Here is a 57,671-nt window from a genome sequence, read left to right on the forward strand (position 1 = left end):
TTTCCTCATCCTCGGAGTAGCCCGCTTTTACCCAGCGCGAAAAATCCTCCTGGGCGTAACCCCGAAAGCGCATGTCCCCCTCAAACAACCGGAAGTTGACCAACAGATCGGGGCGGCGGCGGGCGGTGCGGTAGCCCTGAATCTTGAGCCGGTTCCGAATGGCGTCGCGCACGGTGGAGCCCAAGCGGCTGGTATCCGAGTTGATGCCGTCGCCGCTGATGAACTCGTAAGTGCGGTAGCGCCGGAACTGTCCGGCGTAGCTGTAGTCGGACTCGACGCGAGCTTCCCGCGCCATCATGCAGCTGGAGAGGGCCAGGCTACCGCCGGCTAACAGAGTAACATACCATTTCATAGGCGCTGGGGAATTAAGAGGGTCGTACTGACTAAAATACGAAACTCACAGCGCTAATCGATTGGCTTCCAGCGTAAATATTTGTGCAGGATATATCCGGCTCAGCTTTCGGTACGCTACGACAGCCCACAATATGGGCGCCAGGGCGAAGGGGAAAGGTTTTGGCAGCCTACACGCCAACCGTCAATTCTTTTTCCAATACTATGTTAAGGCCGCGGGAGCTTTGCACGGTACCAATAATATCAAATCCATGCCGCAGGTTCAGCAGCAGCATGGCCCGCCAGCGGTTGTAGGTTTGCGTGCGGACACGGCGGTACCCTTGAGCAGCGCACCAGGCGTGTTGTTGCCCCATTAGCTCGGCGGCAATGCCACGCCCCCGAAAATCAGGATGCACGCCGCCCAGCCAGCTGTAGTAGTGCCCCGGCTTCCGCTCATAGCCCAGCTTGCAACCCACCAGCTGATTGTTTTCGTACGCCAGCCATGCCTGCACCGGCTGGCACTGCTGCTGGTAATGCAAGTCGGCCTCCAACTCGGCAGCGGTGGTTTCCAAGGCAGCAGACAGCAGCTCGATAAGCAGCCCAAACGGGGCAGAATACGGCGCTACCGCAGGCAGTAAGTGGAACGTGCGATTCATACGTTTATCAGAGCAATAAAAGAATCTACCTTTTGTTTACTGCGTGAGTGTTAGCGAGGAGGTTTGGGCAGTGTAGATTTCGCCGTTGCTGAGCTGATACACTACAGTAAACTGCTGCGGGCCGGTGCTGGCAACAGCTGGGTTAGCCAGCCGCAGCTCCAGCATCAAAGCCGGTTGTTGTGCCCGCCGCTGCACATAGTCGCTGAGTAGCCCGTCGGCTAGTGGGTTGCCCATCACGTCATACACGCTCAGCAGATAATTGAGTGAGCTACCAGCCGGGTGCTGGGCATCCAGCGCGCTGTTGCTGGTGACGGTAATGGCCGTAACCAGCTCCGTAAACTTTGGCTCGGCTGGTGAGCAGGCGTAGGCTGCGCCCCAACCAGCTTGGTGTTCCTGTACCGCCACCAGCCTGGTAGTGAGGCTGAAGCGCAAGGCAAACTGGCTGCGGGAAACCGACTCCGCCGCCCCCAGCACCAGGGCCGAACTACCGGCATTGGAAATAGCCGAGACGGTAGTACCCGTAATATCATAGTTGCCCACTTTGGGCGCGGGGATGCAGCCGCAGGAATCGGCGCAAAACATGCCCCCGCAGGCGGGCAGGCCCAGTACCAGCGAAGTAAAAAGCAGAAGTCGTTTCATAGCCTTGGGTATTGCGTAGGATTTCACTTTTCAGAGAAGCCCCAACGGCCGCAGGTTGCACACCGGCTATGTTATCTTTTTACTGGTACCCGGCGGCCTGCAAACGGAACAGCTCGGCGTAGCGGCCGTTGCGGGTCAGCAGTTGCTCGTGGCTCCCGATTTCCTGAAACTGCCCGTTTTCGATAACCAGAATTCGGTCGGCCATGCGCACGGTGCTGAAGCGGTGGCTGATGAGCACGGCGGTTTTGCCCTGAGTCAGTTCCTTGAACCGCTGGAACACCTCGTACTCAGCGCGGGCATCGAGGGCGGCGGTGGGCTCGTCGAGGATGAGCAGCTGGGCGTCGCGCATGTAGGCCCGGCCCAGGGCAATTTTCTGCCACTCCCCCCCGCTTAGGTCTACGCCCCCGTTAAAGCGGCGGCCAATCATCTGCTCATAGCCCTGGGGCAGTTTGGCAATAACGGAGTCGGCCAGGCTTTGCTGGGCGGCCTGCTCAATGCGGGGCTGGTTGCCTTTTTCTTCGATGCGGCCCACGGCCAGGTTTTGGCCGGCCGGCAACTGGAAGCGCACAAAATCCTGGAAAATCACCCCAATCTCCTGGCGCAGTTCCTGGGGGTCGTACTCGCGCAGGTCGTGGCCATCGAGCAGGATGCGGCCCTCGGTGGGGTCGTAGAGACGGGCCAAGAGCTTCACGAGCGTGGTTTTACCGGCCCCGTTCTCGCCCACCAGCGCCAACTTCTCGCCGGCCTGCAGCTCGAAGCTGAGGTTACGCAGGGCCCACTTCTCGGCGGTGCGGTATTTGAAGCCTACATTCTCAAAAGTGAAGCCCTGCCGGATGGGCCGCGGAAACGGCCGCACCGCTCTGGACTCGTCGCGGCGGATGCGGGGCTGCAGCTGGAAGAACTCGAAGAAATCCTGCAGGTACAGGGCACCCTCGGCGACCGAGCTAAAGCGGCTCAGAATACCTTCCAGCAAGCCCCGCATGCGGGCAAAGGAGCCGGCCAGAAACGTGAGCTGCCCGATGCTGACGCGCCCGTACACCGCCTGGCTGATGATGTACACGTAGGCCGCGTAGTAGCCCGCCGCGCCCACCGCCGCAAAAAAAGTCCCCCAGCCGGCCCGCTTGATTACCAGGGACTTGTTCTGCCGGTAAAACTCATCGGAAAGCTGCCGGAATCGGTCAATTAAAAACCCGGAAAGGCCGAAAATCTTCACTTCCTTGGCCGTTTCGTCGGAGGCGCCGGTCTGGCGCAGGTAGTCCAGCTCCCGGCGCTCGGGCGTCCAGCCATGCACCAGCGAATAGCTCCGCTCGTTGAAGTGACTTTCGCCCAGAAACGCCGGCACCACCGCCACCAGCAACAGCAGCAGCAGCCAGGGGTTGAAGGCCACCAGCCCCACGGCCAGAAACCCCATGGTAATGGCATCCTGGGCCTGGCTGAGCACCTGGGCCATGAGCACGGTGCGCGAGAGGGTCTGGCGGCGGGCCCGCTCCAGCTTGTCGTAGAAGTTGCTGTCCTCGAACTGGTCCAGGTCCAGCTCGGCGGCGTGCTGCATGAGCCGCACCGAGCTTTGGTTGGCAAACAGGTCGCCGAGCAGGGAATCCAGCAACGCCACGCCCCGGCCCAGCGCATCCGACAAAATAGCCAGCCCAAACTCCAACGCCACCAGGCTGAGCACCGGCGTGAGGGCGCGCTCCGGGGCGGGCAGCCGGCTGAGCTGCACCACCGCATCCAGAATCAGCTGGCCCACATAGAGCATGGCCACCGGCAGCGCCGCCCGCAGCAGGCGCAGGGCCACGTTGCCCAGCGTGAGGCCGGGGCTGGTTTGCCAGATCAGGCGCAAAAACGCCGGTAGGTTGCGCAGGGCCGAAAACCGCTCCCGCACCGTAAGGGCGGGCTTGCCGTCGGGGCGGGGCTTTTTGGCGGATATGGTAGAGAAAAACGAGTCAGTACGAGGCATAGAACGGGCTATACGGCATACTTCGGGCCGGAATGCGGCGGCAGCCGTTTTGGCAGTTCTCCGCTTTCCGTACCTTTCACTTACTTACCTTGTAGCTAGCTGAATACCATTTCTATACTTATCTGGATGAAGACGATACTTGCGCTGCTGTGCCTACTCCTGTTATCTGGCCCAGGCCGGGCCCAGCAGGCAGCTCTAGCTTTTGAACCTAGTACTTGGACGATGGCAATGCAGAAAGCACAGCAGTTGCAGCAGCCCGTTTTTGTGTACGCGTACAGCCCTGGTTGCCATTTCTGCCAGCAAATGGAAAAAACCACGCTGCACGACGCGGCCGTAGCCACCTATTACGCTGCCACATTTGTATCGTTGAAGGTGGATATAACGGTGGATACTGCCTTTGCCCGCCGCTACGATATCAACGGATTTCCCACCTACCTCTACTTCGACAGCGCGGGTCAGCCCCTGCACCGCAGCTCCGGCGAAAAGCCCGCCGCCGCGTTTATTGCCGACGCCCAAGCTGCATTTCAGCCACAAACAGCGTTTTACGCCCTGCAGCGCCAATACCAGGCCGGTAGCCGCAGCCCCGATTTGCTTTACCGGTACAGCCAGGCCCTGAACTCATCCAACCAGCGCCACAACCCTCAGGCCCAGGTACTCACCGAATATCTGGCTACCCAATCGGCGCTACAGTTGAAGTCCGAGAACAACATACGCTACCTGTTCGAGCAGTATAGCGCCCCAACCGACGAGTACATCATCCGGCACCAATCTGATTTTGCTCCCTACTACCCAGCTGCCGTTGTGCAGAAGCGCGCTTACAGAATTTTAGCAGCGCGTGCCTTCGATGCCGGAAAACAAGCTTCAGGCGAGGCTTTCCGAACAGTACAGAAACTAGCCCACACCCAATTCGCCGACACGGCCCAAGCTGGGCATACTGCTCGCATCAATTTCTGGGAAGGTCGGCGCGACTGGCTGCGGTACGCGCAGGCTACGCGCCGCTACAGCCTCCTTGCTTCCCCTGACCTATACACCCTGCGAAAATCGGCCACCTACCTCTACCACTTTGGGGAGGAGCAGGGCCCAGAGCGGCAGCAGCAGGCCCTACAGGAAATTCTGGCGGTGTTACCGGTGCTGCTAAAAGCGGAGCGCAGCTACGAGAGCTTACTGCTCTGTGCCCGGCTGGAACATTAGGCGCACCGTTTGGCCCCGGCGCGGCAGTTGGCCGAGGAAGCATTGGCCACTGCCCAACAGCACCACGAAACCGGCGAAGAAGCCCAGACCCTGCTGGCTATCCTACCGGCCCGGTAGCGGAGCGCCAACACCGAAGCGCCGGCGGGACCGTACTTTTACGCACTTCCCGTCGTTTCTTGCTGCCATGCTGCATAGTATTCTATTCGCCCCTTTTCCGGATGCCGCCGCTGAGGCCCATGCTGAGGCTCTGCAAGCCACCCTGGCCGGGGCGGCTACGGAGGGCGTATTGCTGGTAAACCTGTCGTTGCCAAAGGCTGCGCCGATACTAGCCCTGGTGCAGCCGGGGGGCGTTACGGTGTTGCAGCTACTGGCAGCGGGCGGCACTCTTTCCACCCCGGCTCTCACGGCAGCACCCTGGCAGCTTGACGGGCAGGCTTTGGCGGGGTTTGAGTCTAGCATCTCGCCCTGGCAGCAGTTTCAGCAGCAGCGGGCGGCTTTGGCCGAGTGGCTCAGCCAGCAGCCGGAGTTTCCGGCCGTGGCCTCCACCGACGTGGCGGGGCTGGTGGTGTGCTTGCAGCCGATGCAGTTTGCCGGTGATGTAGAAGCCGGCTTACAGCAGCTGCCCGCTACGGAGCAGTTTCAGCTGGTACCCGCCCTGGGGCAACTCCCCCGGCGCCTGCAGCAGCTAGAACCCCAGGTAGTGCTGCCACCTGCTTTCCTGCACCAATGGGCCGAGTTACTGCGCCAGCGGGGCCAGCAGCCAACTACCCCTGAAGCAGCAACAGAGGAACCGTACGAAACCCAACCCGGCGGCTTTGTAGCGGGCAAGCTCCGGCAGCTCTGGGGCTGGCTGGGAGCTGAGGATGTCCCCGCCGACCCGCCCTACGGAGGGGGGCTGGCTACTGAAACTTCAGCAGCCAATGAGCAGGAGAAGCAACGGCTGGAACAGCTGCGGCAACAGGTAACGCAGGAGTTGCAGCAGCAGCGCCAGGCTATGGAAGCCCGGGAGGCCCAGCAGGCGGCCAGCATTGCCCAACTCCGCCAGCAGCTCACTCAGGCACCCTCAGCCACAGCCGAAGTAGCCGACCTGCAAGCCCGCCTCAACACCGAAATGCAGGAAAAACAGCAGCTGCAGCAGGCTATTCAGGCTTCCCGCACCGAAGCCGAAGCCCGCAACCAAGCGCTTGATGCCCGCATTCAACAGTTAGGCAACCAACTGGAGCAACTCCAACGACACCCAGCTGCGGCTGCTCCAACCCCAGCAACGGTGCCCGTTTCCGCGCAGCCGGCTGCCCGCCCCCAAGCAACGGCTGCGGCCCCGGGCCCAGCCTGGCGACTACAGTGGGCCCGGGCGGCGCTGGTGATACTTTCGATAGGGGCGCTGGGGGCCGGCCTGTGGGGCGTAACCAAGCTGCCAAACTTGCTACGCCCGGTGTTGCCCGCTGCCACTCGGTCCACCCCGGCATCCGACGATACCTTCAATGATAACGCCGAAGCCGCCGCGCCTACCCTGTTCGATATTCAGCCCGATACCGTGGCCGTAGACTCGGCGGATACCTCCGCTGAGGAAAATGAGGAAAATATTGTTCCGGCCGACTCCCTGGAAACTCCGGCCCGCGCCGGCGAACTGCTGGATTCAGTTGCCGCCGACGAACCCTCCGGCGACATATAGCCCTATTCAACTACCTTATACTAACAGGCTTCCGCATGGCGCGGAAGCCTTTTTTGTTGCCCGGCGCCCCGCTACCATCCACAGGTATTCCTACGCCATTGGTTTTATCCCTTCATACCGACTTCATGTAAGGCCCGGTGCTTTGTATCACGCAAGCCTGGTACACCGGCCGCTTGCCGCTGCTAACAGCTCTCCAACACCCCCGTTTTTAGGCGTCGCACAACGCTGGTTAATGCTCGTTTAAGGTTATGAAAACAAGGTTTCTGCTAACGCTACTGGGCGTGGGCGTACTGTACGGCGGCACCAGCTGCTCAAAGGAACACAAGGAGAAAGAGGAAAAGGTAAAATTCCTCGTCACCAGCCCGCTCCAGAAAGACACGACCATCACCAAGGAATACGTGTCGCAGATTCACGCCTACCAGCACATTGAGGTGCGGGCGCTGGAAAAAGGCTACCTCCAGAAGATTTACGTGGATGAGGGCCAGGCCGTGCGGGAAGGGCAGCTCATGTTCCAGATCATGCCGATGGTGTACAAGGCCGAGCTGCAGAAGTCGAAGGCCGAGGCCAACTACGTGGGCATCGAGTACCAGAACACCAAGCAGCTGGCCGACAAAAACGTGGTTTCCAAGAACGAGCTGGCCCTGGCCCAGGCCAAGCTGGACAAGGCCAACGCCGAAGTCGGGCTGGCCAAAACTCACCTCGATTTTACCACCATCCGGGCCCCGTTCAGCGGTATGATGGACCACTTTCAGGCCCGGCTGGGTAGCCTAGTGGATGAGGGCGACTTGCTGACCACGCTTTCCGACAACAGCAAAATGTGGGTGTACTTCAACGTGCCCGAGGCCGAGTACCTGGCCTACAAGGCCCACGCCCGCACCGAAGCCGAGACGAAGGTGAAGCTGCGCATGGCCGACAACGAGGAGTTTAAGTACCCCGGCGTGGTGCAGACCATCGAGGCCGACTTCAACAACGAAACCGGCAACATTGCCTTCCGCGCCACCTTCCCCAACCCCGAGGGCCTGCTGCGCAACGGCGAAACCGGCTCGGTGCTGATGACGGTGCCGCTCAAAAACGCCGTGATTATTCCGCAGAAAGCCACCTTCGAGGTGCTGGAAAAGAAGTTCGTGTACGTGGTGGACGACAAGCGCCGGGTGCACCAGACGGAGGTAACCGTGGCCTCGGAGATGCCCGACCTCTACATCATCTCCGCGGGCCTGAAAGCCACCGACAAAATCATGCTTGAAGGCATCCGCAAGGTGAAGGATGGCGACAAAATCCGCTACTCCTACCAGGAACCCAAGTCGGTGATTTCGCACCTGAAGACCTATTCTGAATAGGTACAGCAGCCTTAAAAAGGCCGCTGTAGAGACGCGTATTCGCGTCTCACGTCAGCACGAGCGGTACCCAACCTCAGCACGCAGCAGACGCGAATACGCGTCTCTACAGCCATACAATTATGTTCAGTAGATTCCTTCGCCGACCCGTGTTTGCCATCGTCATTTCGGTGGTTATTCTGTTCCTGGGTGTTCTGGCTATCAAAACGCTGCCTACCTCGCAGTTTCCCGAAATTTCGCCGCCGATGGTGATGGTGAGCACGGCCTACCCGGGCGCCAGCGCCAAGGTGCTCACCGAGTCGGTACTCATTCCGCTGGAGCAGGCCATTAACGGCGTGCCCGGCATGAAGTATATGACCTCCGACGCCGTATCGGCCGGGGAGGCCAATATCCAGATTGTGTTCAACCTGGGCACCGACCCCGAGCAGGCCGTGGTGAACGTGAATACCCGTATTGCGCAGGTGCTCAACCGTTTGCCTACGCTGGTGCAGCGCGAGGGCGTGGTGGTGAACCGCGTGGTGCCCAACATGCTCATGTACGTCAACCTCTACAGCAAAGACAAGAATACCGACATGCGGTACCTCTTCAACTTTGCCGGGGTGAACATGCTGCCCGAAATCCAGCGCATTGATGGCGTGGGCCGGGCCAGCATTCTGGGCAGCCGCCAGTACGCCATGCGCGTGTGGCTGAAGCCGGACCGGATGCGCGCCTACAACCTGTCGGTGGATGATGTGATGGAAGCCCTCAACGACCAGAGCGTGATTGGTTCGCCGGGCCGCATCGGCCGCTCGGATGGCAAGGAGGCTTCGGCGCTGGAGTACGTGCTGACCTACAAGGGCCGCTTCAACGACGTGGAGGAGTACAAGAACGTGATTATCAAGGCCAATGCCAACGGCGAAACGCTGCGCCTCAAGGACGTGGCCAACGTGGAGCTGGGCTCGGAGTTCTACGACATCTACTCCAACCTCGACGGCTACCCTTCGGCGGCTATCATGCTCAAGCAAACCTACGGCTCCAACGCCCTCGACGTCATCAAGAGCGTGAAAACCAAGCTGGAGGAGCTGAAGAAAACCATGCCCCCCGGTATGGACTACAAGATCAGCTACGACGTGTCGAACTTCCTCGACGCCTCTACCGAAAACGTGATTCACACCCTGCGCGACGCCTTTATCCTGGTGGCCCTGGTGGTGTTCCTGTTCCTGGGCGACTGGCGCTCCACGCTGATTCCCATCATTGCCGTGCCGGTGTCGTTGGTGGGCGCGTTCATGGCCATGCAGGCCTTCGGCATGACCATCAACATGATAACGCTGTTTGCGCTGGTGCTGGCCATCGGGATTGTGGTCGATGATGCCATTGTCGTCGTCGAGGCCGTGCACGCCAAGATGGAGGAAAAACACCTGTCGCCCTACGGGGCGGTGCGTGAGGTGGTGGGCGAAATCAGTGGCGCCATTGTGGCCATTACCATTCTGATGACGGCGGTATTTGTGCCGGTAGCCTTCATGAGCGGCCCGGTGGGCATTTTCTACCGCCAGTTCTCGATTACTATGGCTTCCAGCATCGTCATTTCGGGCATCGTGGCTCTGACGTTGACGCCCGTGCTCTGCGCCATGATTCTGAAGAATACCCACGGCCAGCCCCGCAAGAAAACGCCCATCAACCGCTTCATCGACTGGTTTAACCGCGGCTTTGAGCGCCTGACCGGCCGCTACACCAACCTGCTGGAAAAGGTGGTGGACCGTCGCGTGGTGACGTTTGCCATTCTGATTGCCTTCGGGTTCGGTATTTTCGGCATCTCCTCCACCCTGCCGTCGGGCTTCATTCCGGCCGAGGACCAGGGCATGCTCTACGCCATCATTCAGACGCCGCCCGGCTCCACCCTGGAGCGCACCAACGCCCTGTCGCAGCAGCTTTCCAGGCTGGCCGAGAAGGTGCCCGGTATCGAAAGCGTGTCGTCATTGGCCGGGTACGAAGTGCTGACGGAAGGGCGCGGCTCCAACGCCGGCACCCTGCTCATCAGCCTCAAGCCCTGGGCCAAGCGCAAGCAGTCGGTGCACGATATTGTAATGAGCCTGGAAGAGAAGGCCAAGGAAATTCCCGGCGCGACCATCGAATTCTTCGAGCCGCCGGCAGTACCGGGCTACGGCGCGGCGGGTGGCTTCCAGCTCCAGCTGCTCGACAAAACCTCCACCGGCGACTACAAAGCCCTGGAAAAAGTGAACGACGAGTTTATGGCCGAGCTGAAGAAGCGCAAGGAGCTGGCCGGCCTGTTCACCTTCTTCTCGGCCAACTACCCCCAGTACGAGCTGCAGATTGACAACCAGCTGGCCATGCAGAAGGGCGTGAGCATCGGCAACGCCATGAATACGCTGAGCATCATGGTGGGCTCCACCTACGAGCTGGGCTTCATCAAGTACCAGCGCTTCTTTAAGGTGTTCGTGCAGGCTTCGCCCGAGTACCGCCGCCTGCCCAAGGACATTCTGGACCTCTGGGTGAAGAACGACAAGGGCGAAATGGTGCCGATGTCGGCCTTTATGAAGATTGTGAAAGGCCAGGGCGCCAACGAAATCAACCGCTACAACATGTACCCCACGGCCTCCATCCGCGGCGACGCGGCCCCCGGCTACAGCTCGGGCGAGGCCATCAAGGCGGTGCAGGAAGTGGCGGCCAAAACCCTGCCCCGTGGCTACGACATCGACTGGGGCGGCTTGTCCAAGGACGAAGTATCGCGCGGCAACGAGGCCATCTACATCTTCCTCGTAGTGATTGTGTTCGTGTATCTGGTGCTGGCCGCGCAGTACGAGAGTTTCCTCTTGCCGCTGGCCGTTATTCTGAGCTTGCCGGCCGGTATTTTCGGCTCATTTTTGCTCATCAAGGGCTTCGGTTTGGCCAACAATATCTACGCCCAGGTGGGCCTCGTGATGCTGGTGGGTTTGCTGGGCAAAAACGCCGTGCTGATTGTGGAATTCGCGGTGCAGAAGCACGAGGAAGGCATGACGGTGCGCGAGGCGGCCATTGAAGGTGCCAAAGTGCGCTTCCGCCCCATTCTGATGACTTCCTTCGCCTTCATTGCCGGCCTGATTCCGCTGGTGCTGGCTACCGGCGCGGGCGCCATCGGCAACCGCACCATCGGCACCTCGGCCCTGGGCGGCATGCTGTTCGGCACCGTGTTCGGCGTCATCATCGTGCCGGGGCTGTATTACATTTTTGGCACGCTGGCCTCCGGCCGCAAGCTCATCGGGGACGAAAACGAGCACCCGCTCACCGAGTTCGAGCCCCACGTTTTAGTTGATGAAATTCCGAGCCACAGTCATGCTTAAGAAACGCCTCTATCAGGGCCTGAGCGCAGCGCTGCTGACGCTGGCGGTGGGCGCGTGCAAAACGCCCGAGTTGGCCACCAAGGCCGCCGGCCGGCCGGTGCCCACCACCTACGCCACTGCCACCCAGGACTCTGCCAACACGGCCCGCGCGCAGTGGCGGCAGTTCTTCACCGACCCCAACTTAGTGGGCCTTATCGACACGGCGCTGCAGCGCAACCAGGAGCTGAATATCTCGCTGCAGGAAATCCAGATTGCCCGCAACGAGGTGCAGATCCGCAAGGGTGAGTACCTGCCCTTTGTGGGCCTGGGCGTGAAGGCCGAAGCCGAACGCCCCAGCCGCAACACCCTGCAGGGTGCCACCGAGGAAGCCATCCGTATCCAGCCCGAGCACCGCAACCCCGACCCGCTCCAGAACTACCAGATCGGGGCGTTTGCCAGTTGGGAAGTGGATATCTGGCACAAGCTGCGCAACGCCCGGAAGTCGGCCGCGCTGCGCTACCTGGCTACGGTGGAAGGCCGCAATTTCACGGTAACTAACCTGATCAGCGAAATAGCCACCTCCTACTACGAGCTGCTGGCCCTGGACAATCAGCTGGCCATCGTGCGCCAAAACATCGGGCTGCAAACCAACGCCCTGGAGCTGGTGAAGCTGCAGAAGGAGTCGGCGCGCACTACGGAGCTGGCCGTGCAGCGCTTCGAGGCCCAGCTACATAACACCCGCAGCCTGCAGTACAGCATTCAGCAGCGCATCACCGAAACCGAAAACCGCCTCAACTTCCTGGCCGGCCGCTACCCCCAGCCGATTACCCGCAACTCGGCGGCCTTCAACGAGCTGCTGCCCACGCCGGTGCAGGCCGGCGTGCCTGCCCAATTGCTACAAAACCGCCCCGATATCCGGCAGGCCGAGCAGCAGCTGGCCGCCGCCAAGCTGGATATTCAGATTGCGCGGGCCAACTTCTACCCGGCGCTGCGCATCACGGGCGGGGCCGGTTTTGGGGCCTTTAAGCCCGGTTTGCTGTTCACCACACCCGAGAGCATGCTGTATTCATTGGCCGGTGATTTGGTGGCACCCTTGGTGAACCGCAACGGCATTAAAGCCGTGTACGGTAACGCCAACGCCGTACAGATTCAAGCTGCCTACAACTATGAGCGTACCATTCTGAACGCCTACGTAGAAGTGGCCAACCAGCTAGCCAGCATCAACAACCTGCAGCAGAGCTACGCCGAGAAAACCAAGCAGGTGCAGGCCCTGAACCAGTCCGTCACCATCTCCAACAGCCTGTTCCGCTCCGCCCGCGCCGACTACACCGAAGTCCTCTTCACTCAGCGCGACGCCCTGGAATCCAAGTTCGACCTCATTGAAACCCGGATGCAGCAGCTCAACGCCTCCGTCAACGTGTACCGCGCCCTGGGCGGTGGGTGGAAGTAGGCGGCGAGGTAGCAAGCGTATCGAAACCACCTTGTCACCCTGCGCATTCCGCGCATCAAGCGGCGACAAAGGACCTTATCACGTCATACAGACTGTCTACATAGCTTATTCCGGCGTGATATAAGGGCTTTTAAACGATGTAGGGACGCATATTTGCGTCTCTTCGCCTGCGCCGCTCAACGAAGGTCGCTCAACTCTACATCGTTCGAAAAATTACTAGAGGACCTCAAATTGCGTCCAGGATGGGGGCGTTCAAGGCCAGCAAGACAAGAAAAAAGGGCTTCCGCACACTGCAGAAGCCCTTTTTCTATTTCAACGCAAACTTATCTACGCTTGCTCTTTTACCATTTGCGGGCTGGTAGCAGCTTGTCCGTTGCTACCGGCAGCGGCGTGCTGCAGGCCTTCCCGCACGCGGCGGCCGTAATCCTCGTCGCACTGCGTAAACAGGGCTACCATCTTGTCCTGCACCACCTTCTCGGCACCGCTCAGGGCACCTACCAGGTTTTCGATGAGGTCGTTACGCTCCGTTTCGGTGTGCTGACGGTACCGCTCCCCGGCCTGCTTAAAGTTATTCTGACGGTCCAGGGTTTGGCGCACTAGCTTGGCGTTGTACTCCGGCTCGTGCTCCTGGCCCGAGGGCGCAGCCTCTTTCAGACCGCTGAGGTTGCTGGGCTCGTAGTTTACGTGCGGATTCTGGCCGGGGGCCGTATCTACGTGGTAAGCCATCTGCCCGTCGCGCTGGTTGGTAGCTACGTGTTTTTTGGGCGCATTAATGGGCAATTGCAGGTAGTTGGTACCCACGCGGTAACGTTGCGTATCCGAGTACGAGAAGGTGCGGCCTTGCAGCATCTTGTCATCGGAGAAGTCAAGGCCATCTACCAGTACACCCGTTCCGAAGGCCACCTGCTCTACCTCGGCGAAGTAGTTTTCGGGGTTTTTGTTCAGGGTCATTACGCCTACGGGCAGCAGCGGAAACTGATCCTCGGGCCAGATCTTGGTGTCATCCAAGGGGTCGAAATCAAGCTCCTCATGGTAGCCGTCGGGCATCAGCTGCACCTGCAGCTCCCACTCCGGGAAGTCACCGGCCTTGATATGGTCGTAGAGGTCCTGGGTGGCGTGGTTGAAGTTTTTGGCCTGAATGGCTTCGGCTTCGGGCTGAGTCAGGTTTTTTACACCCTGCTTAGGCTCCCAGTGGTATTTCACCAGGTGCGCTGCGCCTTCCTTGTTCACCCACTTGTAGGTGTTCACGCCCGAGCCCTGCATCTGGCGGTAGTTGGCCGGAATACCCCAGGGCGAGAATAGGAAGGTAATCATGTGCATGGCCTCGGGCGTATTCGAAATGAAATCGAAAATGCGCCCGCCATCCTGGCGGTTCGTTACTGGGTCAGGCTTGAAGGCGTGCACCAGGTCCGGGAACTTCATGGCGTCGCGGATGAAGAACACCTTGAGGTTGTTGCCCACCATGTCCCAGTTGCCATCTTCGGTGTAAAACTTCACGGCGAAGCCGCGCGGGTCGCGCAGGGTTTCGGGCGAGTGGCCCCCGTGAATTACTGAGGAGAAGCGCACGAACACCGGCGTTTCCTTGCCGGCCGTGTTAAACAGCTTGGCCCGGGTGTACTGCTCAATGGGCTCGTTGCCTACTTTGCCGTAAGCTTTGAACACGCCGTGGGCTCCGGCGCCGCGGGCGTGCACCACCCGCTCCGGCACCCGCTCCCGGTCAAAGTGGCTGATTTTTTCGAGGAAGTGGTAGTTTTCCAGCGTTACGGGGCCGCGGTTACCCACGGTGCGCGTATTCTGGTTGTTGGTAACCGGGTGGCCCTGGCGGGTGGTAATGGTTTGGCTCTGCTCCCCGGCAGCCGTACGCTGGTCGTGGGAGGTGCCCGCGCCCGTTACGGCCGTGCCAGTACCGTTGCCGGAATGGCCGTTCTGCGGTTGGTCTTGCTGATCTTGTGCCATAGTGTTAGGATGGGAAATACATGCTGAGTGTAATACCGGCAAGGTACACGGAGGTTTGGCTAGTGGAGAATTTTTCTCCGAAAGAATTTTGGCATTCCGTGGTTTTGGCCGGCAAGGGAAAGGCGGTTTTCCGGGGGCACGAAGCTGAGCTGTGGGTGTATGGGTGCGGAGGCCGGCATTCTATAGGCTACCTTTACGGCTCTGATGCCCGCTACGTTTCCTCCTTCCGCGCCCCCTACCCAACGCGTGTACACCGTTGGTTTTTGGCTGATGTGCCTGTCGTCGCTCCTCTTTTTCATGAGCTTCAACATGCTGCTGCCCGAGTTGCCCGACTACCTCACCCGCCTGGGCGGCGAGGACTACAAAGGCTTCATCATTGCGTTGTTTACCCTCACGGCGGGTATTTCGCGCCCGTTCAGCGGCAAGCTGGCCGATACCGTGGGCCGCATTCCGGTGATGGTGTTCGGCTCCTTGGTGTGCTTTATCTGTGGGTTTTTTTACCCGTTTGCGGTTACGGTAACGGCCTTTCTGGGGCTGCGGCTGCTGCACGGGTTCAGCACCGGGTTCAAGCCCACCGGCACGGCCGCCTTCATTGCCGATATTATTCCGCTGGAGCGCCGGGGCGAGGCCATGGGGTTACTGGGCGTGGCGGGCTCAGTGGGCATGGCTGCCGGCCCCATGCTGGGCTCCTGGCTGGCCCAGCGCTTCTCCCTTAATACGCTGTTCTATTGCTCCTCGGGCCTGGCCCTGCTGAGTCTGGTGGTGCAGGGCACCATGACGGAAACTCTGCCCAAAACCCAGCGCCAGCCCTTCAGTTGGAAGCTGCTGCGCCTGGAAAGCTGGGAGGAGGTATTTGAGCCCCGGGTACTGGCCCCGGCCGTGGTTACGCTGCTGTGCCTGTTCCCGTTTGGGGCGGTGCTTACCGTGGTACCCGACCAAAGCCGGTTTCTGGGCCTGGTGGGCGAGAACAAAGGGCTGTTCTACACTTGTTACACCGGCGCTTCCCTGGTAATCCGGCTGGTGGCGGGCCGTGCCTCCGACAAGTACGGCCGCGTGCCGGTGCTCATCGGTTCTTCGGCCATTATGGTGGCCTCGCTGGGGCTGCTGGCGCTGGCGCAGTCGGCACCGGTGTTTCTGGCGGGCGCTATTCTGCTGGGCCTGGGCACGGGCCTCAACTCGCCCACTCTGTATGCCTGGACGGTGGATTTGAGCCACCCCGAGCGGCGCGGCCGGGCCGTGGCCACCATGTACATTGCCCTTGAAATGGGAATCGGTCTGGGGGCGCTGCTGGCCGGCTGGGTATTCGCCAACAAGCCCAGCCACCTGCCCTACGTGCACTTGTTCAGCGTGTTCAGCGTGCTGGCGGGCCTGGTGTACCTGCTAATCTGGCGCCGAAAAACTGCCGCGTAGCTGAACGGCACTGGGTACTGGAAATCTGCCGGGCCGCGCCTATCTTCGTGGTTATTTACTAGGCTGCGGCCTGTTACCACATATTGCTCGTGTCGTTCATTTACTCCACTCCGGGCCGGGTGCTGGCCACTGTGGGCCTACTACTGCGGGCCGCCACTGCGCACGCCCAGGAAGAGCCCATCAAATTTGGCAAACTCGACGCCAAAGAGGCCGCCGCCCTGCTGGCTAGCCCCACCCCCGATTCTGCCGCCGCCGAGGTGCTCTGCGACTTTGGACAATCCAGTATCCAGGGCAAGAAAGATGGTTTTGAGTTGCGCTTTGCGCGCACAGCCCGGCTGCTAATACGCCGGCCGGCCGGCTACGAGCACGCCACCGTGCGCGTGTACCTTTACCACGACCCAAAGAACGGCGGCCACGAGGAAATTCAGCAGCTTAAGGGGTTTACCTACAACCTGACAGCCGGCGTACTCAGCAAGGAGCCGCTACGCACGGAAGCCGTGTTCAGCAAGAAGATAAATGAGCGGCTGAATGAGTATGCTTTCACGCTGCCCAACGTGCGGGAAAATTCTATCCTGGAGTTCACCTACGTAGTCCGTTCGCCCTTCCTGTTCAACCTTCAGGACTGGACGTTTCAGCAGGATATTCCGGTGCGCTGGAGTGAGTACCGCACTGTGATACCCTCATTTTACCGTTACAAGGAAACCACCCGCACCTACTGGCCCTTCACAATCAACGAAACCGGTACAAAACCTTACGCAACATCGTATCGGGAAGGATCCAACTCCGGATACGGGAGTACTAACGCTGGCGCTTCGGATAATGTATATAGCATTACAACTCAGGCCGTGACGCGCCGTTGGGCCATCAAGAACCTACCGGCGTTTCACTCAGAGCCGTTCATGACCACGCGCCGCGACTACCTCAGCCAGGTGGACTTTGAGTTGGAGCGCATTCAGTTTGATCCGCAACGCGACCCGCAGTTTATAGTGGGCAGTTGGCCCGAGATTGAAAAGGAGCTGCTGGAAGATGAGCGGTTTGGTCAATATCTGAAGGCCAACAGTCCGGTAACTGCTTTGGCCGCCGTGCTCCAGCCGATGCCCAACCCCACTGAGCGGGCACAGGCCGTACGGCAGCTGATCATGCAGCACGTTGCCTACGACGATACGCCGGCCTCCCACGCCCGCCCCGGCAGCACGGCCAAACGCGTTGCGGAGCAGCGCAAGGGCAACGCGGCCGAGGTGAACCTGCTACTGGTAGCTGCCCTGCGGGCCGCTGGCCTCGACGCCCAGCCCTTGCTGCTGAGCACCCGCTCAAACGGGCGCATTCAAACGGAATTACCAGTGGTGAGCCAGTTCAACTACGTGGTGGCCCACGTGCTGCTGCCCGACAATAAAGAGCTGCTACTGGACGCCACCGATGCCAGCTTGCCTCCCACGCTCCTGCCCGAAAATTGCCTGAACGGCCAGGGGCGCCTGCTAGGCCCGGCCGGGCGCTGGGTAAACCTGATGGACACCGCCCCCACCCTGCTGTATACCCGCGCCCAACTCATGGCCACGCCCCAGGGCGAGCTGCAGGGCAGCATCCGGCAGGAGTACGCGGGCTACGCGGCTTCCAATTACCGCCGCCCCTTGCCGGAATTGCGGCAGAACTGGCAGAAAGCTCACCCCGATTGGCAAATCAGCAAGGCCAGCGTGTTGGCGCCGGATGTGAGCCGGCCGGTGGCCCTGGAGCTTACTGCCAGCCTGCCCGGAGCTGAGGCCCCGGCGGCCACGCTCTACCTGCGCCCCTTGCAGCAGCTGGTGTTCAGCGGCAACCTGTTTCAGGCTGATGAACGATTGTTTCCGGTTGATTTTGCCACTGTGCAGCGCTTCGAGTACGCCACCGACCTCACTTTGCCCGCAGGATATGCTGTTGCTGAGCTTCCGGCTAATATGCAATTGGTGTTGCCCGATGGCGGCGGGCGTTTCCTGTTCAACGTTACCCAGCCTACTCCGCAAACCCTAAGCCTGGTGGGCCGCCTGCACCTGCTCAAAACGCACTACACGGCCGAGGAATACCACGCCCTGCGCGCTATGTATACCCAAGCGTTGAGCAAGCTGGCCGAGCCCATTGTACTGCAGCGGCAATAATTCCTTTCAGAGTAGCAGTTGGCCTGCACGCCAGATTATGCGCTTGGCATAGGCTGAACCATAAAGGCGGCACTTCATCTGTTGCACATGTTCCCAAGAAATAGGATATTTCGGTTCCGATACTCTGTCCAACTCTATCTACGCCCTTGGTAGTGCCTTATTGCCTGCTTGTTTGCAGCCGGGAATATTCCGCTTGAATTCTTCTTATTTTCCTTTACGTCTTCCTATGAAGTCACCTTTACTCCGTCGGCTGTGGCTGGCTGGTATGCTCACCGGCGCGGCCGTAACCCTGGCCCAGGCCCAAACAGACCCCATTAAGTTCGGCAAGATTGATGAGCTTGACCTGACGCCCAAAAATTTCGTGGCCGACAGCACGGCCGGGGCCGTAGTGCTCGGCGACTTTGGCCGCACCCGCTTTGAATACAATGATGGCCAGTTCAAAGTGGTATTCGAGCGGGTGACGCGGCTCAAAATCCTGCGCAAATCCGGCTACGAGTACGCTACCGTGGAGGTGCCGCTCTACCACAAAAACAGCAGTGAAGAAAAGCTGTCGGGCTTGAAAGGCTTTACTTACAACCTGGTAAACGGGCAGGTAGTCAAGGAAAAGCTGAATGCTGATGCTATTTTCCGGGAAGAAACTACCCCCAACATCACCACCCGCAAGTTCACGCTGCCCAATGTGCGCGTAGGCTCCGTTATTGAGTACACGTACACGGTTCTGTCGCCCTTCACGTTCAACTTCCAGGACTGGACGTTTCAGCGCGATATTCCGGTGCGCTGGAGTGAGTACCGGGCCGCCATTCCGGAATACTTCGACTACAAAATGCTGATGCAGGGCTACGAGCCCCTGGAAGTGCAGACGCGGGAAGAAAGCACCACTCAGTACACCATTAGCTGGTCGTCGAAGCTGGAATTTGGGGAGCGGACTTCGGGCGGCTCGCAGGTAGTAACCCCGCGCGTAACCAACCACCGCTGGGCCATGAAAAACGTGCCTGCCATGCGGGAGGAACCGTACATGACCACCACCGGCGACTACATAGCCAAAATTGACTTTGAGCTGGCTGGCATTAAGTGGCCCGATGAGCCCTACAAAGCTGTGGCCGACTCCTGGGATAAAATTGACCGGGAGTTACTAACCAGCGACAACCTGGGCGGGCAGCTTAATCGGGCGGGCTTCCTGAAAGAACAGCTCACCACCTTGCAGGCCCAGCACAAAGAGCCTGCAGCGCGTCTGGCGGCCATCCATAACCTGGTGCGCAGCAGCGTGAAGCACAATGGCAACAACGGAGTATACGCCTCCGGCCCCGTGCGGCGCGCCTTCGACCAAAAAACCGGCAGCGCCGCGGATATCAACCTGTTGCTGATTTCCGCTCTGCGGGAAGCCGGCTTTAAGGCCAACCCTCTGGTACTGAGTACCCGCAGCCACGGCCGCATGGAAACCAACGTACCGCTGATTTCCCGCTTTAATTATGTACTGGCTCACGTAGAGCTACCCGATGGCACAGCCATGCTGGTAGATGCCACGGAGGAGCTGGCCCCCTGCGGTATGCTGCCGCCGCGCTGCCTCAACGGCGTAGGCCGTCTGGTACTGCCCCAGGCCGGCGCTTCGCGCTGGGTAGAGTTGAAGCCCGCCGACCGCCTGCTCCACTACAGCCAAATCAACCTGACCGTGGATGAAAAAGGCGGTATCAATGGCAAGGTGCACCAGGAACACGCCGGCTACCTGGGCCTGGCGCAACGGGAAAAGCTGCGCAAGCTGGGCGAAAAGAAATACGTGGAGGAGCTGGCCTCCGCCCACGAAGGTTGGAGCATTCCGAAATACACGTTCAAGGAGCAAACGGCCCTGAACCGCCCCCTTACTTTGGACTATGAGTTTGCCACTGCCGGAGCTGAGGCACCGGTTGGTACTATCTACCTGAGCCCTTTGCACGACTTCGGCACCGAGAAGAACCCCTTCCTGCACGAAGAACGGCGCTTTCCGGTGGATTTTGGGGCCAACCTGGATGAAACCGTGCTGGTGAACCTGACGCTGCCCGCCGGCTACGAACTGGAGGAAATACCCAAGCCCATGGCGGTGGAGCTGCCCGAAGGCGGCGGCCGCTTCACTTACGCCGTGCAGCCCGGCAGCGGTACCGTGCAGATTATGAGCCGCATGAGCCTAACCCGTCCGGTATATCAAGCCGAGGAATATGCCTACCTGCGCGAATTTTTCAGCCGCATGATGACCAAGCAGAACGAGCGGTTGGTCCTCAAGAAAAAAAGCTAAGCGCCATGCGTGTTCTTTCGTTGAGTATTGCGCTGGCCTTGGCAGCTGGGCTGCCTGGGCTGGCGGCCCCAGGCCCCGCGCTTAAATATGCCGTGGCCGACCTGCCTGCCGCCCTGCGCGAAAACGCCCACGCCGTTATCCGGCGTCAGGATGAGCAGCTGCTGGTGAAGTCGGCGGCGCGCACCGTAGAAACCACCCACCGGGCCGTAACCATTCTGGATGAGGACGGGGCCCGCTGGGCCTCCGAGCTGGTGTACTACAGTCAGCTCAACAGCATCAGCTACTTCCGGGGGGCCGTGTACGATGCCATGGGCCGGCAGCTACGCCAGTTGCGCAGTCAGGATATTCGGGATATTAGCTTGTCGGATGGGTTTAGCCTAGCTTCCGATGCCCGGGGCCGGGTGGCCGACCTCAGCCAACCCACCTACCCCTACACCGTGGAGTTCGACTACGAAGTGGTGTCGGATAATCCGCTGTTTTACTCTACCTGGCGGCCCCAGCCAGTGGAGCAGCTGGCCGTGGAGCAGGCCACCTTTAAAGTACTGATGCCGGCTGGTATGGCCCTGCGCTACCAGGAGCAGCAGCTACCCGCTGGCACGGCCCAGCCCAAACGCACCCAGGGCAGCCAGGAGGTGTACGAGTGGCAGGTGCACGATCTGGCCGCCCGCGAGGAAGAAACCGACGCCCCGCCCCTGGCCGAGCTGACGCCCGCCGTGTACACGGCCCCCGCCGAGTTTGAGGTGCAGGGTCACGCCGGCCGCCTCACCTCCTGGGCCGACCTCAGCCGCTGGACCTACGAACTCAACGCTGGCCGCGACGAGCTGCCGCCCGCTATGAAAGCGGCCGCCGCCGCGCTGGTGCAGGGCGAAACCGATGAGCGGGCCCGCATCCGCAAGGTGTATCAGTTTTTGCAGGCCAACACGCGCTACATTTCCGTGCAACTGGGCCTGGGCGGCTGGCAGACGTTTCCGGCCTCCTCGGTGGCAGCCAACGGCTACGGCGACTGTAAGGCCCTGACCAATTACTGCCAGGCCCTGTTGGGGGCGGCCGGCATTAAGGCCCACGCGGCCCTGGTGCGCGCCGGCTCCGATGAGCAGGACATCCGCACCAGCTTCCCCAGCTCCCAGTTCAACCACGTAATTCTGTGCGTGCCCCTGACTAAGAGTGCCCGCCCCGATACAGTGTGGCTGGAATGCACCAGTCAGACCACGCCGTTTGGGTACATGGGCGGATTTACGGGTAACCGCCACGCCCTGCTGCTGCTGCCCGAAGGCGGCCGCCTGATTGCCACGCCCCGCTACGGAGCTTCCGAAAACCGCCAGGAGCGCCTGACCCACGTGTATCTGGACGCCGCAGGCAATGCTACGGCTACCCTGCGCACCCTGAGCACCGGCCTGGAATACGATGCTGTTTCGGGCCTGGCGGGCCTGGAGCTAGCTGAGCAGAAGAAGCATATCAGCCGGCGCCTGACGCTGCCCAACTTCACCCTGACCAAGGTAGGCTACAAGCACACCGGCCCCACGGCGCCCCTGCCCGGCATTACCGAAACTCTGGCGCTTACCCTGCCGGCACTGGCCCCTCCCAGTGGCAAACGCCTTTTCCTGACGCCCAACCTCCTGAGCCGTCTGGCTCCGCCCCAGGCTACGGTGGGTGAGCGGCAGGCCGATGTGGTCTTGGAACATGCTTTCACCCAGCAGGACACCCTGCAGCTGCATTTGCCAGCCAGCCTGCACGCCGAGCAGCTACCCACACCGGTGCAGCTGACCACGCCCTTCGGCACCTACCACAGCCAGCTCACCGCCCTGCCCGATGGTACTATTCAGTACATCCGGCGCCTGGTGATGCCCCGCACCCGGTTTGCCCGCACGGAGTATCCGGCTTACTTGGAGTTCCGGCGCAAAATCAGTGCTGCTGACAAGGCGCAGCTGGTGCTGCTGAAAACCGACGCGTAACCCGTTTCTTGCTGATTATCAGTACCCTATACCGCAACACCCGCTGCCATTGGCAGCGGGTGTTGCGGTTTTGAGGTTAGTTGGTGCTACTACCATGCTTCTGACTTGGCATTGAGCTTTTGCCAGAAATTCGGATTGGGCCCACCACAGGAAATTTGCCCGGTTACAGCCCTTAGCACCATTGATAAACAGCCAAAATATATCCAGCTGGAAGCGCGGCCCCGGCAGGCAAAAACTTTAACTTGAGCCGTCTATTTCTGCTGATTATTTCTCGAATTCTTGCATTCCTCTTCCATAAGTATGCACCAAACCCCTACCCTGTTCCGGCAAGCCTGGCAGTCGTTGCTGGCTGGTGGCGCACTGCTTACCAGCCTGAGCACCTTCACTACCGCCTCCGCCCAGCGCGTATTGTGGGCCGATGCGCAGCAGGTGCCGACGGCCGCCCGGGCGGCCACGCAGCCGCTTTCCCACTTCCGGGCCGTTACTTTCCAGCTGGATGCGGTGCGCGCCGCTCTGAGTGCGGCTCCCACGGAACGCGGTGGCGCGGCGCGGGCTTCCGCTACGGTCATCTCGTTGCCACTGCCCAATGGTACTTCGCAGCGGTTCCGGGTGGTGCAGGTGCCGGTAATGGCCCCGGAGCTGGCGGCCCGTTACCCCAGCATCCGCACTTACGCAGCCCAGGGCCTCGACGACCCCTCGGCCACGGCCCGCCTTGATGTTAGCCCGGATGGATTTCACGCCCTGATTCTGTCGGCCAGCGCTACGGTGTACATTGACCCGGCCGAGCGGGGCCAGCAGACCCACTTGGTATTTGAGCGCCGGGCCATGAACCGGAGCGCCTTCCCGTTTGTGTGCGCCACGCCCGCCGCCGATGCCAGTGCCGCGCTGCCGCAGCTGACCAAAGCGCAGCGGGCCGCGGTAGCCAATGGCACCACGTTGCGCACGTACCGGCTGGCCCTGGCTTGCACCGGAGAGTACGCGGCTTTTCATGGCGGCACCAAAGTCGGTGCCATGGCCGGTATAGTAGCCTCCATGAACCGGGTAAATGGCATTTATGAAAAGGAGCTGGCCGTACGCATGGTGCTGGTGCCCGACAACGACAAGCTGATTTTCCTGGACCCCGCTACCGACCCGTACACCAACGACAACGGCAGCGCGATGCTGGACGAGAACCAGACCACCGCCGACAACCTGATTGGAGACGCCAACTATGACATCGGGCACGTTTTCAGCACCGGCGGCGGCGGCGTGGCCCAACTGCCTTCGGTCTGCGTTGTCGGCAAAGCCCGGGGCGTAACCGGGGCTTCGGCTCCCCGCAACGATGCCTTCGACATCGACTACGTAGCCCACGAAATGGGCCACCAGTTCGGGGCCGACCATACCTTTAACAGCACCACTGGCAACTGTGGCGGCGGTAACCGCTCGGCCTCCTCAGCCTACGAGCCGGGCTCGGGTACCACCATTATGGCCTACGCCGGCATCTGCGGGGCCGATGATATTCAGCCCAACTCCGACCCGTATTTTCACTCGCGCAGCTTCGACCAGATTGTGGCCCACATGGTGGGGGCCGGCAATTGCTCGGTGAATACGGCCACGGGCAACACGCCGCCGGTGGTGAGTGCCGGCCGCAACTACGCCATTCCCATCAGTACGCCTTTCACGCTCACGGGCGCCGCTTCCGATGCCAACAACGACGCCCTGACCTACTCCTGGGAGCAGTTTAATTTGGGTATCCCCGGGGCCCCGAACGCGCCGACCGGTGACGCCCCGCTGTTTCGGTTTTTCCCGCCTACCACCAGCCCCTCCCGCACATTCCCGCGCCTCCCCGACCTGCTCAGCAACACCCAAACTAAGGGAGAACTGCTGCCCACGTATGGCCGGCGCCTGATTTTTCGGCTGGTGGCCCGTGATAACCGCGCGGGCGGTGGCGGGGTCGACTACGACTCCATGAACGTGGTGGTGGTAGGCACTGCCGGCCCTTTCGTGGTAACAACCCCTAACACTGCCACTACCTGGGTGGCCGGAGCGGCGCAACAGGTAACCTGGAACGTAGCCAACACCACCCAGGCCCCCATCAATGCCGCCAACGTGGATGTGCTGCTTTCAACGGATGGCGGCCTCACCTACCCCACCGTGCTGCTGGCCAACACGCCCAACGATGGGTGCGAGCCGGTAACCGTGCCCGCCAGCGTGGGGGCTTCTTCCAGGGCCCGCATCCGGGTGCAGGCTACGGGCGGTATTTTCTTCGACATCTCCAACCAGGATTTCACGCTGGAAGTCCCCACTGGCCCTACCTTTTTCCTGCAAGGGCCCGGCTGCGGCGCGGCGGCCCTGTCTTTCTGTCCGGGGGGCTCAGGTACGGTGGCCGTTACGGCCAGCCAGCTGCAGAACTTTACGGGTACGGTGGCGTTGTCGGCGGCGGGTTTGCCGGCGGGCGTTTCCGTGGTGTTTGCCAACGCCAGCATTCAGGCCGGCACCGGCACCACGGCCACCGTCAGCACTACCGGGGCCGTGGCATCGGGCACGTATGTACTTCAGTTGACGGGCACCAGCGGCGGCGTAGTTCGTACCCTGGATGTGGTGCTGACGGTGCAGGCGGCAGCTACGCAGGCCACCGTACTCACGGTGCCCACCGGCGGCCCGGCCACGCTTCGTCCCCTGCTCACCTGGACGGCCGTGCCCAACGCCACCGCCTATGAGGTGCAGCTTGCCACCGACGCGGCCTTTACCAACGTGGTGCTAACTCAGACTACCGGCACCGCCACCAGCTTTACGCCGGCCAGCGCCCTGCAGCCCCTCACTACCTACTTTGCCCGGGTGCGGGCCCTGAGCAACTGCGGGCCGGCACCGTTCTCAGCGGTGGTGCAGTTTACTACTGGTGCCCAAATCTGCCAGAGCCTGGCGGCTACTAACGTACCGCGCACCATTCAGGCTGGCGCAGCTACTACGGTAACTTCGGTTATTGCCGTTACGCGCACGGAGCGGGTTTCTGACCTGCGCATCCGCAACCTGGCCATCACGCACCCCAATGCCGGGCAGCTGGAAATCAGTCTGACCAACCCGGCTGGCCAGCGCGTGGTGCTATTTGCCCGCAACTGCCCCGGCACCAGTAACCTCAGCCTCTCGTTTGATGATGCGGCGGCCACGGCCCTGGCCTGCCCTCTGCCCAGCGGTACCACGGTGCGGCCCGCCACGGCATTAGCCAGCCTGCTCAACTCCTCGGCAATTGGCAACTGGACGCTCACCATTTCCGGCAACGACCCGGCCACCGCCGGCACCCTCACCGGTTGGACGCTGGAGCTGTGTACGCTGAATGAGGTGCCCGCCGCCCCCATCAACCTTACCGCCTTTGCCCCGGTTACCACGCCTACCGGCGCTACCATTGATATGCTCTGGCTCGACCGGTCGAACAATGAAACCGGCTTTGAGGTGGAGCGTTCAGTAGGCGGCGGGGCTTTTACCCGTATTGCCCTGTTACCTGCCGGTTCTGATTTCTACCAGGATGCCGTTATCGGCAACGGGCGCTACTGCTACCGCGTGCGGGCTGTAAACGGTTCCGGTGCCTCAGCTTATTCCAATGAAAGCTGCCAGACGGTGGGCACGGTGACGGGCTTGGGCAACGCGCCCCTGTTGCAGGGAATAACCGTGGCCCCCAACCCCAGCGCCGGCGTGTTCAGTGTGCGCATCGAGAATGAGCAGCGGGGCCGCATCGGGCTGCGGGTAACGGATGCCCTGGGCCGCCAGGTACTCACCCGTAGCCTCACGAAAACCGATACCATTCTGCAGGTGCCGCTGGACCTGGCCGCCCTCAGCACCGGGCTCTACCACCTGCACTTGGATATGCCCAACGGCTCCACGGTAGTGCGCCTGCTGAAAGAATAGTCGCCGTTCAGCACAATGAGCAAAGGGTCGTCTTTCCGCGTGGAAGGACGACCCTTTTTTCATGGTTCAGAAGTGCCCCGGCTTGCGGTGGACTGCCCATGAACCCACAAACAGCTTCTCAGAACCGGTACCGCAGCTGGGCTTTCACATCGGAGCGGCGGGCGCCCTCAATTTCCTCTAGGCCGGAGCCCACGGTGCGCTGGTGGCGGTAGTGCGTATCGGCGTAGCGCAGCCAGAGCGTAAGGTGACGGTTTACTTCTACCTGGGCCAGTACGTAGGCGCGGGTGCCCTGCCCAGACAGGGCCGGCACTGAAAAGGCATAGAGTACATCCTGCTCAAACACATACTGGCGGGTGTCATAGTCATCGGTGTCGAAAAGGGCGTAGCGGGCCGAGAGGCGCAGGCGGCGCAGGGGCTGCACCGTTACGTCCTGGGCCAGCACGTAACCGTGGCGGGCGGGGCCATTGTCTTCCTGGTATTCTGAGCCCTGCACGCGGGTACGCAAACTCAGGTAAGCGGTGGGGCTGGCATCATAGAACAGCAGAAAGCTGCGGCGGCGCGTAGGTACGAGCAGCGGCACGGGGCGCAGGGAATCGGCATCGTAGGCCTTGGTACGCTGCCGAACCTGGGCGTAGAGCAGGCTGGTTTTGGTAGGACTGAAGGCCAAGCGCACCAGCCAGTCGTGGCCGGTGCTGGGCGCCCCGGCCTGGTAGCGCAGCCACGGAAACCGGAACCGGTCGTAGTACGCCGACACCTCCCACCGCGCGGCCGGCCGCAGCTTCAATCCCAGATACAGGCCGCTTTCGTTGATGTTGCGGGTGTTTTCGCTCAGGGCATTGCCATACAGCGTGTGAAAGTTGCGGGCGTAGTGCCGGTACAAAGCCGATACATCCACGTTGGGCGCGAGGCTGGCCAGCAGCCCGTTCACAGTGCCCAGCCCGCCCCCGCTGCTCCGGGCCGTTTCGCCGAACAGCAGCAGGTTGCGCCACAGGTAGCTGTAGCTGGCGCTAAGGGCCAGATTGCGGCGGCCGCGTAGCTCGTAGGCATTATAGGGCTCGTCGCGGCGCTGCAAGGGCTTATCGAACAGCGTGTTCACGGCCGTGAGGCCGGCCTGCAGGTCGCCGCCACGGCTGGCGTAGGTAAGGTTGCCGCCCAGCACGGTTTCGCGCAACGCCTGGCGGTTGGCCAGCTCAGTGGGCGTGCGGTGAAAGCCAGTCAGCAGCAGACCGGAGGTAAACTCGCTGAAATCGGCCAGGGAGTCGCGGGCCGTTTGCAAGGCCGCATCCACCCGTTTGCGGGAGGCAAAGGCCGTGGCCCGCACGGTACCGGTTAAGGCCACCGTAGCCGCCGCACCCCGAAAAAACGTGCTTTCCAGCACCGAGGAGTAGGGCCGCACGCCCACCGAGCTGCGCCGGAGCGTGGTAATGGTTTCGGCCCCCTTGCCCACCGCCAGCCCCGAGGACAGCAGCAGGCCCTGCCCGAATTGTAGCTGGTAGTCGCCCAGAGCCAGGTTTTTGAGCCGGCCCCGCTCCTGCACCACCAAGTGACCGGAGTAGAAGTCGGCGCCGTAGCGGCGGGTTTTGGGGTCCCAGGCAAACTGCTCACCCGCATCCTTTTCGGCCGTAAAGCCCAGGCTGAAATCCTTGCTGCGGCTTACGCGGTAGCGCACCAGCAGCTTGTCGGGGGAGCCCAGGTAGCGCGAGGCGGGCGCGCCGGTGCTGGTGGTATCGGGCGGGAGGTAACCGGGGCGGCCCTGCAGCGTCCGCTCGTAGCGCACAAACAGGGCATTGTTATCTTCCTGCCAGATGCGCTGCCACAGCGGCCCGCGGGCGGCGTTGGGGTCGGTAGTCAGCACCGCCACGAAGGGGGCCACCCGGTAAATGGTGCGCAGCTCGAAGCCCTGAATACTTTGCAGCTCATAGAGGCTCAGCAACGCGCCGTGGCGCTGGCGGTGTTCGAGCAGGCTGGTTATCTGGGTTTCGGAAAGCAGCAGCAGGCCGCGCAGCTCCTCGCGGGTGGCCGTGTTGAGGTTGAGGGGCGTCTGGTAATACTGCAGAAGCGTTTCGTAGAGGTCCTCGTAGGGCACCTGGTCGCTCTGGATTTCGGCAAACAGCTCCTGAGTCAGCCGGTCAAGGTCGGGTACGGCGGCGCGGGGGTACTCCTGGGCCCGGGCCGCAGCGGCCGTGAGCAACAGCGCCCCGGCCACAAGCAGGCGGCGGCTCATGGCTGCGGCGGTTTCGCCCACACGTAGGCCACGCTCAGCTGCTGGCTCAGGCCCAGCGCCTCGTGCCAGGCCGCGGCGTAGTCCACCTGAAACTGCCCGGCTTTCAGGCCTACGCCACCCGTGAGTTGCTGCATCAACGACGACAGCCCCGCCCGTACGGCCAGCACCGGCACCGGCCGGTATTCCAGCCCGGCCTTGAAGTCGGCGTCCTGCTCCACATCCTTTTCGGTTTCGGCCAGCAGCAACACTTTCTCGGAGGCGCGCCACGCCAGCCCAGCCCGCAGCACGGTGGGCAGGCGCTCATCCTGGTACTCGTAGAGGCGGGCCTGATTGAGGTTGTAGAGCGTGGCCCCGAAGGTGAGTTTGCGCGGAATAATATCGGCCTGCCCGCCCAACGACGCGGCCACCACCCGCCGGCTCCCCAGGCCCTCGAAGCTGGTTTGCAGCACCTCCACCCGCGCCCCCACCCGCACCGTGCCCAGCTGGTAGCCGTAGCCCAGTCCCAGGCGCTGCTCTGAGTACAGCTTACCCCCAAACCGCTGGGCTGTGAAACCCACTACGCCATAGCGCGGAGCCTCCGCAGCGGCCACCGCCGCCGATACGCCCACCACCGGCGTGGCCGGCTGCCCGGCTCGGTAGCCGATGGGCAGGGCCGCGGCCAACGAAACCGTATTCAGCGCGGGCAGCAGATACCGATTTTCGGCCCCCACGCCGACCGTAGGCCGGGCGAGGCTGCCTAGCGCGGCGGCGTTGGCGGCACCGGCCCAACCGTCATTTTCCAGCACGCTCCCGATGTGCCCGAGCCCCGCCGAGCGGGCACCCCACAAACCGGGGCCGTTGCCCTGAGCGTGGGCAGTAGCCAATAGTCCAATACACAACCCAGATAACAGGTAGATTTTCAGCATAGGCGTAGGATAACAGTTTCTATTGCTGGAAAGTAGCCACTCTAGCTCAACCGTACAATACCCCGTTGCCTGGTCATAAAAAAAGACCCGCTACCAAGTGGCAGCGGGTCTTCTTGTTTGTCATTTCGAGCGAGGTGAGGAAGTCAATACCTGCACATGGTCAAACCCGGGTTCCTCATCCTTACTTGATGCGCAACTTGCTCGGAATGGCAGGGCAGATTTTGGGCCGACGCGTTGCGCCTTACAGCATGGCCGCTTCCTTTTTGCGCTTGATTTTGGTTTTACCGCCTTTCTCGGTTTTTACCTTCATCTTTTCCACGTCGCTCATATCGGCACCGGTGGCGGTGGCGGGGCCCACACCGGGGTTGGGGCCGTTGTTTACCAGCGTCATTTCATCCACGATGTGCTTGGCGCCGCCCAGCTTCTCGATGCACCAGAGCACGTAGCGGATATCGGCGTTGATGCAGCGCTTCAGGTCGGGGTCGTAGGCCAGGTCGCCGGTCATGGCTTCCCAGTTGCCGTCGAAGGCCAGCCCGATTAGCTCGCCACGGCCGTTGATGACGGGGGAGCCGGAGTTGCCGCCGGTGATGTCGTTATCGGTGATGAAGGCCACGGGCAGGTTGCCCTGCTTATCGGCAAAGCGGCCGTAATCCTTCATTTTGAGCAGCTCCAGCTCTTTCTGGGGCACCACAAACTCGGGGTTGGTGGCGTCCTCCTTTTCCAGAATACCCTGGGCGGTGGTTTTGTAGTCGTACTCCACGGCGTCGCGGCCTTTGTAGGGGCGCACGGTGCCGTAGCTCAGCCGGATGGTAGAGTTAGCATCGGGCGAGTACACCTTCGTGCTGTTCTTCTCGCGCAGGGCGGCCACGTACTGGCGGTTGGCGCGGCCCAGGCCGGCCTGCAAGCCCTGGAGCTTGGGCACAATGTTCTGCACGTAGTTCGAGTACACCGACTGGTAGGTTTTGTAGCCGGGGTCGGCTTCCAGCTTAGCCAGGGTGGGCGCGGCCAGGAAGGCGTTTACCTTGGCCTCGGAGGTTAGGAAGGAGTTGCTGAACACGTAGTCGGCGTACTTCGGCATGGAGCCACCGTACTGCTTCTGCACCGTCTGGAACACGTCGGGCTGCTGGTCCTTGGGCACATCCTGCATGTACAGGTTCATCAGAGCCGCAAACACCTTTTTGTCGGTGGGGGCGCTGTAATCCTTGAAGTAATCCGCTACGGGCTCCTTCAGGTCGGCAACGGCTTTGTCGATACCGGCTTTATCACCGGCTTTCAGCGCGGTGGCCAGGGGCATCATGCGGGCGGCCAGTGTGATGATTTCGGTGCCGAATGCGGCCTCGTTCACGTACTGGCTGCTCAGGTTGTACTGGCGGATGCCGGCGTAGCTTTGGTTGATGGTGTTCAGGGCTTCGCCGTACTGCTGAGCGCGGGTCTGGTCCTGGGCAATCCACTGCATGAGGGCGTTTTCCTCGGCTTTCTTGGCGTCCACGGTTTTCAGGCGCTTCATACCTTCATTCTGGCCGATGAAGTACTTCCAATAGTTGGCAATGCCGGCGTACTTGGAGGCGTACTTCAGGCGCAGGGCGGCGTCCTGGTCCATGTCTTCTTTCCACAGCTTCAGGCGGGTATCACGCAGCTTGATGCGGGCGGGGTTGGTCTGGTCGAGGGTGAGCTGCAGGCCGGCGGCGGGCAGGAAACGCTGGGTGCGGCCAGGGAAGCCGAATACCATGGCGAAGTCGCCTTCACTTACGCCCTGCAGGGCTACGGGCAGGTGCTTTTTGGGCACGTAGGGCACGTTGCCGTCCTGGGGGCCGGCGGTGGGCTGGTTGTTCTTGTCGGCGTACACCCGGAACATGCTGAAGTCGCCGGTGTGGCGGGGCCACATCCAGTTGTCGGTGTCGCCCCCGAACTTGCCCACGGCTTCCGGCGGCGCACCCACCAAACGCACGTCGCCGAAGCGCTGGTAGATGAACAGGTAGTACTCGTTGCCCCCGAACATGTCGCGCACGTAGGCCACGTATTTGCCATTTTCCTTGGCGTTATCGGCCATTTCGCGCTGACGCTTCTGGATGGTGGCCATGCGCTCCTGCTCCGAGGTGGCGGGCGTAATGCCCTCCAGCACCCGGCCGGTCACGTCCTCCATGCGCACCAGAATATCCACGAACAGGCCCGGATTCTTCTTCTCATCGCGCTTGGTGGCGGCGTAGAAACCGTTCTGCAAGATGTTGTTTTCGGGGGTGCTGTGGCTCTGAATGGCGTCGTAGCCGCAGTGGTGGTTGGTGAGCAGCAGGCCTTGGCTGCTCACAAACTCGCCGGTGCAAAAGCCGCCCAGCTGCACCACGGCATCTTTCAGCGAGGCATTGTTGACGTCGTAGATTTCTTCGGCTGTGAGCTTGAGGCCTTTCTTCTGCATGTCGGCCTGGTTGAGGCGCTTCACGAACAGGGGCAGCCACATACCTTCGTCGGCCTTGGCGGCCAGTGGGAGCAGCAGCGTGAGCAGCAGCACTTTGGCCCAGTGTTGTTTTTGCATGATGGAATTGGGGGTGGATGAGTGGTTTGGCGGCGAAGATAAGCTGTTCCGCCGATGGTTGCGCCTACGCCCTGGTTCGTACCCACGCCAGGAACCACACGCCCGGCTTCTACCTTTACCTCACTATGACCTACCTATTTCGCCAGTTGGTGCTGGGCCTGCTGTGGGTGTACCGCCACCTGATTTCCCCCCTCACCCCGGCCAGCTGCCGCTACGTGCCTACCTGCTCAGCCTACGCCGTGGAAGCCGTGACCAAATATGGCCCCTGGCGCGGCGGCCGGCTGGCCCTGCGCCGCATCGGCCGCTGCCACCCCTGGGGCGGCCACGGCTACGACCCGGTACCGTGACAGTGAAGTTGCAAATTGGCTGTCATCCTGAGTTTGCGAAGCCTCTTCGGATGACAAAGGCTTTTAGGCGGCCAGCTTCTCCCCACTTCACAAATTCACTACTTCACAATTTCGCCTTTTCCCGTATAAGGCTTTCTGTTGCTGCTGTGGCCGTCGGCTATGGCAGCATTTTTTTCAGTTTGATGAAGCTTTGTATGCGCACTTTATTTTTTGCCGCCGCCCTGGCTGGCACTTTGCTAAGCAGCTGTTCTGAGGCCCAAACCCAGGAAACCAGCAGTAAACAGAAGGAAGAAAAACAGGGCAAGAAGAAGGGCAAGAAAGGCGGAAAGGGCGCCGAAGCCATTGCGGGCCTCAGCCAGGTGGGTACCATGAGCGGCGTACCGGAAAGCTCGGGCCTCGCCCTCACCGGCGAGGCGGGCTCCTTCTACACCCACGGCGACGACGGCACCCAGCCCATTCTCTACAAAATCAGCACGGCCGGAAAAACCCTCGCCCAGATTGACGTACCCGTAAAAAGCCACGACTGGGAAAGCGTGACCCGCGACCAGAGCGGCCATGTGTACATCGGCGACGTGGGCAATAACAACAATAACCGCCGCGACCTGGTGATTTACCGCCTCAACCCCAGCAACCCGCAGCAGGTGCAGGAAATTCACCTCAAATACCCCGACCAGACAGAGTTCCCGCCGGCCAAAGACGACCGAAATTTCGACTGTGAGGCCACGCTCTGGTACGGCGGCAAGGTGTACCTGTTTACCAAAGACCGGGGCCAGGAGCAAACCAGCAAAGTGTACAGCGTGCCTGATCAGCCCGGCACCTACACGGCCCAGCTGGTAGCCAAGCTGCCTATCCCCGGCGCCGTTACCGACGCCGCCCTTAGCCCCGACGGCCGCCGCTTGGTACTACTGGCCCGCCAGGAAATGTTTGTACTGGAAGCCGGCAGCCTCCCCGAAATTCTGAAAGCCGCACCCCGACAAATTTCCCTGAAGGGTGCTGGCCAGACGGAAGGCGCCGTTTTCACGGAAAACGACACGCTCTACATCAGCAACGAGCAGGGCGCTTTGTACACCTATAGCTTCCAATAAGCTGCGGCTCGAGCAACGTACTCTACGAGAGAGAAACCGGTAGCTGGCGGGCTTACAGCGAAAATTCGCTGTAAGCCCGCCACGGCGTTTAGCATGGCCCTTTTCTTTTGAGTATGTTTGACCGTCGATTCTGCAAACCCGGCGCGGCTCCTTCTGCGCCATCATCCTTTTCAGTACACATGGCTGAACAAACCACTCTCACCGGCCTGCGCGCCGGCGTGCTGCACGGCGACGAAGTGCAGCAGCTCTTCGAACACGCCAAAGCCAACGGCTACGCCCTGCCCGCCGTGAACGTAACCGGCACCGATACGGTAAACGCCGTGCTGGAAGCCGCCCGCGACTTGAATTCGCCCGTCATCATCCAGTTTTCGAACGGTGGGGCCCAGTTTTTTGCCGGTAAAGGCTTGGCCAACGACAAGCAGCAGGCCAGCATTGCCGGCGGCATTTCGGGGGCTCACCACGTGCACCTGATGGCCGAAGCCTATGGGGTACCCGTGATTCTGCACACCGACCACGCCGCCAAGAAGCTGCTGCCCTGGATTGATGGTTTGCTGGAAGCTGGCGAGAAATTCTACGCTGAGCACGGCCAGCCGCTCTACTCCTCCCACATGCTCGACCTCTCGGAGGAGCCCATCGAGGAGAACATTGAAGTATGCAAGGAGTACCTGAAGCGCATGGCCAAAATTGGCATGACGCTGGAAATTGAACTGGGCGTAACCGGCGGTGAGGAAGACGGCGTGGACAACTCCGACGTGGATTCCAGCAAGCTCTACACCCAGCCTTCGGAAGTAGCCTATGCCTACGAGGAGCTGAGCAAAATCAGCCCCCGCTTCACCATTGCCGCCGCTTTCGGCAACGTGCACGGCGTGTACAAGCCCGGCAACGTGAAGCTCCAGCCCGTTATCCTGAAAAACTCCCAGGACTTTGTGAAGGAGAAATTTGGCCTGGAGGCTGAGCGTCCCATCAACTTCGTATTCCACGGCGGCTCGGGCTCCTCGCAGGAGGAAATCCGCGAGGCTATCGGCTACGGGGCCATTAAAATGAACATCGACACCGATATGCAGTGGGCATTCTGGGACGGTATCCGCGGATACTACCAGAAGAACGAAGGCTTCCTGCAAAGCCAGATTGGTAACCCCACCGGCGAGGATTCGCCCAACAAGAAGTACTACGACCCGCGCGTGTGGCTGCGCAAAGGCGAGGAAAGCTTCGTAACCCGCCTCAAGTCGGCCTTCGAAGACCTCAACGCCGTAAACCGCCGCCCCTAGGTAGTAGCGCACAGTAGCGCGAACTTTGTAGTTCGCGCCCCCGCGCCGTCCGAATGATTTCGTTCCGGGGCGCGAACTACAAAGTTCGCGCTACTACACACAGAAAGGCCCCGTGCTCAGGTTGAGCGCGGGGCCGTTTTGTTTGAACGTCATTCCGAGCATGTGGCGCATAAAGCCAGTGTGCGGAGCCGCAGCCGAGGAATCTCGCGTGCTGACGTTGCCAAAGTAATCAGATTACTAACGAGCGAGATTCCTCGGCTTCGTTGCACTGCGCTCGGAATGACGGTCTGGTTGCCGGGTACCCTACCGCTTGGCGGCGGCCAGGGCGGCTTCGCGGGCTTCCTGCTCGTGCAGGTCGCGGGGGGCATCCTGGGCGCGGCCGGGACGGTTGCGGGCCGTAAACAGCACGTAGAGGCCCATGAACACCAGCGGGATACTCAACCACTGGCCCATATTCAGGGTCATGCCCTGCTCAAACGCCACCTGGTCTTCCTTGAAGAACTCCACCACAATCCGGAACGTGAACAGCAGCACCACGAACAGCCCAAACAGCTGGCCGCGCGGCGTGTGCTCCTTCGTGCGGTTCCACATCGAGTACAGCACCACGAACAGAAACACGCAGAACAGCGACTCGTAAATCTGGGTAGGATGGCGCGGCACGGCTACTTGCGCACCAGGGCCCACGCTCCCGCTAACGGGCTGGGTTTCGTAGGCCACCTTACCATCAGGTTGGCCCACGCGGCGCACGGCTACCGAGCCGGCGGGCACGGGCTGGTCGGGGCGCGGCTCCTGCAGGTGCTCGGTGTCGCGGGGGAATACAAAGGCCCAGGGCGCATCGGTGGGGCGACCCACAATTTCGGAGTTCATCAGGTTACCGATACGGATGAGGGCGCCGCCCACGGCTACTACCAGCACAATCCGATCAAGGGTCCAGAGCACATCGAACTTATTGTTGCGACTGAACAGCCACACGGCGAAGATGATGCCGATGGTAGCGCCGTGCGAGGCCAAGCCCCCTTCCCAAATTTTGAAGATGCTCAGCAAATCATCCTTATACTGGGCCCAGTCATAGAAAAACACGTGGCCCAGGCGCGCGCCCAGTACCGTGCCCAGCAGCACGTAAATGGTAATAACATCCACCCAGCGCGGCGACACTTTCTCCGACTTATAGACGTGGCCCAAGATAAAGGTACCCACCACAAAGCCCGACATGAAGAGCAGCCCATACCAGCGCAGCGTGAGGGGCCCCAGCTCGGCAATGATGGGGTTCTGATTCCAAAGAATGGCACTTAGCAAACTCATACACAGGAGAGGTAAACGGTAGGGTTAGGAAGGAGAAGACAGCAGCTGCACGCTGCCATCTACGTACACTTTAGCCAGAAACGGCCGGGGCGTGCGGAGCGCAAACCGGCGCAGGCGCGGCAGGGCCCGCACCACACAGGCCGCCAAATCAGCACTGGTGAGGCCTTTAGCTACGATGATAAACGTAGCGGCCCCGCTGGCTAGCAACGCCTGCTGCTCCAGCGGATTGTAGCGGATGCGCCGCTCCTGGGTAAGTACGCACAGGCCGCGCGCTACCACGGCCGGCAGCCACTCCGTATCGGGCGTTTCGGGCCGGAACAGGTCGGTGTGGCTTACAAAGGCTGTTTGCTGCTCGCGCAATGCAGCCTGCACACGCGGCATGGCCACGGTACGGTCCAGGAAAAATACGGGTTCAGGCTGCGGCTCCAAGCTCATAACGAATTGCTTCTTCCACGGCCCGGGTGGTTACACCAAACTCCCCGGCAATAACTTGCACCGAGTCACCGGCGCGGTACAGGCCTACCACCACATCTACGGGCACGTAGTTTTCCGTCAGCACGGGCCGGCCGAAGGCAACGGTAGGGTCGACGGCAATGAGGGAGGGCAAGCCTTCGGGCACGAAGCCAACAGTGCTGCCATACACCGGAAACAACCGCAGCGGGAAACCATCGGCGGCCCGCTCAATGCGGCGCAGGTAGGCCTCTACCAGCTCCCGAATAGTTAGCTGCCCCCGCCGAGAGGCATTGATCAGCATGGAATCATCCTCCAGAGCCCGCACAAACAAATCCACGCCGTCGGTTTCAAACTGGTGCTGGGCCAGCGGGTTTTCCGACTGCAGCTCCTGGCGCACGAACTGCACCGCGTGGCGCACCCGCTGCAGCGAAATACCATGCTGGTGCCGGATGGCGGCCAACACGTGTACTTCTACCAGGTTCAAGAACGACAACCCATCGGCGCTGGCCGGCTGAACCAGGGCATCCTCAGCCCGCGTCCAGGTTTGCACGGTAGTGGCCGAAAGCCCCGTGAGGTGAGCTACCTGCCGCGTAGAGTACAGGGGCAGCCGGTAGGCCTCACGTTCCTGGTATAGTTGAGTCAGACTACTTGCCGCCACCATGCTGTTCAGAGTTGAGCTACGAAAGTACAGGGTTTGCGGCATAACCAGCTTTTTCGTGCTTGGTATTCCGGCTAGCCGTTGCGGGTAGTACGGTACCCGGCCCGGCGGCGGCAAGCCGTCGGGCCAGCTTAAGCGTGCTGACGTTGCTCCGTCATCGTTCGGATGTCAGCTAACGACAACCGGCCCGACGGCTTGCAGCCGCCGGACCGGACGTACGCGGCAGAACATCGATTCTTACAGCGCGTTCAACTCCTGCGTGAAGCCTCCGCTCAGGATGGGGAAACGCAGCCAGGAACGAGGATCCACGTTGTAGTCGTCGAGGTGGAAGGCGGGGGCATACCGCTCCCGCTTCCATTGGTTGCGGCTCCAGAGGCTGTAAAAGCGCTTTACATAGGTTTTCAGCTCCTCCTCATCGGTGGCTGTTTCCTCCTGCACCAGCGTAGCCAGCACCTGCCGGGGGCTGAGCCGGTCGTAGAAAGCCAGCCGCTCAATGCGGTTGAGCAGCGGATAAGGCATCAGGTCCTTTTCGTCAGTTTGCTTTTCTTCCAGGGGGCGCAGCTCGGCGGTGGGTTGCAAGGCATTCACGTGGCGCAGGGCCGGATAATTGAGCTCAGTTTCGGCCCAGCGCAGCCACTGCTTCACAAAGGCCTTGTCCACGCCCGCAATAGGCGAGATGGAACCGGCCGTGTCGCCATCCATGGTGCAATAACCCACACTGGCTTCCGAGCGGTTGGAGGTGGTCATGAGCAGGCAGTTCTGCACGTTGGCCAGCAGCCAGATGGCCGGGGCGCGCACCCGGGCCTGAATGTTCTGCAGGGCCAGATCATCCGTCTGCCAGGTGAGCGGGCGGCCCAGCGCATGTTCAATTTTACCCACGTAGCCGGTTACTTCCTCATCAATGGTCCAGTTATAGAACACCGCCCCAATCGAATCGGCCAGTTCCTTGGCCGAGTTGTAGGTATCATCGGAGGAATTAACGGTGCCCTGATAGGCGCAGGTAAGCAGGCGGCGCGTGAGCTGCTGATTTACCGTTTGCTGCCGCTGGCCGGGCTCCATGAGTGAGGCATCCTTGGGGCCGGGAGTTTGCTGGTCAGGTACTGGCATTACGGGGCCGGCCAGCTGCCCAATTTCCTCGGCCGTGAAGCAGCCGGCCCGGCGCATAAACTCGGCGGTACCCAGCTCAGCAGTGCCTAAGCGCACCAACTCCGCCACGGCCACGGCGCACATTACCGAATCGGCCCCGCCGCTCAGGCTCAGTACGAAGCCCCGGCTGCGGGCCTTGCGCAGGTAGTCGAATAGGGCCAGGCTCAGGGCCTGGTTCAACTCCCGGTACTCATCAGGAGCCGGTAGCGGCTCTATTTCGGCGGCGGGTTCCAGGGGCTGGCTGAAATCTACGTCCACGCATTCCATGTCCACTTCCTTGAAGCTCATGAGCTGGTTACGCAGCAGCAGGTGGCCGTTGCGGGCCACCAGAATTTCGCCGTCGTACACCATGCGGCCGGCCTCGTTGCCCAGCAGGTTGGCGTAGAGGTAGGTGCAGCGGAAGTTGCGTGAGGCCTCCGTTACGAGATGGTAGCGCACATCCGTCTTGCTCATGGCAAAGTGTGAGGCCGAGGGATTCACAATCAAATCCACCCGGCCCACGAGGCGGCAGGCGGGCCGCACGTCGTCGGGCCGCCACGCATCCTCGCAGATTTCGAAGCCGAACTTTACGCCCTGGTGCTCAAAAATCATGTCGCCCAGCGTCCACTCCTCTCCTTCCCACTTCACCGTAGTAGTTTCGCCGGCCGGCCAGGGGTGAAAAAAACGGGGCTCGTAGTGCACGCCGTCGTTGGCCAGAAACTGCTTGGCGGCAAAACCCAGAATCTGCCCGTCGCGCAGTACGGCGGCCGTATTGTAGGTGCGGTGGTTGAGCCGAATAGGCAGCCCTACCACCACACAAATGCCGTCGGTCCAGGGCCGTACCTGCTGCAAGTGCAGCAGCGCCGACTCTGGCAACCAGTCGCTTAAAAACAAATCTTCGCAGCCATAGCCGGTGAGGCATAGCTCCGGCAAGCACAGCAACTCAACACCGGCCGCCTTGGCCTGCGTTATGGCCTCCTGTATGGTGCGCAGGTTGTGGGTCCAGTCAAACGGTATCTGGTTGAGGGCAGCGCCGGCTATTCGCATGAGTTCGGGTGGAAGGGTTAACAGTGCAAATCAACTCCATTTCCCCGGATTGGGTTGTCCGCTTTCTGCGCCTTCTGCGAAAACACCGCGTCCTCTGCGGACTACGTCGTTGGTACGAGGTTAGCCCGCAGAGGACACAGTGGTTTTTGCTGAAGACGCAGTGTTCTTACGGTTCGTGGTCTTCCTCGCTCGGCTGTATTTCTCCGCTTTTAATTCGAGCAACTACACTATTCACAACTTGCTCATACTCTTCCTCTGAAGAAAACAAGCCAGGCTCTAACCGCAACGGACTTACATCTAGTTTGATTTCGCCCCGCCGGTACGCCACTTTCAGCTGCTGAAGCTCTTCATGGTGTACTAACAAAGTACGCTTACGAAGCTGATTCATCGGGGAATGGCTTAAAATTTAGACGGCAAATAGCGCCCGGTATTGCTGCTTATTGCTCTGATAGCACGTCACAATAACGCATCGAGCAGGCCAGTTGTTCAAGGGTGGAATCAAATATACATATGTCTCCCACACCATGCTGGCGCGACCCGTGAGAAACACAAAGAAGTAAGGGCGCTTCTCTTGCTGAATAGGGATTTTGTATCGTGCCCGTTTTAAAAGCTGCACGATTTCAGTATGCGTTACTCGGTGTAGTGGATCAACGTAGTTAGCTGCCACGTGCTCTGCTGCCTTGCTGGTCCAATAGATGCTGTAACGAATGCCCTCGTACAGCACACTCGTATTTAAATGTAGCTCCATTTTACACGCCCAGCACTTCCAAAGCCCGCTCGGCGGCGAGTTGCTCGGCTTGTTTCTTACTCAGGCCCATGCCTACGGCTACCGGGTTTTCATCCACTACCACCGTGGCCGAAAACTCCATCACGCCGCCGGGCCGGGCTTCGCCGGTGAGGTCGTAGCGCAGGTTTTTGCCGTTGCGCTGGGCCCACTCAATCAACTTGCTCTTAAAGTTGGTGGTCGTCTGTGTCATGGCCTTCACGTCCACGTAAGGCTTGATGAGGCGGCTGAGCACAAACTTACGGGCCGTTTTATAGCCCTGGTCGAGGTACACAGCTCCTACCAGCGCCTCCAGGGCGTTGCCGTTCACGGAGCGGGAACGGGCGGCCCGGCCCTGGGCGGCATCCAGCTGCACCAGCTTATCCAGCCCGATTTTGAGCGCAATGGCGTTGAGGCTTTCCCGGTTCACGATGCGGCTGCGCATCTCCGTCAGAAAGCCCTCCTGCTCGTAGGGAAACTTGCGGAACAGGTATTCGGCTACCACCGTACCCAGCACGGCGTCGCCGAGGAATTCCAGCCGTTCGTTGCTTTGGTGGCGGGCCTGCTCACCCTGCTGCCGCACAATGGAGGAGTGCGTGAAGGCCAGCTGGTACAGGCGCACGTTGTCGGGCGTGTGACCCGTGAGGGTGGCAATAGCCTGCCGAAAAGCCCGGTCACGGCCCAGCAGTCGGCGAAAAAAACCGAATAGCGGCAGGGGTTGACCGGGCTTTGGCATTTTTTTCAAATGTGGAGAATGTAAAAAATGTGAGTTGAATGTGTCCAATGTGACAATAGTTGCTGAACCTATGCCATCAGCAACTATTGTCACATTGGACACATTCAGCCCACATTTCTCACATTATTCAGAGATTTTGCGGAAGATGACGGACGTGTTGTGGCCGCCGAATCCGAAGGTGTTACTCATGGCCACGTTTACCTCGCGGGCTTGGGCCTTGTTAAACGTGAAGTTTAGCTTAGGGTCCAGCTCCGGGTCGTCGGTAAAATGGTTGATGGTGGGGGGCACCACGTTGTGCTGCATAGCCAAGATGCAGGCCACGGCCTCAATGGCTCCGGCACCGCCCAGCAGATGGCCCGTCATGCTCTTGGTGGAGCTGATGTTGAGGTTGTAGGCGTCCTCGCCGAACACCTTCTGAATGGCCTTCACCTCGGCCCCGTCGCCCAGCGGCGTGCTGGTGCCGTGGGTGTTGATGTAGTCTACATCAGCGGGCGAGATACCAGCATCGCGCAGCGCGTTCTGCATTACCAGCACTACGCCATTGCCCTCAGGGTCCGGAGCCGTAATGTGGTACGCATCGGCCGACATGCCGCCGCCAATCAGCTCAGCATAGATTTTAGCCCCGCGCGCCTTGGCGTGCTCATATTCCTCCAGAATAAGCGAGGCTGCGCCTTCTCCCAATACAAACCCGTCCCGCTCCTTGTCATAGGGGCGGGAGGCTTGCTCGGGGGCATCGTTTCGCTCACTCATGGCTTTGAGGGCATTGAAGCCGCCCACCCCCGATTCGGTGATGGCCGCCTCCGAGCCCCCGGTCACCACTACATCGGCCATGTTCAGGCGGATGTAGTTGAAGGCCGAGATGATGGAGTCTGACGAAGACGCACAGGCCGAGGTAGTCACGAAGTTCGGCCCCCGGAATTTGTGGCGGATGGAGATGTTGCCCGACGCGCTGTCGGCAATCATCTTCGGAATGAAGAATGGGTTGAAACGGGGTGTACCGTCGCCGTTGGCGAAGTTGATGCACTCCGCCTGCAGGGAGGTGAGCCCCCCAATGCCGGAACCCCAGATAACGCCGACCCGGTCTTTGTCCACTCCTTCCAGGTTGGCATCCTGAATGGCCTCATCGGCGGCAATCAGGGCAAACTGGGTGAAGATATCCATTTTCCGGCCTTCCTTGGTAGGGAAATAGGTATCCGGGTTGTAGTTCTTCACTTCGCAGGCGAAGCGAGTTTTGAACTTGCTGGCATCAAAACGGGTGATGGGGGCGGCCCCACTCACGCCGGCTTGCAGGCCCTCCCAATAGGCGGGGGCGGTGTTTCCCAGCGGGGTAATGGCACCCAGGCCGGTCACGACAACTCTCCGAAGAGACATAGGCAGGCTCAGAGAAGCGAAAGAAAGGAAATCACTGGAAAAGCAAAACGGCCGGCGGCAGGCCGGCCGGTAAGCAGCTATAGTCTTTAGTGCTTAGTTGCTAGTGCTCAGCCTGCACCGGAACTACCCAGGCACTAAGCACTAGTAACTAAGCACTAAAAACTATTTAGCGTGCTCCTCGAGGTAGCTGATAGCCTGGCCCACGGTGCCGATGTTTTCAGCCTGATCGTCTGGGATAGACACGTTGAATTCTTTTTCGAATTCCATGATCAGCTCAACGGTATCAAGCGAGTCAGCGCCCAAGTCGTTGGTGAAGGAAGCCTCCGGCGTTACTTCCGAAGCTTCTACGCCGAGTTTATCGATGATGATGGCCTTTACTTTTTCTGCAATTTCAGACATTTCCGTGGGGGTTTAAGGAAAACTCGGCACAAATAACACCATCTTCGCTAACATTGTCAAACTTCGACCCCCTAATCTTCCGGGTACAAGATTATGGCCCGTTGTGTTCCACCGGGGTACTACGGCGCTTATTTTTGCGTTTTCCTTCCTTTCCCCGCTCATGAAAACCCTTACCCTGGATGTGGAGTATGACTGCGACTTCGACTTGTTCGGGCTCGTATCGTCCAGCCGGGAGCACACGCTGGCCTGGGTACTCAACCGGGCGCTGCATTTGCGGCTGATTAAGCAGCAGGACCTGATTTACGACCTGTTCAGCCAGGGCCGGCTGGTCATCAGCAATTATCTGCACACCACCGAGCACCACACGCTACGCCTGCTACGCAACCGTTCCGTGGATCCTTCGCCTCTGAAAAAGCCCTTCCTGGCCCCCGATATCAAGGAGTACGACTATTTGTTGCAGGTGAGCAACGGCATGGCCAGCCACTCCTCAGATGAGTTACTCGTGCAACTTTCGGCTCTGCCCGAGGTCCAGTTAGTCAGTCAGGTTGACCCGAATGACCTTAAATTCAAAGAAAATCTGCTCTTTTGAGTTTTGAACTCCTGTACTGCTGGGTAGCACGAAGGACCTTATCACGCCGAACTGCCACTCGCCCAGACGAGCTGTTGCTACGGGGTAAGGTCCTTTGCGCTGCTCAGTGCGGCATGTGTTTCCTTGTTTTACTGCATTACTTTTTTGACCATACAACGCCCCATGGAAGCTCGTCCGCATTTTAATAAAACCAAGATAATTGCCACCGTGGGCCCCGCGTCCAACACCTACGAGAAGCTGGGCATGCTCATGCGCGAGGGTGTGGACGTATTTCGCCTTAACTTCTCGCACGGCAGCCACGAAGACCACCTGTCGGTGATTAACACGGTGCGCCGCCTCAATAAGGACATGCGCACGCACGTGGGCCTGCTGCAGGATTTACAGGGCCCCAAAATCCGCCTCGGGGAGGTAGAAGGCGGCGGCGTGGAAATTAAGGCCGGCGACAAAATTAAGCTGGTGTGCGGCGAGAAGGAAATCAGCACGGCTACGCGCCTGAGCACGATTTACCTGGGCTTGGCCCGCGACGTGAAGGCCGGCGACATGATCCTTATCGACGACGGCAAGATTGAGCTGCGCGTGCTGGCCACTGACCGGGACAAGGAAGTGGACGTGGAGGTTATCTACGGCGGCCTGGTGAAACCCCGCAAAGGCATCAACCTGCCCGACTCGGAGGTTTCGGCCCCATCCATGACGGAGAAGGATATTGAAGACCTGAGATTTGGCCTCGAAAACAACGTAGACTGGATTGCCCTGTCCTTTGCCCGCCGGGGCGAAGACATCCGCTTCATCAAGAGCCTGATTGCGGAAAGCGGCAAAACGGCCCGCGTCATTGCCAAGATTGAAACGCCTGAAGGTCTGAAGAACCTCGACGAAATCATTGCCCTCACCGACGCCGTCATGGTAGCCCGTGGCGACCTGGGTGTGGAGGTGAAGATGGAAGAGGTGCCGATGGCCCAGAAGATGATTGTGGAGAAGTGCAATAAGGCCGGTAAACCGGTAATTGTGGCTACCCAGATGATGGAAAGCATGATTACGGCCCCCCGCCCCACCCGCGCCGAAACCAGCGACGTGGCCAACGCCGTACTCGACGGCGCCGACGCCGTGATGCTCTCCGCTGAAACCGCCGTGGGCGCCTACCCTGCCGAGGTAATCCGCTCGATGGTGGGCACGATTATGAGCGTGGAAACCCGCCGCGAATCGTTGTATCACCGCTGGTGGCCTATTACGCCCGAGTCGCCCACGTTCATGGTAGACAGCGTACTGTCGGCGGCCTGCCACTTGGCCAAGAACACCGGTGCCAAAGCCATTACCGGCATGACGCACCGGGGCTACACGGCCTTCCAGATTGCTAAGTACCGGCCCAAAGCCAACATCTTCATCTTCACCGATAATCGTTCGTTGCTAACCACGCTGAGCCTGATTTGGGGCGTACGCGGCTTCTACTACGACCGGATGGTGAGCACCGACAGCACCGTATCGGACATCAAGTACGCCCTGACTACTACCGGCCACCTGCAGAAGGGTGACGTGTTTATCAATACGGCTTCTATGCCCATCAATGAAAAGGGCAAAACCAATATGGTGAAGGTAAGCGTAGCGTAACCCCCTACCGTAACGAAAGAGGCCCGTTCGCATGGTGTGAACGGGCCTCTTTCGTTACCAAAGTCCGCTTGTGCGAACTATTCCTCTATCTATGCCTTCTAGGCTGGAAACCCGGAGCAAACCTCAGCAGCCTGACCTATATCAATCAAATTCATTTAGAAACAATAAGGCCTTGTACTTGCGCACAAGGCCTTTATCAATAAGAGCAGAAAGCCGGTTGACTACTTAAGCAGCCAGCGACTTCACGAACTTAGCCAGCTTGGACTTGTTGTTGGCGGCTTTGTTCTTGTGAATGATGTTCTTCTTGGCCAAACGGTCCAGCATCGACGATACTTTCTGCAGCTGCTCTTGAGCGGCCGAAGCATCGGTGGTACCGCGCAGCTTTTTGATAGCAGTGCGAGTAGATTTAGCCTGGTAACGGTTCAGCACGCGCTTAGCTTCGTTGGAACGGATGCGCTTAAGGGCCGATTTATGGTTTGCCATGGGGGTTGAAATATGGTCTTCTGCTCGAATTCAGTTCAATTGGGGAGTGCAAAGGTAGTAGTTTGGTTTGAAATAGCAAACCTCTCCGGCAAAACCTCCTCATACTCCCCCGCAGCAAGCAGCCGCCCCGGCTGTAGCTCAGGAGCCAAAGCGAGGGCGGCATTTATAGCAACAGAATGCTATATCGGCTGACTTATTGGTTCAACCGCTCGCTCAGCGCCTAGTCTACCTTTTTTTCTGTTTCACTGGCCATCTTCTCATGGGAGCGAAGCATAGGCAGGGTGTTGGTAGCAAACGTCTTCACGGTTGGCGTGTTGGCCGCTCGGCTTTTCACTTCGAACATGGCAATGTCCATCTTATGAGCTGTTTCCATGGCGTCCATGTAGGCTTCATCGAAATCCTTGCCTGATTTACTCAGGACTTTATCAGCCATGGCCTGATGTACCGGCATCATGGTTTCAGGTATCTGCACGCCCAGGGGTGTGGCCACTGATTTGAGGTCTTGGGTGGCTTTGGTATGGTGCGTCACCATCATCTGTGCGAATCGCTTCACGTCGGCATTGCTAGCTCGTTGCGCGGCCGCTTGCCCAAGCTGTATTTCCAACAGATTACTGCTAGCCGCATTCATCAGAAACACAGGGTCCTGCATGGTAGCAAAGGTGGCCGTGAAGGCAGTCATGTCGGCGGGGTTACCCGCGCCGGCACCGGTGGTGCTACTGGTGGCGCTGCCGGTTGTGCCAGCCGCTTCACTCGTTGCTGCTGTAGTAGTTCCGCTACTGCCAGCGCCGGAGGCAGCATCTGCAGGAGGCGTCGAAGTCATGTCGGTGCCGGAGCGGGTTCCGGTGGCATCAGTGCCCGTTGTGGTAGCGGCATCAGTGGCGGCACCGGGGCTGGTACCCGTACAGGCAGCGCCTGTAGCAAGTGAACCCAGCAGAAAAAGGCGGAAAATACTGTGCGTTGTTTTCATAATACGTAGGCAGTTGGTCAGGACCATATTCTACGTTCATCCTGTTGATGGGTACGCATATTTTTCTGATTTTATTTCAGCTCGACCACTCATAAAATATTGAACCTCAACTATTAACACAACAACACGCGCATTGTAAAGGTGGAAGTAAAAGGCTATTTCAGGTCCAGACTGTTTCTCTCTCAGACAACGGCAAAGTAGGCATGCCTACCTTCTGTTGCGTATATTTCCAGGCCCTACTTGGCTGCACTTTTCTGGATTACTGCTGCCTACTGCTATGCCCCTTGTATCACACTCCGCTTACCAGCCGCCGTTCTACATGTTCAACGGTCACCTGCAAACCATTGTACCCAGCCTGTGGCGCTCTGTACCCGATGTGCGCTACCAGCGGGAACGAGTAGAAACCGAGGATGGGGACTTTCTAGACGTGGATTGGTCGCGCCGACCTGATGGACAAGCTACCGATACCCTCGCTATTGTATCGCATGGGTTGGAGGGCGACGCGGGCCGGCCCTACGTGCGGGGTATGGTGCGGGCCCTCAACCACGCCGGCCTCGATGCCCTAGCCTGGAATTACCGCAGCTGCAGCGGCGAGATGAACCGCCTGCTCCGCTCTTACCACCTCGGCGACACCGACGACCTGGATATTGTGGTGCGCTACGCGCTGGGCACTGCCCGCTACCGCCGCGTTTTCCTGACCGGGTTTTCGGCCGGGGGCAACGTGACGCTGAAATACCTGGGCGAAAACCCCGGCCGGGTACCCCGGGAAGTGCAGCGCGCCGCTGTGTTTTCGGTGCCCACTGATCTGAAGTCTAGCTCCCACCACATTGCCCGCCCGGAAAACCGCCTGTACCTCAACCGCTTTATGAAAACCCTGCGAGCAAAAATGCGGCAGAAGGCGGCGTTGCTGCCCGGCCAGGTAGACCTTACCGATATTGACCTGCTGCAGGACTTTCCGCAATTTGACGACCGGTTTACGGCACCCATGCACGGCTTCAAGTCGGCGGATGAATACTATGAGCACGCCAGCTCGGGCCGCTACCTAAGCGGCATCCGCATTCCTACGCTATTAGTTAACGCCCAAAACGACCCGTTTCTGCCGGCTTCCTGCTTTCCTCATGAGGTAGCCGCCCAAAGCCCCTACGTGTTCCTGGAAACGCCCGCCGATGGTGGGCATGTAGGCTTCGGGGAAGGCGCGCCGGACGGACCGTACTACTCGGAACGGCGCGCCGTGCAGTTCCTTACGGCGGAGGTGCCGGGGTAGGAACTGTTTGTCATTGCAAGAAGGTATAACAAGCCATAACGGGCGGCTTCTGAGTATGATGCACTGACGAGTTCAGGCTGCGGCTCCAAGATAGCCTCAACGCCCTCAATGCCCGTGTTGGCGTTATGGGCTTGTTGCTTCCCCCGGCAGTCCAACCCTGAATAAGGCTGGAGTGCTTCGCTCCGCCCACAACGACTACTAGTTGTTGCGCACTACTACCACCTTCTTCGTTTCAAAAAACGGCTCCTGAAAAAAGTCCGGCAGGTCGATAACAGAAGCTTGCAGGCCGGATTCCTGAATTTCCTCGGTTAGGTCGCCGCCTTTGAGGTAATAGAGGCCACTGCCCGGGGCCGCTTCCTGCCGGGGCTTGTAGCGGTGGGCAATCCAGGTGTGGAAAGTGGCCAGGCGGGCTACGGCGCGGCTCACTACGTAGTCGTATTTGGGACGAAGCTGCTCGGCGCGGGTTTGCTCGGCGGTGAGGTTGGTGAGGTGCAGGGCGTGGGCCATTTCCTGCACTGCCCGGATTTTCTTGCCGATGCTGTCCACCAAATGAAACTTCACCTCCGGGAACAGAATGGCCAGCGGCAAGCCCGGCAGGCCACCGCCCGTACCTACATCCAGCACTGAGGAGCCCGGCGCAAACTCCACTACTTTGGCAATACCCAGGGAGTGCAGAAAGTGCCGTTCCTCCAGGTTGTCCACGTCGGTGCGGGCTACCAGGTTAAGGCGCTCATTCCAGCCCCGGAACTCGGTATCGAGCTGCTGGAACTGCTGGCGCTGGTGGTCGGTCAGGTGGGGAAAGTAGTGGTTGATCAGGTTCATCGTGGGGCAAAGGTAGACCACAGATCAAAAACGAACGAAGCAGAGCGCACAAACACGCCTACCTACCTAACAACGTAATCAACACTACTACCCCAACAATAGGTATATAGCCTGCACTAGCTCTGAAAACCCAGCGGTGATATACTGACAGTTGCTGCTGGCGGGCAATGCTGACTGCTGTTCCCAACATAAGAAACGGGGCTACGAATAGTAGGTAGAATAAACCCAACGACGCCATTCCCGACCATTGCCAAAACAGCCCCGTTAGTAAAATTATCAGCCAGCCGCCATAGGAAATCATTACCAATAACAGTGCCCAAAACGGCGGATCAATTGCCTGTTTTTGCATCCACTGGCACAAAAACAAGTGCAGGCAAAGGCAAACTATGGGAACTACAATGTAAATGAAGATAGGAATTAGCATAAGCTCATGTAAGTAGCTTTCCTGCAAGCAATACAAAAAAAGCCCCGACTTGCGACGGGGCTTTTTTGCTAGATGATTTCCTTTTTGTTTTTTACCATGTCATAGAGCAGCTCGCGGGCGCGGTGCAACTGGGCTTTCACGGTGCCGAGGGGCGCTTTTAGTTCCTGGGCAATTTCCTCGTAGCTCAGCTCATCGAAGTAGCGCAGCGTCACGAGGCGCTGGTACTTATCGGGCAGCCGTGACACCACGTGCTGCATGATTTCGATTTTCTGGTTTTTGATGGCCGTTTCCTGGGGGTTCAGGTTCTGGTCGCGGAAGTCGATGGTAATTTCGTCGCCGTTGTCAATCTTGATGGCCGAGTCAATGGACATCGTCTTGATTTTATTCTTGCGAATAAAGTCGATGCAGTTATTGGTGGCAATGCGGAACAGCCAGGTGCTGAAGGCAAACTCGGGGTTAAACTTGTGCAGGTTACGGAAGGCCTTGGCGAAGGCTTCGATGGTGAGGTCCTCGGCGTCGTCGGGGTTACGCACCATCTTCAGCACCACGTGGTACACGGGCTTCTTGTAGATCTGCATCAGCTCGGCGTAAGCCTTGCCGTCGTTCTTCTCCACAGCGGCCCGAATCAACTTGAAATCGTGCTTGGCTTTGGCGGAGAACTGTTTTTCCTGATTTACTTCCATCGGAGCGTACGGTAGAGGAACAGCGAAATTCCCAGAGCGAGATAATAAAAAAAATACACAGCATCGAGCACCGGCAGCCACATGAGGGGCAGCCGATTATCGAGCCTACGGCCAAGTTGGTGGTACACGGCCGGCATAGCAGCGGTGCGTAGCAGGCACACCGTAGCCAAAGGTACCCAATCGGAGTGGGAAAACAGCAGGCCGATTGCCATGCCGTAAAAAAGCAGATTAGAGCCTATAAAGGCTCCTATTCGAGCCCGGTCGGCGAGGCGGTAGCTGCGCCCGGCGGAGAGGTGCCGCCGTTTCTGCCGCCACCACGCGCCCCAGGTTGCAGCCGGCTCACTGAGGGTATGCGCCCCCGGCTCGGCCACTACGGCTACCCGCACCCCGCGCTGCACGGCATCCTGCACCAGCAGGTCGTCGTCGCCGGAGAGGCTGCGGATGTGGGAAGCAAATCCTTTGGTTAGCTGAAAGACCTGCCGGGTGTACCCCAGATTGCGCCCTACCCCCATGTACGGCTGGCCGCGCCAGGCGAAGGACAAATACTGTGCCCCCGACAGCAAGGTTTCAAACCGAATTAACTTATTCAGGAAGCCCGGTTCTTCGGCGTAAGCCGAGTACCCCAATACCATGTCGGCCGGTTGGCTGAAGCCGCGCTGCATGTATCTGAGCCACTGATTGGTGGCCGGAATGCAGTCGGCATCGGTGAATAACAGGCGGGGGTGGCGAGAAGTTTTGATGCCCAGTGTCAGGGCGTACTTTTTGGGTGCCAATCCGTCAGGGGTGCTCGTGACAGTAACCAGCCGCACATGCGGGTAATACTGCGTGAGCTGCTGCACATACAGAAACGTATAATCACTGGAGCGGTCATCGATGACGACCAGCTCAAAGCCGGCCGGGTAGTCTTGCTGAAGCAGCAGGGGCAGCAGGCGGCGTAGGTTTTCCAACTCATTGTGGGCGCACACGAGTACGGATACAGGCTCATCATCCGGGCCGGCAGTGGGCTCCGGGGGGCGGCGGGCGAAGGGCAGAAAGTAGTAGGCCGCGTAACAGAGCTGTACCAGCACGGCGGCCAGCAGCACCCAGATGGCGGGGGAAAGAGAGAAAGGCAAAACGCAAGGAGTGATTCAGCTAGCAAAAGTAGGCATTCGGGGTGGGGCGAGTACCTTTGCGTCTGTAGCAGTTGTCAGTTGCTGGTTGTCAGTTGTCAGATCGTTCATTTTGCAACGCTGACTGACAACTGTCAACCAGCAACTGACAACTTACTCCCCAGAATGACCTTCGACCTCGTAGCCAACGACCCGCACTCCAATGCCCGCGCCGGCGTGGTGCACACCGACCACGGCGCCATTGAAACGCCCATTTTTATGCCCGTGGGCACGGCCGGCACCGTGAAAGCCGTGCAGCAGCGCGACCTGAAAGACGACATCAACGCCCAGATCATCCTCGGCAATACCTACCACCTGTACCTGCGCCCCGGCCTGGAAGTGCTCAGCAAAGCCGGCGGCCTGCACAAGTTCAACGGCTGGAACCGGCCCATCCTCACCGATTCGGGCGGGTACCAGGTGTACTCGCTCAGCGGCACGCGCAAAATCAAGGAAGAAGGCGTGAAGTTCCGCTCCCACGTGGATGGCTCCCAGCACCTGTTTTCGCCGGAGGGCGTGATGGACATTCAGCGCACCATCGGGGCCGACATCATCATGGCTTTCGATGAGTGCACGCCCTGGCCCTGCGAGTACAGCTACGCCGCCCGCTCCCTCGACATGACCCACCGCTGGCTGAAGCGCTGCATTCAGCGCTTCGACAGCACCGAGGGCCACTACGGCTACTCCCAAACGCTGTTCCCGATTGTGCAGGGCTCCACGTTCAAGGACCTGCGCGTGAAATCGGCGGAGTTTATTGCCGAGCAGGGCCGGGAAGGCAACGCCATTGGGGGCCTGAGCGTGGGCGAGCCGGCGGAAATGATGTATGAAATGACCGATGTGGTGTGCGGCATCCTGCCCAAGGACAAGCCCCGCTACCTGATGGGCGTGGGCACGCCGGCCAACATCCTCGAAAACATTGCGCTGGGCGTGGATATGTTCGACTGCGTGATGCCCACCCGCAACGCCCGCAACGGCATGCTGTTCACCACCCAGGGCATTATGAACGTGACCAATAAAAAGTGGGCCGACGACTTCGCGCCGATTGACGAAGAGCTGGGCGGCTACGTGAGCACCTTCTACTCGCGCAGCTACATGCGCCACCTGTTCCACAGCAAGGAAATGCTGGGCCCGCAAATTGCCTCCATCCACAACCTCACCTTCTACCTCTGGCTGGTGAAGCAGGCCCGCCAGCAAATCCTGGCTGGCACCTTCCGCGAGTGGAAAGATAGAATGGTGAAGCAGGTGATGACGCGCTTGTAAAGCACAGATACCCGCTGATTAAACTGATTACGCTGATTCGTTCGTTTGCCAGGATAGTCAGCCTGTTGACGTCTGAAGCCGCAGTACAGTAGCTAGGCGCTTTTGGTCTGAATTTAACCGTTTTCCCTCTTCGTTTGCGCCGGAAAATCTGCGTAATCAATTTCATCAGCGTGCATCTGTGATTCATGAAGCTGCTCGACAAATACATCATTAAGAAGTTTCTCACCGCGTTTTTCTTCTCGGTGGTGCTGCTCGTGTCGGTTATTTGCGTGATTGACTTCACGGAGAAAAACGACGATTTTTTGCAGCACAACCTGGGGGCCTGGCAGATTCTGACAGAGTACTACGTGAACCTGTTCCCGTATTTCGCCAACCTGCTCTCCCCCATCACGGTGTTTATTGCGGTGGTGTTTGTGACGGCCCAGCTGGCGGCGCGCACCGAGGTGGTGGCTATTCTGGCCTCGGGCATCAGCTTTAAGCGGTTTCTGCTACCCTACATCATGGGCAGCGTAATTCTGGGCGTGATGACGATGGCCATGACGGGCTGGCTGATTCCCATTGCCAACAAAACCCGGGTGCGCTTCGAGAAGGCCTACATCAAAAACCCCTACCGGTTCAGCGGACGCAACGTGCACATCAAAATCGGCCCGCAGAACTACGCCTTCATGGAAAGCTACGACAACGTGAACAACGTGGGCTACAAATTTGCGCTGGAAACCATTGACGGGCAGCTGCTCAAGCGCCGCATGACGGCCGAAGCCATTACCTGGGACTCCACCAAACGGGCCTGGCACCTCACGCCCCAGCTCGTTCGCACGTTCCGGGGCGAGAAGGAAACGCTCAAAACCATGCCCGCCCGCGACACGGTGCTCAACCTCTATCCGAAGGATTTCGCCAGCACCTACCGCCTGGCCGAAACCCTCACCCTACCCGAGCTTAACCGCTTCATCGACCAGAAAATAGCCCGCGGCTCCGACGATACGCAGGTGTACCTGAGCGAGAAACACGAGCGGTACGCTTACCCCTACGCCATGTTCATTCTCACCGTCATTGGCGTGATTATGAGTGCCCGCAAGAGCCGGGCCGGTGTGGGCGGACAGATTGCGCTGGGCTTCGTGCTGGCCTTCGTGTTCATCATCTTCGTGATTCTGAGCCGCAACCTGGCCGCCGTGGGCACCCTCTCGCCTTTGCTGGCCGCCTGGATTCCCAGCATCATTTTCACCCTCATCGGGGCCGTGCTCTACCGGGTAATACCGCAGTAACGGTGAGGTGGTGAACTTGTGAAATGGTGAGTTTGATGTTCAACCCACGCAAGTAGCTCATTATGAACATTAAACTCACCATTTCACAAGTTCACCACCTCACAACTTCACCGCATGCTCAAAGACTACCTGCGTTTACATTTCATTGTGCTGCTGTGGGGCTTCACGGCTATTCTGGGCAAGCTGATTTCGGTGCCGCCGGTGGAGCTGGTGTTCTGGCGCACGTTGCTGGCCGCTACGGGCCTGGCGGTGCTGCTGGCGGTGCGGCGGCAGCCGTGGCGGGTGGCGGCCGGTGAAGCGGCCAAACTGCTGGGTGTGGGCGTGCTGGTGGCGGCGCACTGGATTACCTTTTTCCTAGCCGCCCGACTGTCGTCGGTGAGTGTGTGTCTGGCGGGTTTGGCTACGCTGGCGCTGTGGACGTCCCTGCTGGAGCCGCTGGTGCTGTGGCGGCGGGTGCGCTTTTATGAGGTGGGGCTGGGTTTGCTGACGATGGTGGGGCTGTACCTGGTGTCGCAGGCGGAGCTGGACCAGATGGCGGGGCTGCTGGTGGCGATACTATCGGCGGGGCTGTCGGCTTTGTTCAGCGTATTCAACTCCAAGCTGGTGAAGCGCCACACCCCGTTTCAGGTGACGCTGTACGAAATGGCCGGGGCCTGCCTGAGCATCGTGCTGTTCATGCCCGTGTATAGCCGGTATTTCACCGAGGGCCAGGGCCTGCAGCTGGCACTTTCCGGCTACGACTGGCTGTGGCTGCTGCTACTGGCGGGCGTGTGTACGGTGTATGCCTTCAGCACGTCCGTGGAGTTAATGAAGCGCATTTCGGCCTTCGTGGTGAACCTGACCATCAACCTGGAGCCCGTATACGGCATTGTGCTGGCCGTCATCATGTACACGCTGCGGGTGCCAGGTTTCGGGCAGGAAAAACTTTCTACCGGCTTCTATCTGGGCACGGTGGTTATTCTGTCCAGCGTGCTTATTCACCCCATTCTCGACCAGTGGAACCAGCGCCGCCAGCGCAAAGCCCAGGCGGCTGATGTGCTGGTGGGCTAGTAGTGAGATGGTCAACTGGTGAAATGGTGAGTTTGACGTTCTGTTGATCTATACAGCGCGAATGGCGCAAGCCGAACATCAAACTCACCATCTCACCATTTCACCACTACAACCGCCCGTCCCACACCTGGTATTCCTGAGCCAGCTCCAGTTTCGGTGGCGTTTCCTGGCCTGGGAACAGTCCGTACACCGCCGAGCCAGAGCCGGATAAGCTGGCGTAGGCCGCACCGGCCGCGTACAGCTGTGCTTTGATTTCGCCCAGTACCGGGTATTGCGGCATGAGGGCTTCCTCGAAGTCGTTGCTGATGGTGTCGCGCCAGGTTTCCAGGGGTTGGCTAATGGCCGTGCGTAACTCGTGGCGGGGGGTGCGGGGCTGCACACGGCTGTAGGCCTCGGCCGTGCTGATGTGCAGGCCCGGGTACACCACTTTGCAGGCCACCCCGGTCAAATCCAGCGTAACATCCTCGAAAACATCACCCCGCTCATAGGCCAAAACCGGCTTGTTCCGAATGAAAAAGGCGCAGTCGGAGCCCAAGCGGCGGGCGTAGCCTTCCAGCGCAGCCGGAGTAAGCCCCAGCACAAACAGGTCGTTGAGGGCGCGCAGGGCAAACGCGGCGTCGCCGGAGCCGCCACCCAGCCCTGCCCCGATGGGTACTACCTTGTGCAGATGTAGCTGTACTGGGGGCAGGTCGAAATCAGCCTTCAGCAACTCATAAGCCCGCAAACACAGGTTCGTAGCCAGCTCGCCGGGAATAGGAATGCCGGTAAGGGTCAACGAGGTTTCAGTGCCCATAAAAGCGGGCAGCACTTCCAGCGCATCCGTCCACGGCAGCGGCACAAACACCGATTCGAGGTTGCGGAATCCATCGGGCCGCTGGCTGGTGATGTACAGGCCGAGGTTGAGCTTAGCGTTGGGAAAAACGAGCATGGGAATCGGAAGCTAGAGGCCGCAAGCTACGAGCTACCCGCCATTCTCATCATGCCCCGGGCTGCCCAATTACACCGGACAGTTCAGAAAAGAGCGGACAGCGTGTAGCTTGCGGCTTCAAGCTCACAGCTATGACACAACGCCCTTCCTGGTACGCCCGCTCCGGCAAGCGCCTGCTCGACGTGGCCGTGGCCACCCCGCTGCTGGTGCTGGCACTGCCCATACTGGCCGTTCTGGCGGTGCTGCTGGCCCGCCAGAACGGGGGCCACTGGCTGTTCCACCAGCCCCGGCCCGGCCGACACGGCCAGTTGTTTCCCTTCTACAAGCTCCAGACGATGACCAACCAGCTCGATGCTCAGGGCCAACTGCTGCCCGATGCGGAGCGCCTGCCGCGGCTGGGGCGCTGGGTACGCGCCACCTCCCTCGACGAGCTACCCCAGCTCTGGAATGTGCTGCGCGGCGACATTAGCCTGGTAGGACCCCGCCCCTTGCTGGCGCAGTACCTGCCGCTGTACTCCCCGGAGCAGGCTCGCCGCCACGAGGTACGGCCCGGTATTACTGGCTGGGCGCAAGTTAACGGGCGCAACGCCATCAGCTGGGAGCAGAAGTTTGCCTACGACGTGTGGTACGTGGAGCATCTGTCGTTCGGGCTGGATATGCGAATTTTGCTGCGCACCGTAGGCCGCGTGCTGGGTGCCCACGATATTGCCGCGCCCGGCCAGGCCACCATGGAAGCCTTCCGGGGTACGCCGCCCGCTTCTCCTAGTTCGCCCTCATAATTTTACGCCCTCTATGCAGCCAGCTTCTACTTTTTCCAAGGCATTGCGGCCACTGGCTATTGTGGGGGCTGGTGGGCTAGGCCGGGAAGTGCTGCTACTGGTGCGGCAAATCAATGAGCAGCAACCCACCTGGGAGGTTACCGGCTTCTACGATGACCAAGTGCCAGCCCAGCCTACTATTCACGGCATCCCCTACCGCGGCACTGTGGCCGACCTCAATGCCAGCCCGGAGCCGCTGCACGCCGTAGTTGCCGTGGGCAGCAGCCGCAGCCGCCAGGCCATTGCCGGCCGACTCACTTCCGCCCATCTGCAGTTTGCCACCTTGGTGCACCCCGGCGTGGCACAGGCCGACTATCAGCACCTCACCATCGGGGCAGGTTCGGTTATCTGCCAAGGCTGTATTCTTACCTGTGACATCACCCTGGGCCAGCATGTGCTCCTGAACTTGGGGTGTACCATTGGCCACGATGCCGTGCTGGAGGATTTTTGCTCCCTGATGCCCCATGCCAACGTGGGCGGCGAGGCCCACTTGGAAGCGGGCGTATACCTGGGCACCAATGCTACGGTCATCAACCAGGTGCGCGTGGGGTCTGGTACGATAGTGGGGGCCGGGGCCGTGGTAGTGCGGAATTTGCCGGGTAATTGCACGGCCGTGGGCGTGCCCGCCCGAACGGTTCAGGCCCAAAGACAACCGTAGCTCCTGGCAGATTTTCCGCTCCGGCATCAGCAAATTTCTTCATCTTGCTAGCTACCCGCCTACCTTTTTCCTTTTTAGTTTCATGCGCAGTCAGGATTACGACCGGTTGTATCTGTCCCCACCCCACCTGGGCCGCCATGAGCTGAATTACCTGCACAAGGCCATTGAGGATAACTGGGTGGCCCCGGTAGGGCCCAACCTGGATGGATTTGAGCAAGACATCTGCGAGTTCACGGGAGCCGGACACTGCGTGGCCTTATCATCGGGCACTGCCGCTATTCACCTGGGCCTGCAGTTGCTGGGTGTGGGCCCCGGCGACGAGGTGCTCTGCCCTTCCTTCACGTTCGTGGCCACGGCCAATCCCATTTTGTATCTGGGAGCCAAGCCCGTCTTTATCGACAGCGAAGCCGAAACCTGGAATATTTGCCCGGAGCGGCTCCGCGAAGCCTTATTGGAGATGCAGCGGCAGAACCGCCGGCCCAAAGCCCTCATCATTGTGCACCTCTATGGCATGCCCTGCCGCCTGCGCGAGGTGCTGAGCGTGGCGCAGGAATACGGGGTACCGGTACTAGAGGATGCTGCCGAAGCTTTGGGTAGCCGCTATGAAGGCCAGCCCTTAGGTACATTCGGCGACGTAGGCGTTTTCTCCTTCAATGGCAATAAGATACTGACCACCAGCGGGGGCGGCGCCCTGGTAACCAACCACCCCGGTTGGGCCGACAAAACGCGCTTCTGGGCCACTCAAGCCCGCGACCCGGCCCCCTACTACCAGCACTCCGAAGTAGGCTACAATTACCGGCTAAGCAACCTACTGGCGGGCATCGGGCGAGGACAAATGGGTCTGTTGGAAGACCGGGTAAAGCGCCGCCGCGAAATTTATACCTGGTACCAGAAGCATCTGCATGCAATTCCCGGCCTTGCACTTGGGCCCCAGGAGCCGGCCGGGGGACACTCTAACCGCTGGCTTACCTGCCTTCTGCTCAACCCCGCTGAAACTGCCCTCACACCTGAGCAATTGCGCCTGCACCTGGAAACCCGCAACATCGAGAGCCGTCCGCTCTGGAAGCCCCTGCACTTGCAGCCACTTTTCGCGGAGGCTCCGGTGTACGGCGGCAAGGTATGTGGTGGCCTGTTTGAGCGGGGCCTTTGTTTGCCTTCCGGCTCAGCCATGACGGAAGCTGATTTACAGCGCGTTGCATCATCGATTCACGCAATCAATCACCTTGCGTAACTCATTGATTTGGCACAAAAAGTTTCACAGGTAGTTTATGGAGTACAAAATGCATTATAGATAGTATAAACAAAAACCGCCTCTAAATCACTTCAGAGGCGGTTTACTATTAAATCGGGCTAATCTAATGCCTGCTGCAAGTCCGTCAGCAG

At 59.9% G+C, this 57,671-nt stretch carries 46 protein-coding genes (2 of these 46 cut by a window edge); 22 read left to right on the forward strand and 24 right to left on the reverse strand.

The features are described 5' to 3' along the window. From ROI90_RS08345 to ROI90_RS08360, 4 genes are all read right to left on the reverse strand, one after another. Positions 1-352, reverse strand: partial view of a DUF4136 domain-containing protein gene (locus tag ROI90_RS08345; protein ID WP_315997880.1) — the 5' portion only. It extends 254 nt beyond the left edge of the window; only the first 352 of its 606 coding nucleotides appear in the window; it begins with the start codon at positions 350-352; its stop codon lies off the left edge, out of view. 169 nt (positions 353-521) lie between these two features. Next, positions 522-986 carry a GNAT family N-acetyltransferase gene (locus ROI90_RS08350; RefSeq protein ID WP_315997881.1) on the reverse strand — a complete coding sequence of 155 codons (465 nt, stop codon included), beginning with the start codon at positions 984-986 and terminating at the stop codon, positions 522-524. A 36-nt stretch (positions 987-1,022) separates the two neighbouring features. Beyond that, positions 1,023-1,625 (reverse strand): hypothetical protein, encoded by a 603-nt coding sequence (locus ROI90_RS08355; RefSeq protein ID WP_315997882.1) that lies wholly within the window; start codon positions 1,623-1,625, stop codon positions 1,023-1,025. Positions 1,626-1,704: 79 nt separating this feature from the next. Continuing rightward, entirely contained in the window at positions 1,705-3,582 is a 1,878-nt protein-coding gene (locus ROI90_RS08360) for an ABC transporter ATP-binding protein (RefSeq protein WP_315997883.1), read from the reverse strand. Between the two features lie 228 nt (positions 3,583-3,810). Between ROI90_RS08360 and ROI90_RS08365 the strand changes: the two genes are divergently transcribed. From ROI90_RS08365 to ROI90_RS08385, 5 genes are all read left to right on the forward strand, one after another. Further along, a complete protein-coding gene (locus tag ROI90_RS08365; RefSeq protein WP_315997884.1) occupies positions 3,811-4,773 on the forward strand; it encodes a thioredoxin fold domain-containing protein in 963 nt (320 codons plus the stop codon). Positions 4,774-4,957: 184 nt separating this feature from the next. Further along, positions 4,958-6,445: a hypothetical protein gene (locus tag ROI90_RS08370; protein WP_315997885.1), complete on the forward strand. Its 1,488-nt coding sequence runs from the start codon at positions 4,958-4,960 to the stop codon at positions 6,443-6,445. Between the two features lie 248 nt (positions 6,446-6,693). Then, positions 6,694-7,782 (forward strand): efflux RND transporter periplasmic adaptor subunit, encoded by a 1,089-nt coding sequence (locus ROI90_RS08375; protein WP_315997886.1) that lies wholly within the window; start codon positions 6,694-6,696, stop codon positions 7,780-7,782. Positions 7,783-7,901: 119 nt separating this feature from the next. Beyond that, positions 7,902-11,096: an efflux RND transporter permease subunit gene (locus tag ROI90_RS08380; protein ID WP_315997887.1), complete on the forward strand. Its 3,195-nt coding sequence runs from the start codon at positions 7,902-7,904 to the stop codon at positions 11,094-11,096. Beyond that, the gene (locus ROI90_RS08385; protein ID WP_315997888.1) at positions 11,089-12,525 is read left to right on the forward strand and encodes a TolC family protein; all 1,437 of its coding nucleotides are present in this window, start codon (positions 11,089-11,091) and stop codon (positions 12,523-12,525) included. Before ROI90_RS08380 ends, ROI90_RS08385 begins: the two co-directional genes overlap by 8 nt. Before the next feature lie 327 nt (positions 12,526-12,852). Here the strand turns inward: ROI90_RS08385 and ROI90_RS08390 are convergent, their stop codons facing one another. Beyond that, the gene (locus ROI90_RS08390; protein ID WP_380229582.1) at positions 12,853-14,481 is read right to left on the reverse strand and encodes a catalase; all 1,629 of its coding nucleotides are present in this window, start codon (positions 14,479-14,481) and stop codon (positions 12,853-12,855) included. 270 nt (positions 14,482-14,751) lie between these two features. On the opposite strand from ROI90_RS08390, the gene ROI90_RS08395 reads away from it, so the two are divergent. The 5 genes from ROI90_RS08395 (at position 14,752) to ROI90_RS08415 (ending at position 26,120) form a co-directional block, all read left to right on the forward strand. After that, positions 14,752-15,891, forward strand: a complete 1,140-nt coding sequence (locus ROI90_RS08395) for an MFS transporter (RefSeq protein ID WP_315998066.1) — start codon at positions 14,752-14,754, stop codon at positions 15,889-15,891. An 89-nt stretch (positions 15,892-15,980) separates the two neighbouring features. After that, positions 15,981-18,020 carry a transglutaminase domain-containing protein gene (locus ROI90_RS08400; protein ID WP_315997889.1) on the forward strand — a complete coding sequence of 680 codons (2,040 nt, stop codon included), beginning with the start codon at positions 15,981-15,983 and terminating at the stop codon, positions 18,018-18,020. A 226-nt stretch (positions 18,021-18,246) separates the two neighbouring features. Further along, positions 18,247-20,286 carry a DUF3857 domain-containing protein gene (locus tag ROI90_RS08405; protein WP_315997890.1) on the forward strand — a complete coding sequence of 680 codons (2,040 nt, stop codon included), beginning with the start codon at positions 18,247-18,249 and terminating at the stop codon, positions 20,284-20,286. 5 nt (positions 20,287-20,291) lie between these two features. Then, positions 20,292-22,238 carry a DUF3857 domain-containing protein gene (locus ROI90_RS08410; RefSeq protein ID WP_315997891.1) on the forward strand — a complete coding sequence of 649 codons (1,947 nt, stop codon included), beginning with the start codon at positions 20,292-20,294 and terminating at the stop codon, positions 22,236-22,238. Between the two features lie 300 nt (positions 22,239-22,538). Then, a complete protein-coding gene (locus tag ROI90_RS08415; protein ID WP_315997892.1) occupies positions 22,539-26,120 on the forward strand; it encodes a reprolysin-like metallopeptidase in 3,582 nt (1,193 codons plus the stop codon). Between the two features lie 118 nt (positions 26,121-26,238). On the opposite strand, the gene ROI90_RS08420 is transcribed toward ROI90_RS08415, so the two are convergent. The 3 genes from ROI90_RS08420 to ROI90_RS08430 form a co-directional block, all read right to left on the reverse strand. Next, a complete protein-coding gene (locus ROI90_RS08420; protein WP_315997893.1) occupies positions 26,239-28,344 on the reverse strand; it encodes a helix-hairpin-helix domain-containing protein in 2,106 nt (701 codons plus the stop codon). After that, positions 28,341-29,249 (reverse strand): hypothetical protein, encoded by a 909-nt coding sequence (locus ROI90_RS08425; RefSeq protein ID WP_315997894.1) that lies wholly within the window; start codon positions 29,247-29,249, stop codon positions 28,341-28,343. Before ROI90_RS08425 ends, ROI90_RS08420 begins: the two co-directional genes overlap by 4 nt. Before the next feature lie 241 nt (positions 29,250-29,490). Continuing rightward, positions 29,491-31,779: a S46 family peptidase gene (locus ROI90_RS08430; RefSeq protein ID WP_315997895.1), complete on the reverse strand. Its 2,289-nt coding sequence runs from the start codon at positions 31,777-31,779 to the stop codon at positions 29,491-29,493. 125 nt (positions 31,780-31,904) lie between these two features. Here ROI90_RS08430 and yidD point away from each other — a divergent pair, with 125 nt between their 5' ends. From yidD to fbaA, 3 genes are all read left to right on the forward strand, one after another. Continuing rightward, positions 31,905-32,126 carry a membrane protein insertion efficiency factor YidD gene (yidD, locus tag ROI90_RS08435; RefSeq protein ID WP_315997896.1) on the forward strand — a complete coding sequence of 74 codons (222 nt, stop codon included), beginning with the start codon at positions 31,905-31,907 and terminating at the stop codon, positions 32,124-32,126. Between the two features lie 194 nt (positions 32,127-32,320). After that, positions 32,321-33,211: a hypothetical protein gene (locus ROI90_RS08440; RefSeq protein ID WP_315997897.1), complete on the forward strand. Its 891-nt coding sequence runs from the start codon at positions 32,321-32,323 to the stop codon at positions 33,209-33,211. A gap of 179 nt (positions 33,212-33,390) precedes the next feature. Further along, on the forward strand, positions 33,391-34,479 hold the full coding sequence (gene fbaA / locus ROI90_RS08445) for a class II fructose-bisphosphate aldolase (protein ID WP_315997898.1): 1,089 nt from the start codon (positions 33,391-33,393) through the stop codon (positions 34,477-34,479). Between the two features lie 303 nt (positions 34,480-34,782). Here the strand turns inward: fbaA and lgt are convergent, their stop codons facing one another. The 8 genes from lgt to ROI90_RS08485 form a co-directional block, all read right to left on the reverse strand. Continuing rightward, complete coding sequence (gene lgt, locus ROI90_RS08450) at positions 34,783-35,781, reverse strand: prolipoprotein diacylglyceryl transferase (protein WP_315997899.1); 999 nt, start codon at positions 35,779-35,781, stop codon at positions 34,783-34,785. 24 nt (positions 35,782-35,805) lie between these two features. Continuing rightward, on the reverse strand, positions 35,806-36,216 hold the full coding sequence (locus ROI90_RS08455; RefSeq protein ID WP_315997900.1) for a PIN-like domain-containing protein: 411 nt from the start codon (positions 36,214-36,216) through the stop codon (positions 35,806-35,808). Further along, the gene (locus tag ROI90_RS08460; RefSeq protein ID WP_315997901.1) at positions 36,194-36,937 is read right to left on the reverse strand and encodes a DUF433 domain-containing protein; all 744 of its coding nucleotides are present in this window, start codon (positions 36,935-36,937) and stop codon (positions 36,194-36,196) included. Before ROI90_RS08460 ends, ROI90_RS08455 begins: the two co-directional genes overlap by 23 nt. A 192-nt stretch (positions 36,938-37,129) precedes the next feature. Continuing rightward, positions 37,130-39,064 (reverse strand): NAD(+) synthase, encoded by a 1,935-nt coding sequence (gene nadE, locus ROI90_RS08465; RefSeq protein ID WP_315997902.1) that lies wholly within the window; start codon positions 39,062-39,064, stop codon positions 37,130-37,132. A gap of 166 nt (positions 39,065-39,230) precedes the next feature. Then, on the reverse strand, positions 39,231-39,452 hold the full coding sequence (locus ROI90_RS08470) for a hypothetical protein (RefSeq protein ID WP_315997903.1): 222 nt from the start codon (positions 39,450-39,452) through the stop codon (positions 39,231-39,233). A 361-nt stretch (positions 39,453-39,813) separates the two neighbouring features. Further along, positions 39,814-40,563 carry a ribonuclease III gene (rnc, locus tag ROI90_RS08475; RefSeq protein WP_315998067.1) on the reverse strand — a complete coding sequence of 250 codons (750 nt, stop codon included), beginning with the start codon at positions 40,561-40,563 and terminating at the stop codon, positions 39,814-39,816. A gap of 123 nt (positions 40,564-40,686) precedes the next feature. Beyond that, on the reverse strand, positions 40,687-41,934 hold the full coding sequence (fabF, locus tag ROI90_RS08480; protein WP_315997904.1) for a beta-ketoacyl-ACP synthase II: 1,248 nt from the start codon (positions 41,932-41,934) through the stop codon (positions 40,687-40,689). A gap of 162 nt (positions 41,935-42,096) precedes the next feature. Continuing rightward, positions 42,097-42,333, reverse strand: coding sequence for an acyl carrier protein (locus ROI90_RS08485; protein ID WP_019948606.1), 237 nt, complete (start codon positions 42,331-42,333; stop codon positions 42,097-42,099). Between the two features lie 160 nt (positions 42,334-42,493). Here ROI90_RS08485 and ROI90_RS08490 point away from each other — a divergent pair, with 160 nt between their 5' ends. Both ROI90_RS08490 and pyk read left to right on the forward strand, forming a co-directional pair. Further along, entirely contained in the window at positions 42,494-42,922 is a 429-nt protein-coding gene (locus tag ROI90_RS08490) for an IPExxxVDY family protein (protein WP_315997905.1), read from the forward strand. 162 nt (positions 42,923-43,084) lie between these two features. After that, on the forward strand, positions 43,085-44,524 hold the full coding sequence (gene pyk / locus ROI90_RS08495; RefSeq protein WP_315997906.1) for a pyruvate kinase: 1,440 nt from the start codon (positions 43,085-43,087) through the stop codon (positions 44,522-44,524). A 225-nt stretch (positions 44,525-44,749) separates the two neighbouring features. Here pyk and rpsT read toward each other — a convergent pair whose 3' ends face one another. Both rpsT and ROI90_RS08505 read right to left on the reverse strand, forming a co-directional pair. After that, complete coding sequence (rpsT, locus tag ROI90_RS08500) at positions 44,750-45,007, reverse strand: 30S ribosomal protein S20 (RefSeq protein WP_315997907.1); 258 nt, start codon at positions 45,005-45,007, stop codon at positions 44,750-44,752. Positions 45,008-45,227: 220 nt separating this feature from the next. Continuing rightward, entirely contained in the window at positions 45,228-45,974 is a 747-nt protein-coding gene (locus ROI90_RS08505; RefSeq protein WP_315997908.1) for a DUF4142 domain-containing protein, read from the reverse strand. A 277-nt stretch (positions 45,975-46,251) separates the two neighbouring features. Between ROI90_RS08505 and ROI90_RS08510 the strand changes: the two genes are divergently transcribed. After that, on the forward strand, positions 46,252-47,238 hold the full coding sequence (locus ROI90_RS08510) for a YheT family hydrolase (RefSeq protein ID WP_315997909.1): 987 nt from the start codon (positions 46,252-46,254) through the stop codon (positions 47,236-47,238). Between the two features lie 198 nt (positions 47,239-47,436). Here ROI90_RS08510 and rsmG read toward each other — a convergent pair whose 3' ends face one another. The 4 genes from rsmG to ROI90_RS08530 form a co-directional block, all read right to left on the reverse strand. Beyond that, the gene (gene rsmG, locus ROI90_RS08515; protein WP_315997910.1) at positions 47,437-48,060 is read right to left on the reverse strand and encodes a 16S rRNA (guanine(527)-N(7))-methyltransferase RsmG; all 624 of its coding nucleotides are present in this window, start codon (positions 48,058-48,060) and stop codon (positions 47,437-47,439) included. Between the two features lie 58 nt (positions 48,061-48,118). Continuing rightward, a complete protein-coding gene (locus ROI90_RS08520; RefSeq protein ID WP_315997911.1) occupies positions 48,119-48,484 on the reverse strand; it encodes a hypothetical protein in 366 nt (121 codons plus the stop codon). A gap of 68 nt (positions 48,485-48,552) precedes the next feature. Continuing rightward, positions 48,553-49,167, reverse strand: a complete 615-nt coding sequence (locus ROI90_RS08525) for an RNA polymerase sigma factor (protein WP_044001076.1) — start codon at positions 49,165-49,167, stop codon at positions 48,553-48,555. Beyond that, entirely contained in the window at positions 49,158-50,279 is a 1,122-nt protein-coding gene (locus ROI90_RS08530) for a glycosyltransferase (protein WP_315997912.1), read from the reverse strand. Before ROI90_RS08530 ends, ROI90_RS08525 begins: the two co-directional genes overlap by 10 nt. Before the next feature lie 162 nt (positions 50,280-50,441). Here ROI90_RS08530 and tgt point away from each other — a divergent pair, with 162 nt between their 5' ends. The 3 genes from tgt to ROI90_RS08545 all read left to right on the forward strand — a co-directional run bounded on the left by tgt (position 50,442) and on the right by ROI90_RS08545 (position 53,884). Beyond that, positions 50,442-51,572, forward strand: a complete 1,131-nt coding sequence (gene tgt, locus ROI90_RS08535) for a tRNA guanosine(34) transglycosylase Tgt (protein WP_315997913.1) — start codon at positions 50,442-50,444, stop codon at positions 51,570-51,572. A 185-nt stretch (positions 51,573-51,757) separates the two neighbouring features. Further along, a complete protein-coding gene (locus ROI90_RS08540; RefSeq protein ID WP_315997914.1) occupies positions 51,758-52,834 on the forward strand; it encodes an LptF/LptG family permease in 1,077 nt (358 codons plus the stop codon). Between the two features lie 114 nt (positions 52,835-52,948). Further along, the gene (locus ROI90_RS08545; RefSeq protein ID WP_315997915.1) at positions 52,949-53,884 is read left to right on the forward strand and encodes a DMT family transporter; all 936 of its coding nucleotides are present in this window, start codon (positions 52,949-52,951) and stop codon (positions 53,882-53,884) included. Between the two features lie 106 nt (positions 53,885-53,990). On the opposite strand, the gene ispE is transcribed toward ROI90_RS08545, so the two are convergent. Beyond that, a complete protein-coding gene (gene ispE / locus ROI90_RS08550; RefSeq protein WP_315997916.1) occupies positions 53,991-54,812 on the reverse strand; it encodes a 4-(cytidine 5'-diphospho)-2-C-methyl-D-erythritol kinase in 822 nt (273 codons plus the stop codon). Positions 54,813-54,943: 131 nt separating this feature from the next. On the opposite strand from ispE, the gene ROI90_RS08555 reads away from it, so the two are divergent. The 3 genes from ROI90_RS08555 to ROI90_RS08565 all read left to right on the forward strand — a co-directional run bounded on the left by ROI90_RS08555 (position 54,944) and on the right by ROI90_RS08565 (position 57,519). After that, a complete protein-coding gene (locus ROI90_RS08555; RefSeq protein WP_315997917.1) occupies positions 54,944-55,591 on the forward strand; it encodes a sugar transferase in 648 nt (215 codons plus the stop codon). A gap of 13 nt (positions 55,592-55,604) precedes the next feature. Beyond that, a complete protein-coding gene (locus ROI90_RS08560) occupies positions 55,605-56,288 on the forward strand; it encodes an acetyltransferase (protein ID WP_315997918.1) in 684 nt (227 codons plus the stop codon). A gap of 82 nt (positions 56,289-56,370) precedes the next feature. Then, on the forward strand, positions 56,371-57,519 hold the full coding sequence (locus ROI90_RS08565) for a DegT/DnrJ/EryC1/StrS family aminotransferase (protein WP_315997919.1): 1,149 nt from the start codon (positions 56,371-56,373) through the stop codon (positions 57,517-57,519). 119 nt (positions 57,520-57,638) lie between these two features. Here ROI90_RS08565 and ROI90_RS08570 read toward each other — a convergent pair whose 3' ends face one another. Further along, positions 57,639-57,671, reverse strand: partial view of a trans-sulfuration enzyme family protein gene (locus tag ROI90_RS08570; RefSeq protein ID WP_315997920.1) — the 3' end only. It continues 1,095 nt past the right edge of the window; the window shows 33 of its 1,128 coding nt (coding positions 1,096-1,128); its start codon lies off the right edge, out of view; the stop codon is at positions 57,639-57,641.

The organism is Hymenobacter endophyticus (assembly GCF_032464715.1).
Taxonomy (GTDB): Bacteria; Bacteroidota; Bacteroidia; order Cytophagales; family Hymenobacteraceae; genus Hymenobacter; species Hymenobacter endophyticus.

Bases quoted from the DNA above. Each gene is read 5' to 3' on its own strand.
- ROI90_RS08350 (WP_315997881.1), bottom strand. From the start codon at position 986: ATGAATCGCACGTTCCACTTACTGCCTGCGGTAGCGCCGTATTCTGCC.
- ROI90_RS08355 (WP_315997882.1), bottom strand. From the start codon at position 1,625: ATGAAACGACTTCTGCTTTTTACTTCGCTGGTACTGGGCCTGCCCGCC.
- ROI90_RS08360 (WP_315997883.1), bottom strand. From the start codon at position 3,582: ATGCCTCGTACTGACTCGTTTTTCTCTACCATATCCGCCAAAAAGCCC.
- ROI90_RS08365 (WP_315997884.1), top strand. From the start codon at position 3,811: ATGCAGAAAGCACAGCAGTTGCAGCAGCCCGTTTTTGTGTACGCGTAC.
- ROI90_RS08370 (WP_315997885.1), top strand. From the start codon at position 4,958: ATGCTGCATAGTATTCTATTCGCCCCTTTTCCGGATGCCGCCGCTGAG.
- ROI90_RS08375 (WP_315997886.1), top strand. From the start codon at position 6,694: ATGAAAACAAGGTTTCTGCTAACGCTACTGGGCGTGGGCGTACTGTAC.
- ROI90_RS08380 (WP_315997887.1), top strand. From the start codon at position 7,902: ATGTTCAGTAGATTCCTTCGCCGACCCGTGTTTGCCATCGTCATTTCG.
- ROI90_RS08385 (WP_315997888.1), top strand. From the start codon at position 11,089: ATGCTTAAGAAACGCCTCTATCAGGGCCTGAGCGCAGCGCTGCTGACG.
- ROI90_RS08390 (WP_380229582.1), bottom strand. From the start codon at position 14,481: ATGGCACAAGATCAGCAAGACCAACCGCAGAACGGCCATTCCGGCAAC.
- ROI90_RS08395 (WP_315998066.1), top strand. From the start codon at position 14,752: ATGTGCCTGTCGTCGCTCCTCTTTTTCATGAGCTTCAACATGCTGCTG.
- ROI90_RS08405 (WP_315997890.1), top strand. From the start codon at position 18,247: ATGAAGTCACCTTTACTCCGTCGGCTGTGGCTGGCTGGTATGCTCACC.
- ROI90_RS08410 (WP_315997891.1), top strand. From the start codon at position 20,292: ATGCGTGTTCTTTCGTTGAGTATTGCGCTGGCCTTGGCAGCTGGGCTG.
- ROI90_RS08415 (WP_315997892.1), top strand. From the start codon at position 22,539: ATGCACCAAACCCCTACCCTGTTCCGGCAAGCCTGGCAGTCGTTGCTG.
- ROI90_RS08420 (WP_315997893.1), bottom strand. From the start codon at position 28,344: ATGAGCCGCCGCCTGCTTGTGGCCGGGGCGCTGTTGCTCACGGCCGCT.
- ROI90_RS08425 (WP_315997894.1), bottom strand. From the start codon at position 29,249: ATGCTGAAAATCTACCTGTTATCTGGGTTGTGTATTGGACTATTGGCT.
- ROI90_RS08430 (WP_315997895.1), bottom strand. From the start codon at position 31,779: ATGCAAAAACAACACTGGGCCAAAGTGCTGCTGCTCACGCTGCTGCTC.
- yidD (WP_315997896.1), top strand. From the start codon at position 31,905: ATGACCTACCTATTTCGCCAGTTGGTGCTGGGCCTGCTGTGGGTGTAC.
- ROI90_RS08440 (WP_315997897.1), top strand. From the start codon at position 32,321: ATGCGCACTTTATTTTTTGCCGCCGCCCTGGCTGGCACTTTGCTAAGC.
- fbaA (WP_315997898.1), top strand. From the start codon at position 33,391: ATGGCTGAACAAACCACTCTCACCGGCCTGCGCGCCGGCGTGCTGCAC.
- lgt (WP_315997899.1), bottom strand. From the start codon at position 35,781: ATGAGTTTGCTAAGTGCCATTCTTTGGAATCAGAACCCCATCATTGCC.
- ROI90_RS08455 (WP_315997900.1), bottom strand. From the start codon at position 36,216: ATGAGCTTGGAGCCGCAGCCTGAACCCGTATTTTTCCTGGACCGTACC.
- ROI90_RS08460 (WP_315997901.1), bottom strand. From the start codon at position 36,937: ATGCCGCAAACCCTGTACTTTCGTAGCTCAACTCTGAACAGCATGGTG.
- nadE (WP_315997902.1), bottom strand. From the start codon at position 39,064: ATGCGAATAGCCGGCGCTGCCCTCAACCAGATACCGTTTGACTGGACC.
- ROI90_RS08470 (WP_315997903.1), bottom strand. From the start codon at position 39,452: ATGAATCAGCTTCGTAAGCGTACTTTGTTAGTACACCATGAAGAGCTT.
- rnc (WP_315998067.1), bottom strand. From the start codon at position 40,563: ATGCCAAAGCCCGGTCAACCCCTGCCGCTATTCGGTTTTTTTCGCCGA.
- fabF (WP_315997904.1), bottom strand. From the start codon at position 41,934: ATGTCTCTTCGGAGAGTTGTCGTGACCGGCCTGGGTGCCATTACCCCG.
- ROI90_RS08485 (WP_019948606.1), bottom strand. From the start codon at position 42,333: ATGTCTGAAATTGCAGAAAAAGTAAAGGCCATCATCATCGATAAACTC.
- ROI90_RS08490 (WP_315997905.1), top strand. From the start codon at position 42,494: ATGAAAACCCTTACCCTGGATGTGGAGTATGACTGCGACTTCGACTTG.
- pyk (WP_315997906.1), top strand. From the start codon at position 43,085: ATGGAAGCTCGTCCGCATTTTAATAAAACCAAGATAATTGCCACCGTG.
- rpsT (WP_315997907.1), bottom strand. From the start codon at position 45,007: ATGGCAAACCATAAATCGGCCCTTAAGCGCATCCGTTCCAACGAAGCT.
- ROI90_RS08505 (WP_315997908.1), bottom strand. From the start codon at position 45,974: ATGAAAACAACGCACAGTATTTTCCGCCTTTTTCTGCTGGGTTCACTT.
- ROI90_RS08510 (WP_315997909.1), top strand. From the start codon at position 46,252: ATGCCCCTTGTATCACACTCCGCTTACCAGCCGCCGTTCTACATGTTC.
- rsmG (WP_315997910.1), bottom strand. From the start codon at position 48,060: ATGAACCTGATCAACCACTACTTTCCCCACCTGACCGACCACCAGCGC.
- ROI90_RS08520 (WP_315997911.1), bottom strand. From the start codon at position 48,484: ATGCTAATTCCTATCTTCATTTACATTGTAGTTCCCATAGTTTGCCTT.
- ROI90_RS08525 (WP_044001076.1), bottom strand. From the start codon at position 49,167: ATGGAAGTAAATCAGGAAAAACAGTTCTCCGCCAAAGCCAAGCACGAT.
- tgt (WP_315997913.1), top strand. From the start codon at position 50,442: ATGACCTTCGACCTCGTAGCCAACGACCCGCACTCCAATGCCCGCGCC.
- ROI90_RS08540 (WP_315997914.1), top strand. From the start codon at position 51,758: ATGAAGCTGCTCGACAAATACATCATTAAGAAGTTTCTCACCGCGTTT.
- ROI90_RS08545 (WP_315997915.1), top strand. From the start codon at position 52,949: ATGCTCAAAGACTACCTGCGTTTACATTTCATTGTGCTGCTGTGGGGC.
- ispE (WP_315997916.1), bottom strand. From the start codon at position 54,812: ATGCTCGTTTTTCCCAACGCTAAGCTCAACCTCGGCCTGTACATCACC.
- ROI90_RS08555 (WP_315997917.1), top strand. From the start codon at position 54,944: ATGACACAACGCCCTTCCTGGTACGCCCGCTCCGGCAAGCGCCTGCTC.
- ROI90_RS08560 (WP_315997918.1), top strand. From the start codon at position 55,605: ATGCAGCCAGCTTCTACTTTTTCCAAGGCATTGCGGCCACTGGCTATT.
- ROI90_RS08565 (WP_315997919.1), top strand. From the start codon at position 56,371: ATGCGCAGTCAGGATTACGACCGGTTGTATCTGTCCCCACCCCACCTG.